This is a genomic window from Shewanella surugensis (genome assembly GCF_023284005.1).
Taxonomy (GTDB): Bacteria; Pseudomonadota; Gammaproteobacteria; order Enterobacterales; family Shewanellaceae; genus Shewanella; species Shewanella surugensis.
In genome coordinates, this window is record NZ_JAKIKS010000031.1 from 1 (window position 1) to 51741 (window position 51741).

Below are 51741 nucleotides of genomic sequence, written 5' to 3' on the forward strand. Positions count from 1 at the left end.
ATCGGGTGCATCTTGTGATGAACCGAAATAAACGAGGTTGTCTTCAGCCCCTTCTGCGTGAAGAGTGCCATAGATATCCAATTGTACATCAGCGGCAGCCAGGACTTGCGATCCAGCGCCGAGTTGCCAAGTACCACCTGCGTTTACAGTGACATTAGCACTGTCTTCCAGCTTGACTTTAGCGCCTTCTTCAATAATGAGCTGCGCACCCGAGGCGGCAGTCAGCTTGACGCCCGCTTTAATAGTTAGAGTATGACCCGCTTTTAGCCTTAATACTTGCCCAGAGCTGAGATTAAGGTTGGCTACGACAGAATAGTCATTAAACAGGCTGTATTCGCCATCAATGAGTAGCTCATCCGGCAGCGTCACGGCTAAGCTACGCTCGTCTGTGCTTTCCATGCTGGCAGAAAAATAATGGTTACTGTAATCGACATTTAAGCCAACAGGGCTCTGACTATTATCAAAGATTTTTGAGGCTATGGTAGCCGCTAAGGCTGAATCCCACCAGTTAAAGCGCGCATCAATCGTGGTCGCCATAAAAGGTATACCACCTTGAGCAAACAGGTGATGGTTTTGCGTGCCAATAAACTGGTTGTCATGCAAGGTAGCATTTAAGCTGATCTGGCTATTTTGTTGGTAAAAAAACGCGCCATAACTGTTGTCGATAAAGCGGCTATGATCAACATTAATTTGAGTGTCAGTATCGCTAGCTTGCGTTAAATTAGCATAAACACCAATGACGGCGTGGCTAATTTGGCTGTAACTGAGGTTAACGCTCGCGCCACTATTGGTATAAATACCTTGCCAGCTAGAATGGGTGGGGTTGGCTAATGAAGAGGTAAAGCGAATTTCATTGCCCTCAACCCCTCCACCCTGCAGGCTACCATAGACTTCAATTTTAGCATTGCTGTCAATGTTAAAGTTAACCCCATCACTGACAATCAGCTCTGCGCCAGCATCGATAGCAAAGGTAATGCCAGCACCTAAGGTGACAGTGGCATCGCGATTAACGAACATGCGATTGCCGGCACTAATATGGGTATCTTCATTAATCACCCAGTTATCGGGGGCATATAAATCAGCCGCCTGAGCCTGTCCTGCTAATACTCCTGTTAGTGTGATAGTGGAGCTTAGTGTAATGATAGTCGCAAATGAACTGCGATAAAATGGCGTCATCCAGCGACTGCTTTGGCTCTTTGTGCGATCTGCATCTGTGATGCCTTGATCCTTTGATTGAGCTAAATCAGCTCGATGATCTCGATTGATTTTTTGCAAGATAATATCCTTTTAAATGTTCTTGGTAGCATTGTCGCGATCCTGCGATGTCACTTGACCTAGACTCTTTTAAAAGTCGGCGCTTCTAAAAGGCGCAAACAATTGAAGCGAGCCTAAACAAAGTGGCGTAAAAGCGTCATACATGCCCAAGAATCTTGTTCTTTTTTATTAATGTTGAGTGTCAAATGTGTTGCATGTGCATGTGCATGTGCATGTATTTATTATGAAATAATGTTTTTTAATAAATAAAAAGTAGAAAAGTGGCACAGTACTCCTTTGGCCAGTTGGATCCCATTTGCTTTCGCTGTGTCTATTGCTTTATGATAGTAACAGTGCCTTTTAAAATACACGGTTACACCTAATGTCTAATTGTAATTTCATGCAGGCGACTAGCTATATCGACCCCTTTTTGCGTAACTGAAATGAAAATGCAACTTAATTGATACTTTTGTGCTGATTTTGTTTTTCTTTCGTTAATATTGCCAAGAAGCCAAGAAGCCAAGAAGCCAAGAAGCCAAGAAGCCAAGAAGCCAAGAAGCCAAGAAGCCAAGAAGCCAAGAAGCCAAGAAGCTTGATAGTCGAAAATTGAGCAAGAAGTAACGGGGTAAGTGGGCAAGGGAAGAGGGGTCTCTTATTGCGGTGTTTGAGCAAATAAAGGCGCTTAAAATAAGCGCCTTTATTGGGTGAAGTGATTTATATTAGCTTATGAGGTTAGTCATTTTAATCTATTGATTAAAGGAAGGTTATACTCCAATGTTCAATTGTGCCTATATCATTTTTGACTGTGTCTATCACGTTCAGGATCCAATCACCTTGAGCTTCAATACCGGTCATATCAATTGAGTAAACTTTAGCTATGTCGTCAGTACCACCGCCTGATTTCTTTTGTAATATGTGTTTCTCACCTGTAGGGCTATGTAATTCTAAGATCAGATCACCAGTGTAAGTGTGACTGATATTCACTTCAACATTAATATTTCCCGCATCGCCAATATGATTAACCGTGATTGAACTTTGGGCTCCATTATTATCTTTATCAGGAATAGGGTGGTTGGTATCGTTTTCATAAAAGTTGCTTGCGAGTGAGTAATCAGCAATTAATTCAACATCACTAAAAGCACTATAACCTGTTAGCATGACGAAATAGATGCCAGCTTCTGCATTAATAATGTCACATTGCTCATTACTATTCGATCTGGTTGATCTACATATATTGACGCTTTTACTGGGTTTTTCTGATAGTCCAATAAACATTTCTACATCACCAGTATTTCCATATGTATTAAAATCTAACAGGGCTGCTTTAGCTGGTACCTCTATTGAAAAATAAAGCACATCGGATTTTTCACCGCTGAGTCCTGTTGCTGCAATACCTTTAGTTAATTGGGTGACTACAGGTTCAGTCGGTTCTGGTTCAGTCGGTTCTGGTTCAGTCGGTTCTGGTTCAGTCGGTTCTGGTTCAGTCGGTTCTGGTTCAGTCGGTTCTGGTTCAGTTGGTTCTGGTTCAGTTGGTTCTGGTTCAGTCGGTTCTGGTTCAGTCGGCTCTGGCTCAGTCGGCTCTGGCTCAGTCGGTTCTGGTTCAGTCGGCTCTGGTTCAGTCGGTTCGGGAATCGTTCCTTCACAAGTATTATCGGTTAGATAGGCGTTCGCTGCACTGGCATTAACTAAGCCGTAGCCCGTTCGAACATCACGCCCGGCAACATCAATATCATCTGCTGTGGCGGTTAAAGCTTGACGTACTTCTGCGGCAGTACATTCAGGGTGGTGGCTCCACACTAAGGTCGCAACGCCTGCGACATGCGGTGAGGCCATTGAGGTGCCGTCATAAAAGGCATAGTTGCCATCATCAAATGTGCTGAGTGCGGTGGTAGAGCCAACTTTGTCTTTTAATAATAACCCTGTTGCTCTATTAACGCTGGCGGCAATAATACTATTAAACATATTAGTGCGATCGCCGTAGGTATTATTTTTGAGTCCAGGATTACCTTCTGAACTAAAAGCAATTGCCCCTATAGCACCTGCTTCTTGGCAATAGTAAAAACGACTAGGGATATTACTACCACTACCCTCATCGACTAAACATATTTTATTATTGACATCACCACTACAACCAAATTGGCTGGAGCAATCTAAATAGGCTAATTTACCAGTAACAGTCCCTAAAATATTTGCAGCTATCGTTTCTTCTTCACCGTTAATTATGCGGCCAGTATAAGTGCGTCGATGAAAAGGGAGTATTTGATGCTCAATATACGATTCCCCATCAATAACAATGTCGGCTAAATGCCCTTCTCCTTGAGTAACCGTTGATAATATGGCGACACCGGGTGCTGATATTTCAATCTGATTGGTGTATTGCGAGAATGAGGCGTGATTGCCGTCATTGTCGACAGCAGCCACAGCCATGACACTGTCATAAGAAGCGGGGTAGCTTAATATATTATTTCCCTTATTCCCCGCTGCCGCGATCAGTAACACACCATTGTCATATTGTGCTTGCAAGGAATCTCTCTCAAGCGAATTACTTCCTTCACTACCTAAACTCATATTGATCACATTAGCATCGTTATCAGCGCAGATCGTAATAGCCTCGGCGACATCAGATGTATAGCCCCAACCATCGCTATTGAACACTTTAACAATGTGAATATTAACATTTTGGTTTGGCATAGCGCCAACAACGCCTTCGCCATTATTAATGGCGGCGATGGTGCCAGCAACATGAGTACCGTGAGCATTATTAGCGCCAGGAATGGACCAATCATCCGTGCCTGTGACATGGGTGCCACTGACATTATTACCATTTAAATCTGGGTGGCTAATATCGTAACCAGAATCAATAATGCAAATCGTGCGGTTACCGGTTTGGCTATCATCTAGCAATGCATTATTGTCAGACAGTAAGCCTATGTGACCAAGTCCCCAAGGGGTGGCTTCATTTGAAGACAAATTACTGCTAAATAAATATCTTGGTAGATCCTCTTCAACATATTCAACATCAGCTCTAAGCTTCAGCGCGTGTGCCTCTTCAGTCGATATGGCACTAGTATAGCTATTACTGCGGCCAATTCTGCGTACATCTGCTCGCTGAGTATCAAAATTAACCGCTTGCTGTAAAATCGCTTCTTGGGTAAACACCTCATGGTTCATGGGCTCATAACTACGTGAGCTTGTGCTTGATGTATGACTTAAGCGATTAGTCGAGCGACTGATATGCGTCGACGGATCTTTAAATTTAACAATATAGCGTTTAGGCAGTGGGCTGTTGTTAGCCTTGTTTGATTGAGTGCCTTGTGCTTGCAGTGGCATCAGGCTGGGTACTTGCTCGATAGTGTTGGCATTGGCTTGATTAGAGACAGCCAATGTCAGCAGTGATAGCTTCAGGGCTAACTGGGGGATTTTTTTGATTATCATAACTATTCCATGTTGTGGGATCTTTGAAGATCGCCTTATTGTTTTTATGAGCTGAGAGAGCAATCTTGATGATCTGTAAGTCATTAATGATTATGTTAATTAAATGTATTGTCTTGGGGAGTGGTCATTGTTTATTTTGAACAATGGGCGCCTCTTTAAAATTGTTAGCAATAGGTAAGGCGTCAGTAACATTTATGTTATTAAGTGTGGAGCGTTATTTTATTTAGTTGCAGGGGATACAGAAAGTGAGTATTAAGCTTATAATGCATATACAAGACAGTTGAAATAAAATCAGGCACAAATAATGGCCTGATTTTTTTATTAGTTAGTTTATAACAGCCGTGAAGAGCAGATGTGAGCTAAGGTTACATAAGGGACTTCATCCCCACCCACTCCTATACCATCGACTCCAGGAACCTCTAAACGCCACATTCCAAAATTATACCTTGCTTCCCACCAAACTTTTTGACTGCCAGCATATGAATAATAAGGGGCAGATTCAAAGTTACCTGTACAACTCCCTAAATCAACAATACCATTAACTTTTCCATCTATATTAGATATAAGCGAATGATTAATATAGTTCAATTCAGTGCTGTCTTCGTTAAAGTTCTTTTCCACTCTCAGTACAATTTCTGCACCTTCAACAGGTGCGCCGGTTGAATCAAGAAGGGAGGCTGACCATGATAATTTTCTAGCCGCTTGCGTAGTCATATAAACAGGAGTTGCAGAATAACTCATACGGGCTATATTTGATTCACCTTCAACGGAATAAGCGCTTAGCTGAGCAACTTTAGATCCCATCATTAATGTGTAATTATGCGAAGTGTCTGCAGTCATAGAGGTGTTTGCTGTTACTCTTATGCGGATAATTTGATTGGCTTGTAGAGTAGAAAGGTTATAACGCAGACCATTAGTCAATGTTTGCCATTCACTACCAGTAAAAATGGCTGCTACCCATTCATTATTTCCATAAGTATCACTAAATCCGAGAGTGACATCTTGTCCTCGAGTAGAGGTGAAGTGATAATAATCAGCATCAGCATTGCTATCCATGTTACCTGAAATAATATTTTGTTTATCAGCTAGTACCGTTGAGGTTGCAATAGTGTCATTAAGCTCATAAGAGTCAAAATTTGTATTGGTGACGGCGGCAAAATTAATATCTGTTCCATCCGTTAAAACAGTGTCCATATACCAGTAATAATGTCCAGCAGTGAGCATACCTAATACAACTTCATTAGTATTGCCAGTATTCGTAGATGTGCCTATAACACTTAAGCTATCATCTTCATTATGCTGATATACCGTGAGGTTGATATCCGTTTCTGCACTTTGTCCACTTACAAAAATTGTTGTTTTTGAACTTTCTGTTATTTCAAAATGATAACAACTTGCTTGGCCAGCAGTTAATCCTCCAAGGGTATACAAATTATCGGTAACTAATGTTGTACACATAGGAGTGATAGTGTTCAAAGGCTCTTCAGGCTGAACCTCTTCTATAGGGTCTTCACCGAGTGCTAGGGTTCGAACTTGTAGCAAGCTATTTTGAGTAGCTTGAGTATTATTTTTAAACTGTTTTATTGCACCAGAAGCCACTTCTATAGGATGTGTTTCTATCGTAAAATAAGTATTTTCACTATAAATATCGAGTTCATCTAATACCCTTTCAGAGATGAACTGTTGCTCAAACGGGGCTGGAGAAGCTTTCAGTTTTCCACCTTCGGGTAGAGTATTCGCGTAAGAAAAACACGAGGAGCTGCAAATTAATGCGATTGCTGTCCGTTTAAAACAAGTGTGGTAGTTCAAATTTAATTTCCTTTTTAAATTAACCCAACAACATGAATCATTTCATTATTGTATGAAACGTATTATATATGTTAATTTTATGTTTTTTAAAGGTTTATTGGTGCTTCTTTTAGGAATGATAATTCTGAAATTAAATTTAAGTTTATAATTGTAATGACTTTTATTGTGGCAGGTTGGATATTTCAAATGGATTAAAATGGTGGCAGTTTAAAGAATATTTCAGTATAGCTTTTAAATGAATGGATTATTGCTGAGATCTAGGTTGTTAATGCGAGATTTATAAAAGGGGAGGCGAGGTCTCATTATCGATTACAGCTATGAGCTATGGAATGAATTTATCTGATAGAACATGAGGTTTTGTAATGAATGCAAAAAACTTTACTTCATTGTTTAACAAAGTAAAGTTTTTTATCTTGGCAAAGTATTAGCCTTTAAGGAACTATAGCTAGAGCCAGTTTATATATAGTCTATATTAGTTTAATAGACCTAAAACCAAACCCGTGTTTTGGTTAGCTGAAGATAGGATGTTAGTCCCGGCTTGAACCAATAGTTGGTTCTTAGTCATGTTTGAAGACTCAACCGCAAAATCAGTATCCATAATACGACCCGCAGCGGCTTTAGTATTTTCAGTCACGTTAGCAAGATTAGACGCTGTGTGAGCTAGACGGTTGATGTTTGCGCCTAAAGTAGAGCGAGACTCACCAACGATATCAACTAAAGTATCAACCATATCCATTGCAGCAGAAGCATCAGTGGCTAAATCTAATGAAGTCACATCTTCACCGCCGCCAGCAAGATCGGCTAAGTTAACTTTAGCCACTTTAACATCAAGAGTTTCAGAGCTTGAAGCGCCGATTTGAAATGTTGTGCCGGTATCTAGAACGTCAAAAAGTTTGTTACCTGCATAAGTAGTTTCACCAATAATACGCGTCATTTCAGCAGTCAATTGTTGAAACTCATCATCGAGTGCTTTTAAATCTTTATCTGAGTTCACGCCGTTAGCCGCTTGTGTCGCTAGCTCTTTTTGACGGTTAGCAATACTGGTTAACTCATCAAGTGCGCCATCAGCAGTTTGTAGCATAGAAGTTGCATCTGAAACATTGCGGCTAGCCGTTTCCATACCTGTTACGTTTGCATTTAAACGGGTAGCAATTTGTAGACCTGCAGCATCGTCAGCTGAACTGTTGATCCGCAGACCAGTCGATAAACGCTCCATAGCGTTAGCTAGCAAGTCATTGCTTTTGTTTACTGAATTTTGTGCGATCAATGAAGCATTGTTAGTTTGAACAGATAACATAGTTCTTCTCCGAAATTGAATATTTGATTGGTGTCAGCAAATTTAAAACGACAGCAGATTTCGGAACTGAAAGGATTTATAAAAAAAGCGAGCTAAGGCATGGTTTATTTTGCATTTTATAATTAAAATCAATTATTATCAAATGGTTAGATTGCGATCCTTCAGTGTTAATACATGTGGTGCTTTGTTTTTTACTTGGCGCCTTGGTTTGTTTTTGGTGGTGACATTTGTTTTGTTTTGTTTTGTAATTGTATTGTTTTTGTGTCGTTATTTGGTTTTTAATGTCGCTGAAAGAGGCTGAGGTAGGGATAAAAGCCTAGAATAAAGGTAAAGAGTAGAGGTAAAGAATAGAGGCAAAGAGCAGAGCTAAAAAATAATGATAATAAAAAGATGACAACAAAAACTAATCAAGATTAAAAAACCACATTGTTCATCCCCGGCAATAGGTAAACTGATATGAGTAATCTCTTACCTCATTCATAACAACAGGGCGTGAACAACATGGGCTGCATATATGCAGGCTATCAATAAGGGAGACGCTAAAGCGTAAATAAAGCTAGGGTTGACTGTCTGTTTAAATCGTTCAAAAGAAAGATGTGAAAGACACTTAAAAATTGCCTAGCAAGTTAATATGTCGTATTAACACTCGATAGCGTATTTAAAAAGAGTAACCTGACACCAATCAAATTATCTATTTCGAAGCCACTATCACAGAGTAAATATCATATTTCATTATCAATAACATTAACTTACTAGGACTTGTAACCTTGCTTATTAAGTGAAGATAAACTCTTTACTCATTAACAAAGCAAAAGCGCTATCTCATCTAGCTATTTCGCTATTTGAGTCAGCGCTCTTGTATTTTTTACTTTAATAAGAATAAGTAAAAAAGGTAATAAACGAAAAGCCTAAGCTTTAATTCTAATACCTCATCGCAAGCGATTAACCTAAAAGACCTAGAACTAAACCAGTGTTTTGGTTAGCTGAAGACAGGATGTTAGTACCCGCTTGAACTAAAAGCTGGTTCTTAGTCATGTTAGCTGACTCAACTGCGAAATCAGTATCCATGATACGACCAGCAGCCGCTTGGGTGTTTTCAGTCACGTTAGCTAAGTTAGAGGCTGTGTGACCTAAACGGTTGATTTTAGCACCTAATTCAGAGCGTGATTCACCAATTAGATTAATTAGTTTGTCGACATTATCGATGGCTAGCGTAGCACCACCAGCAGCGGTTAAATCATCAGCAGCGACACCAGAAGTATCAACGGCTGTTACCGTTACATCAAGAGTTTCAGCTGAAGAAGCTCCAATTTGGAAGGTAACACCGGTAGATAGCGTACCAAATAAATCGTTTCCAGCGTAAGTCGTCTCAGTAAGAATACGCGTCATTTCGTCATTTAGATCTTGAAATTCAGCATCTAAGGCATCTAAGTCAATACCTGAGTTTGTACCATTTGCTGCTTGAAGAGCCAATTCTTTTTGGCGGTCAGCAATAACGGTTAATTCATTCAGCGCGCCATCAGCAGTTTGCAGCATAGACGTCGCATCAGACACGTTACGGCTAGCAGTTTGCATACCAGTCACATTTGAATTTAAACGAGTGGCAATTTGTAGACCCGCGGCATCGTCAGAAGAGCTGTTGATACGTAGACCCGTTGATAAACGCTCCATAGCATTTGAAAGTAGGTCATTGCTTTTATTGACTGAAGTTTGAGCGATTAGTGAAGCATTATTAGTATGAACAGATAACATGATTCAATCCTTAATTAAGTTGATACATCTATTTCGTTTGTCACATTCAATAAAACGACACTGGCGCCACAAACTGAATATCTGTGTAAAAATAAATGATCGATTGTTCGGATTTGTTGCCGGATGATTTCATTACCTGGGTTTTTAGATCTTTAGTTTGTTTTTGATTTTATTGTTAATTCTCACCAAGGTTTACATTAATGACTAAAGATCAATTTTTTGTAAATGCTCACCCCCGAAATATTATAAAGACACCCATAATTCATAATCAATTGGTCTAAGCCCTCCTTTTATCAAGATACTCATCATTGTATTTTCAAAAACTCGACCAAAGTCGATGGTTTTTATCTCTCGATTATCAAAACTATCAAGACACCCATGGTTATTTGATTTATTCGGTCGGAAGACTTTTATCAAGACATCCATGTTAGTTTTTGTATTTGATCATCTATTGTCTGGAGGAGAGGAGGGGCATTTGAATGCTAAATTTGTTTGCTGATTAAAAAGTGGGTTATTCAAAGTGTCTAGGAATATTCTATTTTATGAAAAAATGAAGTAAATCGGCGTCAGACATAATATTCAATAAATTGAAAACACCAATCATGATCATAAGGTGTAGAAAAGTTAAAGTGTGTAATCAGGAGGGGCTTATGGTTCTAGCCATTGATGACAATTGGCCGCACCTTGTCTTCGCTTTTTATCCAAGTGTTCGCAATAGAGATTGAGCTCTTGTAATGTTCCTACTGGGCCTTTGAATAAGCGAGTAAATTCAGAGGTGAGTTTTACCCAATTATCGAGAGGGATGTTCAATTTTTCTAGAATTACTTTTGCTGAGATATCAATGGGATCATACTTTTCATCTTGCATGATATGACCTGTTTCATTGAGTAATTGAAAGTAATCTTGAAAATTAAACCTCAATCCTTTCGGCATATTCTTTCTTTCATTACCAGTAAAAGGTAATAATCGTTGTGGTTTTTTATTATCAAGGGTGTATTTAATTCTACATTTAATACTCGTAAAATTAGAATCTTCTAGCGTTTTAGCTGCTTTTGCTCGAATGGGATTAAGATCAACATAGGCCATGCAGGCTATGACTGCCGCCTCATCAAGTAATGCTTGGGATTTAAACCTGCCTTCCCAGAATCGTCCGCTGCATTTATCTTCTTTATTTGCCATTCGTGCGATAGGCTCATTTAATGCCCGCATAAACCAGCTTATATCGCTTAATCTAGCTCTATATTTTGCTATTGTATGAGCTAATATATTGATTTCATAATTTTCAAGTTTGATCCCTTGAGAAAATTTCTGGGTGATACTTGTTCCTTTGAACAGCTTGTGCCAATGCTCTACTACCTCCCTGTTATTCCAGCTATTCGCTTGATAGATATCTATGCTTAAAACTAGATGTACGTGGTTTGACATGACGGCATAAGCACAAACATCAATAGAGAATATCTCAGCCAGCAACAACAAACGATTTTCAACCCAGTCTCGTCGATGCTCATAGGATTGGCCGGTATAATTGTCTACTCCGCATAAAAATGCTCTGCGAACACAGCGTGAAATACAGTGATAAAAAGAAGTGTCTTCCATACTGACAATGGCTTTTCTTGGTGTTGGCATAAGTAAAACCTTAGCTGTTATCCATCAACTCTCATTAAGCCTAGCTCAAATTGGTTATGTTAGCGCAGAATCATGGGTGTCTAAATTAGCGTCTGAATTTTTAGCGGATAAACTTGATGTCTGAATTAAATCATTTACAGTAAAGGGAGGTTGTTGAATGTAAAAAGCCAGTGATTATTATCACTGGCTTTTTCTTATGTCAATTGAGTTTTAATCAGTCATCTAAAATTTCACTTACAAAAATTTAATGATTTTGATCGATGATCTGTCCTTGGCTTAGTAACTGACTATTGTGACCAAAGGTGATACTGGCACCGGACTCGATAATAAATATAGCGTTAGGTGAAATCGACAAGCTTATATCGTCACTAATGTGTAAATTACTGCCTGTTGTAAGGGTTACAATTTGATAGCGACTAAAGTGTGTGTCTCCAACGATAACAAAATCATCCTCGAGTCGATATTCTGTTTCTAGATTGTAGCCTGGATCTATTTGAAATGGATCTGAGACTTTTAAATATTCAGGTAATTTAACGACTAGTGTATTACGAGCTATATCGTTCAAAGCCATTGATTGACGATACTCACTATAATCAACGTGTAACCCATCGGTATGCCCAACTGCTTGCTGAAAATCAATGATGGTAGCTGCAATATCTGATACCAGATTGCTATCCCACCAGTTGAATTTTGCATTGATCACGATAGGAGAGAATGGTTGTGACTCACTTAAGTTCAGTTCAGCTTCATTCCCATTTCCATTTCCATTTCCATAAGCATGAAAAGGATAGACTTGAGTAAACAGATGAGTGCTATTATCAACAAAATCGTTATATTCAATTTGTGTTTCTAATGCTTGGGTTTCTGGTACGACATCTAGGCGTATGGCCTGATGATTATTAATGAAACGGGTATGAGAGATCTGTAATGATGTTGGCTGATCATCACTGATATCTGGAGATATACTAGCGGTGTTATCCTCTACAGGGTTAACTATTGAGGGGACTAAGTTAGCGTAAACACCTTGCTGCGCATGTTGAATCTGTGCATAGTTTAGATTGATTTCAGCGCCTTGAGATAATTGAATCCCTTGCCAGTTTTGATCAACTAAGTGTGATGCTGCACTGAAGTTGACTCTGTTTGTGGAAGTGCCTTGTGCGTATAGGCTACCACTGATATTAATTTGAGCGCCTTCTTCAGCAATAACTTGTACACCTTCAGTTAATTGCCAATGTCCTTGGACATTAATTTGACTGTTTTTACTTAAATAAATGACCGCGCCGGGCTCTGCAATAAACCTTGCTGTTTTATCTAACGTCAGTGTTGTGTTTTCACTCACGGTTAACATGCTGTTGGTTGTCAGAGTGGCTAGTTGGTAAGGTTTGATCTTTGTGTCACCCGCAATCAGAAAATTACCATCGAGTCGATAATGACTTTCACGATTAAAGCCAGGATCGATTGTAATGGGATCGTCTCGTTTTAATTTTAATGGCAGTTGGAGCAAGAAAGCATTAGTAAGGATGTCATTGTCGTAAATGGATTGTCGATAATGACTATAATCGACTCTTAAAGCATGGGTGTCTTGATTATTTTCTTGGGTGTCTTGGATTTGTTGTTTAAGCCGATTTGTATCGGTTGTTGACCACCAATTAAAGCGGGCATCGACAATTACTGGGCTCATTTGCAAGCCATTATTGTGCGCTTGGCTTGAGGTATAGAGATGGTATTGATTATCGTTAAATTGGTTATATTGTATGACGGATTCTAACTGGCCAAAGGTGTGTTGTTCGCTAATATTGATGGCAGTGTGATTGTTATTGAAGTTACTGTAGCGAATATTGAGTTGGCTGGTGTGATCATTTCTTATTTCAGAATCATGGGTGTCTAATTCGGTTTGCTCATTAGGGAATAAAATGGTCGTGCCGATATGAGCATAAATAGCGTTACTTGCATGACTGATTTGGGTATGGCGTAAATTAACCACAGAGCCATTATAGGTGTCGATCCCTTGCCAATCACTATTTGTTGGGGCCAGTTGCACCGATTGAAAGCGATTCATGTTGTATTCATGACCCAATGAGCTGAGCTCACCGTATACGGCAATGCTTCCTTTTTGGCCAATATCGATATTAACGCCTTCTTCTAAAATCAATACCGCCTCGGGATTAATGGTCAGTTTTGTATCGGCATTTAAATAGATTTGAGTGTTAGCTGCAACGATAACTCTATCACCCGCATCAATGGTAAAGTCTTGCTGGATAAACCATTGCTCTGAGGCGTAATAGTCCATAGCTAAAGCTGAAGGCGTCAGGGCTAGTGATGTTAAGCCAAGTGAGGCCATTGTCATCCAACCTGTAAAGCTTGAAATAGAACCAGTATAAGTACGCACAGTCATTCCTTTTTAGATTCGTTGAGTACCCGATAGCGGTGATTTTTTCTCGCTATCGACCTTGTCTTTCATTGGGCGATACCTTACTCCTAGAGAGAGTGCAAATAAACCCTAAAAAGTCACAATTAAAACATTTTATTAACAATGTGTGATGGAGATCGAATTAATACTTTATTTTTTGTGTTTAACAGGTTTGACCACTGCAAATATGAAGTTTTGTAGATGATTAAATTTCAATCTTATTAAATTGCAGTGGATTGAACTTAATCGATCGTAGAGGAATAAAAAGATTTAAAATATGGAAGAGGCTATAGGCCGTGAAGCGAAAATGACATTAACCTTATAAAAAATAAATTATTACTATGTTATGAACCGATATGGGACGATGCATGTCTATAGGAAAACGTATCTGTCTGTATAAGTTATACCTTCGGCTTACTTATTTCGTGAGCTTGGTATCACCATCAATGAACGTATTAGCCGGCCCCAGAAGCGAAGATAGCTGATTGCGGTTTACATTCGGTTGGGAGTACCTATCAATGAACGAACTTTACCCTAATAATGAAGACACCTGATTTCGGTTTACATTTGCCTGCGCCATCAATGAACGTATATGCGCGGTAAAAGGGCTAGGCTGCATTAGGGTGTTGAGGCGTTGTAATGTGCTCTGTAGGTCAAAATCTTGCTGTTTGCCGTTATTGATTTGTTTAAGCTGTAATCGTACTTTTTGTTGTACTTCACCTAAATCTTTAAGTTGCAGCTCAATTTTACTCAAGGATTTACTGATTTTAGCCATGCTTTGTTTAAGTTCACTTTGGCTAGTAAATTTCCATTCTCTTGGATCTTGCCAATTTAGCTCTTCAATGACCTTAATGAGTCTTGGTTCTCCTGCAGGCAGACGCTGTCCTTGTCCTGTCATGAAAATTCCCTCTTTAATCAATAGCCATTGTTGCTCATGAGTATTGAATAAACTCGGCCCTATTTTTGAAGCCGTTTGTTGAGCAAAGGCTTGCAGCTGGATCCCCAAGGGTTTTAGGCTCGCGGCTAAATGGCTGGATAAGCTGGCTTGAGAAAGATTAGCGGGCAGGGTGATATTAGTGACAGCACCGCCTATTTGTATACTGATCCGCTCGTCTCTGGCTTTAGATTGGGTCAATTCGACGGATTTTAATCTAAATTGACGTGGGCTGGCTGGGTGCGTGGCTGAGATCACATTCAGTTGATGATCTAATAGCGCCTTGCCTTGATATTCAGGCTTAAGTGTCACGAGTCTTTGCTGTAATTTAAGACTGACTTTGTTGGGCTCAGTTTGGATCGAGGGGGTATTTTTTAGCGATAACTGGACTTGTTTTTTAAGCTGCTTTAGCAATTGAACGACTTGTTTTAAACTCTGTTCGGCCACTTGCGCGGCTGAAATTTTATGTTGACCTTGGGTGACTTTAGCCCAGCGTACATAAGATTCCAGCCTGTGGGTTGGAATGGAGGAAACGTTAGCCTGAACACTTGGCAGATATTGAGACCGTTCACTAATAGGTGCACTGACCGTTTGACTGCGTTGTTGAACGTTAAGGCTGTCGGTAACTCCATTAATCATAATGTTTGGTCTCTATATTTGACTAAATAGCGATAGTTTACTGATTTGTACGAAAGTTTGTTGAGTGACCTGTAGCGCGGTCAGCTTCATATTAAACTCAGCGGTGGCTTGAGCATAATCTAAGGTTTCAATCTCTCCGATAAGTGCTTCACTAAAAATGTTCATTTCTTCGTGCGAGGATTGTGTCAGGCTTAAGCTGTTTTGCTTGCCACCTAAGTCAGTGATAGTAGCACTAATACTGTTTAAAGTGTCATCTAACGTATCCTGCATGGCTGTGGATGCATTATCAAAGTTAACATCACCCGGTGATAATGTCGGATCGTTTAATATATCAATATAAGCTTGTGCTTGGTTAAAGATATCATCAGTGCCATTACTAAAAATGAAAGCGTCAGCAGTCACATTGGCTTCCATCCAAGTATTATTAGCCACTTGTACTTCGCGCTGGTTGCTATCACCTTGATAGATATAAACACCATTTGTGTCTTTAAGCAGCGGCTGAGTATCGGTGAGGTTACCTGAAAACAGATAGTTACCACTTTCATCGGTGGCATTAACCAGTGACACCATGCTCTCCATTAACTCTTCCATTTCAGCACCATAGGCGGCTCTGTCTTCTGGAGATAGAGAACCATTATTAGACGCTACAGCAATTTCGCGTAATCGACCTTGAAGATCGATCATGCTAGAAAGGTGGGTTTCAGAGCGATCCAGTCCTGAGCTTAGCGATTTAATATTATCGATATACTGAGTCGTCGCAGCCACATCTCGCTGAGTGCCTATCACTTGGACGGAGCCAATGGGATTGTCTGACGGCTTGAGTAATGATTTGCCTGTCGATTGCATTTCATTAAGGCGAGCAATTTCGATAGTCGCTTTTTGTAAGCTATACAGATTACTGCTGTACATGTTTTGCATACTGACGCGCATGGTTTATTTCCTTAAATGCTGTTTAAAAGAGTCTGAAACAACTGATCGGCCGTAGAGATGATCTTGGCATTGGCTTGATACTGTTGCTGGTATTTTATGAGGTTGACGCCTTCTTCATCTAAGTTTACGCCACTGGTGCTGGACCATTGGGATTGGGCATTCATCTGTAACTGGGTACTGGTATCGGCATTTAAATTAGCTTGGCGCGCGGTGGAGCCTAATTGACCTATTTTCGCAGCAAACGCATCACCCATGCTGGTCGTTGCATTAATCGAGCCGAAGGTAAAGTTGGTATTAGCGATTTCGACGAGATCGCGTAGGTTACTGTTGTCGCCAGGTGTACTATTTTGGCCAAAGGCGAGCATATCCGAGGTAAATCCAGAGGTGAGGCCTAAGGTACCTGCTGGATTACTGGGATCATAGCTGAAGAGATCTAATTTTGGTGTGGCGCCATTAAGATCGGTACCATTTTTCAGGGTACGATTAAATTCATCGGCTAAGTTTTTCGCCATTTCATTGACGAAGGTAATAGAGTCAGCCAGATCGTTATCACGATAATCGAGTAATGCCCCCAAACTGCCCCCGGTATTTTTATCAACAGGAAAGCTTGATTGACCAAATTGAATATTGATTTGCTTCAGTGTGGGGTTACTGGTTGACGGTGAGGTCACTAAGGTTGATTTGGTGGTGCCAGCCAGTAAAGGCTGTCCTTGAGACAGTGAGATATTCACCATACCATTACTTTCTTCAGTCACACGGATGTCAATAATATTGGCCAGATCGTCAATGGCCGCGTCGCGGCTGTCTAATAATGAAGCCGACGGTGTGCCATTATTGGCAGAAGATTGAATTTCAGAATTTAAACGGGCAATGGTTTCTATTTGGGTGTTGATTTCATTGACCGATGCCCCCATTTGACTTTCAATTTGCGTGGTTTGCGCACTTAAACTGTCGTTAATAGAGTTGATACGTTGGCTTAATGCGTTTGCTTCATTGAGCACGCCTTGTCGATAGGCTGTCTCATTAGGTTTTTCCATTGAGGCATTGAGCGCGGCAAAGAGGGTATCTAAACCTTGGGAAATGTTATTACCATCAGTATTAAAAACGGTTTCTACTTGACTATGATAACTTTGCTGAGTACTGGCATAACCCACACCACTACTGGTGTTCCATAATTGAGCCACTTGATATTGATCGGAAATTCGGCGAATGCCATCGACATTCACGCCTGCACCACCGCCATAACCGCCACCGGCCACTGAGCTGGTTAACAGTTGCTGACGCGAATAACCGGGTACTGCAGCGTTGGCAACATTATTAGAAGTGGTGTTCAAGGCCGCCATGCTGGCGGTTAACCCTGACATGCCAATATTAAGAAGGCTCATTTTGTATCCTTAGTCTAAGTCGAACAAAGCTGCTAATACCCATTCCATCAGTGGTGTATGCTCCGGAATGGGTACATACCGTCATGCGGCCCGTTTATTTCACCTTTAATGGGGTGATAAGGGCAGGTTGCATGGCTGTGGTTGATATATTGGTCGCGATATTAGCGGCGTTATTAGTTGATAATTGATTATTAGAAGCGACCGCTTCAGGGGCTGACTTAAGGGCGCTGGCCAATTGTTTAGTCATGACACTGGCAAGCCCTGTGCTTTGCATTTGGCTTAAACGTCCGGCTAACTCTGCATCATGCCAGTCGCGATATAGACTGTCTTTTTGTGCTGATAGTGGGCTATCTTCATCTGCCATGACATCGGATGCTGATCGCATCTGTTTTAACACCGTTTGCAGAAACTGCGCTTCAAATTGCTGACTGACCAGCTTTAGTGCGCCGTATTCACCATTACTCTTGATGAGATCGGCCGCATTGGTTTGGTTTAGGTAGCTGTGTGAATTGTCGAGTTTCATGAGTTCACCATCAATGATTATTTTTTAAAGCAAGCTTAACGCTATTCATTTTTAAGCGATAAGCTTGCTTGATTTACATTTATTATTTTAACTTTATATCGCTGTTAAATAACAACCAATTCGGCTTCTAAAGAGCCTGCTTCATCTAGCGCTTGTAAAATAGACATCAAGTCCATGGGTGAGGCGCCAAGGCTGTTAATGGCTCTTACAATTTCTTCTAATGCCACACCTTCTTCCCAGACAAACATGTGGCCGCTGCCAGTGTCGAGACTCACTTGGCTATCGGTAGTCACTACCGTACGGCCTTGCGCAACCCCATAAATAGCACTGTTAGGTTGACTGACTTGCGGCTTTTCTATGATGCTGACCGTCAAGTTACCGTGACTCACCGCCGCTTTACGAACGACGACGCCGCCACCCATAACCACTGTACCTGTACGACTATTGAAGACCACTCGAGGGGGTTTACGTCCTTGAAGGATCTGTAATTCCTCTAGCATTGACATGAAGGTGATGCGTTCTCTATGTGATTTTGGTGCACGTACGAGCACTTTTCCTTTGCTGTCAGCTTGGGCCACATTGGGGCCGAAGAGATCGTTAATGGCGCGTTCAATATTACGCGCGGTTTTAAAGCTAGGGGCACGTAAGTTTAGAATGATGTGATCTTTATTGTGAAAGTTGCTGGGAATTTCCGCTTCTAGGATCGCCCCGTTGGGGATTTTACCGACTGTGGTGATATTGACGGAAATAGAGGTGCCATTTCGCCCTTGGGCAGATACGCCACCGACAACGAGATTACCTTGACCTACGGCATAAATTTCACCGTCAACCCCTTTAAGTGGGGTCATCAATAAGCTACCACCACGTAAGCTTTTGGCATCACCCAACGAAGAAACGGTAATGTCGATGGTTTGTCCAGGGCTGGTGAGTGCAGGGACGGTGGCATGGACAGCGACTGCCGCGACATTCTTGAGCTTAGGGTCTATTCTATCATCAAGTTGTACGCCAAATTGCTTTAACATGTTGACCACAGATTGGCTGGTAAATTTGACCTGAGTGCGATCGCCCGTACCGTTCAAACCGACCACTAAGCCGTAACCGACAAGTTGGTTACCTCGAATACCTTGTACATCAACGATATCCATTAAGTAACGTGTTTGTGCGGATTCTTGGGCCACAGAGGGGCCTGTTGCAAGCATCAAAAACAAACTGGTTAATAGTGTTATTTTTTTCATTTTCCCCTTCCTTGCTGAAGTGAGGAGCCTTGGGAGCTGGATTAAATATCGCATCATAATGGGAACCAAGGGCTATTGAAGTAGCGGGCAGCCCAGCCCATATTATTACTATCGGCAATGGCACCTTTGCCGCCATAAATGATACGAGCATCAGCAATTCTTTGAGAAGAGATCGTGTTGTCGGTACCGATATCATCGATACGAATAAGACCAATCAAACGCAAAAATTCATCACCTTGATTGAGCCTTAACCACTTTTCACCACGAATAAGCAATGCACCATTGGGTAGTACCTTAGCGACTGTCACAGTAATGGACCCAGACAGTTGATTCTGCTGAGTACTTGAGCCGCGGCCATCAAACCCTCGACCAAAAGAACCGTCGGCACTGGCTGAATATCCATTGCCATCGATATCTGAGGTTAAACCGAAACCCATTTGTTGATCTTTGCTGGTTGAAGTATCGGCTCGTTTGCTTGAAAAGGTTTTTTCATCCAAAGCAACGGTGAGAATGTCACCTTCTCGAAAAGCGCGCTTATCTTTAAACAGGGTTAACATATAACCCTGACGATAGAGGCTGCCATCTTTTGCCTCAGGTAGGCTGTAATCGATTTCTGGTGGTGCCCATTCCGCTTGGCCTGGTTGAGTCTCGGCCTCTGGAAAATGGGCTGCACAACCAGATAATAATAACAGAACTCCTATCCATAAATGACGCATCTGTTTCCCTTATCGTATTGGTGTAAAGTGGCACAACATCAGTTTCGATTAAAGAGACTGGTTGAGAAATTTAAGCATGTCGTCTGAAGCTGAAACGACTTTCGCATTCATTTCATAGGCTCTTTGGGTTGAGATCATTTCAACCATTTCTTCCACAACATTCACGTTAGCGCCTTCTAAAGATCCTTGTCTTAGTTGACCCATTGCTTGATCGCCTGCAATACCTTCAATGGCTGCGCCAGACGCCGATGTTTCACGGTATAAGCTGTCACCACGGGCTTCTAAACCGGTTGGGTTAGTGAAGTTAACGAGCGTGATTTGCCCGAGTTCTTGTGAGTCGCTATTACCTGCGATTTGCGCTGATACGGTACCGTCTGAGGCGATGGTAATGTTGAGTGCATCTTCAGGTATTTCGATGTTAGGCACTAAAGGCAAGCCTTGAGAAGTGACGATGATGCCTTCGCTGCTACGATAAAATTGTCCATTACGAGTGTAACCAATATCACCGTTGGCTTCTTCAATCTGGAAGAAACCTTGACCTTCAATCGCTAAGTCAAGTTGTTGATTAGTGGTGAGCATATCACCGGTAGTGAAGACTTTTTGGGTACCGACAACACGCGTACCTGTACCCAGTTGTAGGCCTGAAGGTAGCTGATTGAGTTCATCAACTTGCCCACCGGGTTGACGCTGTACTTGATAGAAAAGATCGTTAAAGGCGACGCGGTCACGTTTAAAACCTGTGGTATTCACGTTAGCCAAGTTGTTGGCTATGGTGGTCATTTTCACATCTTGAGCCGTTAGGCCTGTTTTACTTACCCATAATGCTGATTGCATTTTCTTATCCTTTAAGCGTTTCGGATCAGGCGGTTGCCTGCTTCGGCTAATTTTTCGGCGCTTTTCATCAATTTGACTTGAATTTCAAATTGGCGAGTGAGATCCATAGAGGCGATGAGTTCAGAAACGGCTTGGACGTTACTGGCCTCAAGAAAACCACTGTCGACTAGCACTGAGCCGTCGGCTTTTAATGGATTGCCATCACGGCTGTAAAAAAGACCGTCTTGTCCTTTTTTCATGGTATCCAATTCAGGGTTCACCATTTTGAGTTGCGCGATTTGTTCAATAATGCCGCCCTCAGAGCCTAGAATGCTAATGCGTCCATCATCACCCACAAACAGATCGCGATATTCAGGTAATACAATAGGGCCATTTAGACCTTGAACCACGCGGCCATCGACAGTGAGTTGGCCTGTTGCGTCAGGAACGATGGCACCTGAACGGGTATAAGCTTCGCCAGCATCTGTCATGACAGTGAACATGCCATGATCGCGAATGGCTAAGTCTAATTTGCGGCCTGTCGGGTTAAGTGCGCCTGCTTGTTTGTTAAAACCTGCATCTTCAGTTTGCGCTAATACTCGCGTTCTTAAACTGTTGCCTGTCGGCGTAATGACTTGCGCGTTAACGCGCTCTAAATCAGCTTTAAATCCTGTGGTATCAGCGTTAGCTAAGTTGTTAGCGCGAATGGATTGGGCTTCCATTATTCGCGCCGCACCTGTGGCCGCTGTGTATAACATTCTATCCATGCTTCATTCCTTAAACCTATAAATGTATTTAATGCATCTAACAGGCTGAACTCATTAAAAGTGCAGCCTGAAACAAAGAGATTAAATTGCGTTCAATAGGGCTTGTTGCATGGTGGAATTAGCATCCAGTACTTTGGCGTTGGATTGATAATTACGCTGGGCTGTCATCAGGCTAACCATTTCGGCTGTGGTATCGACATTGGAGCCTTCAAGGTAACCTGAACTAATGCCGCCTAATGTACCGGTTGTCGGTGAGCCCATCACTGCTTGGCCAGCTTGGTTTGTTGCTGTCCAAGCATTGTTACTGACTGGAGTCAGTCCGTTAGGATTGTTAAAGTCGGCTAAGACTACTTGGCCTTGAAGTTGCTCTTGACCATTGGTGTAAGTGCCATACAGCATACCGTTCTCGTCGAGACGTATACCGTTTAGTTCGCCTGAGGTATAACCATTCTGGCTAAGGCCTGAGTTGTTATAATCTTTAGCGTATTGGGTGGTATTGGTATAGCTTAAAGCAATCGTTAGGTCGTCCACACCGGCAATAATGGCAGGATTAGTGGTGCTAGTAATGTTCAGTGTCTTAGCGGCACCGGTATTTAGTGTGCCATCATTGTTGAACGTCAGATTATTGGTGTCGACAAGCTCGCCATCCATCATGTAATTAACGGTCCAAGCATTGTCGGCGGTTTTGATATGATATTCGGTTAGTGCGTGCTCAGCGCCAAGTGAGTCGTTGACGGTGACGGTGGTTGTTGAGTGATAAGTGGTTGCGTCTGCGGCATCGAATGGGGTGACAGTGAGATCGATAGCGTCGACGGTTGAATCCCAGTTAGAGACGATACCAACGGCGGTGGTTGGATTCGCAGCTAGTGAGCCTGATTGTATTTGCAGATCACTGATGGTACCGTTTTGTAGCTGTTTCGCCGTATTAACAGGGTAACCTTGTAGGCGGTTACCGGCAGGATCGACGACAAAACCATTGGCATCTTGATTAAACATACCGGCGCGGGCATATAAGGTGCTGCCATCTTGACCAGAGAGCACGAAGAAACCATCACCTTGAATACCTAAGTCGAGTTCACGACCTGTGTAACTCAACGTGCCGCCAGTAGAGAAGTTTTGCGTGGTCGACATCACGTTAACACCACCGGCTTGACCGCCGTTATAGATGGCGGCAAATTCACTGCGTCCGCCTCTAAAACCCACGGTTGAAGCATTGGAAATATTATTACTGATAGTGTTTAAATCTTGTGTCGTTGCTTGTAGGCCACTGAGTGCGATGTTGTAAGACATAGAATGGAACCCTTATTAAATCTTATTGAAGTTAATTAAACGCTGTTTTTAAGAAGCTCAATTAAGAAACTTCAGATATTTCAAGAACAGAGACTGTTCCTAGTCCATAGCCGAGTTCGGCCATCATCATGCCTGATGCACTGGCAAAGTGAATCTTTTCAATCGGTGCTTGTACAAAGGTTTTCAAGCTGGTGGATTCATCACCGGTTGTGGCTTTAGCTTGCAGTTTGTATTCACCTTTGGGTAATCCTAATACTTGAGGATCGATATTAAAGGCGACATCACCACTACCTTGCGCGCCCAAGTTAATGGTGTGGGCTACGACTCCGTTGACATCAACAATATCGATGCTGACAGCGGAGGTGGCATTCTCTAAATACACTTTACCTTCAATGCTCTCACTATCAGCTTCAATTGTTAGCGAATCGGCTGCGACCATGGCATCTTTGCCAATGAGGTTTGCGGATTGCACTATGCCCATGTTTTCAATCATCACCATTTGGGTGTTTTGATCTGAGCGCATTTTTTCCATGCTTTCTACTTGTGAGAACTGTGCCAGTTGTGACACATATTCTGTGCCATCGATGGGATTCGTTGGGTCTTGGTTTTTAATTTGGGCAATCATCAGGGTCATGAATTCGTTGGTTAGCGCACTTGAACTGTTTGCACTGGTCGCGACTTCAGGGGTGTTATAACTGCTAGATAACGCATTAACATTCATCTTATTTTGCTCCTAGTTGTAATAGACCTTGCTGCATTGAGCGAGCACGATTCATGACTTCTACACTGGTTTCAAAGGCGCGGCTGGCGGCCATCATGTCAGCCATTTCATCGACGGTATTGACGTTGGAATAGGCAACATAGCCTTGTTCATTCGCAAAAGGATGATCCGGTTCATAGCGCATATCCAGAGGCGCATCGGTTTCAACAATGGCAGCCACTTCAACTTGAGCGCCAGTAACATGGCCGTCGACTTGGTTATAAATAGTCGAAAAAATAGGTTTCAATGCTCTATAAGCATCATCGGGATTTTTTGCTGCAGCACCTGCGTTGGCAAGATTACTGGCAACGGTGTTTAGGCGAATACTTTGCGCATTCATGCCGGCACCCGCGATTTGATAGATTTCTCCAAATGACATATGACTTCCTACTGTCCTTCAATGGCGGACTTGAGTCCGGCGATTTTCATATTAAGAAAAGTAAGGCTGGTTTGATAATCCATGGCGTTTTGAGAAAATCTGGCCTGTTCTTTTCCAAGTTCAACGGTGTTTTGATCAGCTGAAGTTTGATAAGGGATGCGATAACCCATGTCATAATCACGATCCGGAACCATACCAGCATTGACTTGTGACATTACGGAACCGAAATCAAGATCTCGCGCCTTATAACCAGGGGTTTCTGCATTGGCTAAGTTTCCTGCTAGTACCTTGCTTCGTTCTACCCTAAAATCCAGTGCCTGGGGATGAATACCCAGTGCTGCATCAAGATTAATGGCCATTATCGGCTCCTCGTAATAAAAGTAATTAATGCTGTATGTTTCCGTGAATGAATCGTTAGTATTCAATTAACATGCCAACTATTTTAATTCTTTATTGTTAGTGGCTTATGATTATTACCAGTCAGGAGTAGGAATGCTCACTTCCTCTTTTTTTCACAGACTGCCTATTCGTTTCCGCTTTTTGCTGGGATGAATTTAGAAACTTGCATCTGAGGCTAGCTTGGGTATATTGCATGGCATATTTTATTCAAAGTGGCTGACTTTATGGGGTTGTGGATGCGCTTATGGTTGGCAGGTTGTACGTTAACGAGTGGCTTGCTAATGCTTCCGGTGCAAGCGGAGTCAGCTACTGTTCAGCAATTAGAAGCACGGATGACTCAAGTTTTAAGCCAAGAACTCAAGCAATGGCAACAACATGCGGGAGTGAAAGACTTAACAAAAAAAATCACTGTGCGCGTGCCTTCAGGCGCTGAAAAACTCACTTTATGTCCAAAATCACCAACGATCAATTCTGCTGATATTGATTTTGGTCAAGTACAACGCAAGCTGAGTTGCCCGTCTCTTGGTTGGTCTTTATATGTCAGGGCTAAAGTGCAAGTTAGCGCGCGTTTACCTGTGTTTAAGCGTGCGATGAAGCGAGGTGAGCAGGTTAAAGGGCAGGATATAACGTGGATGAAACTGGCATTAAAAGGCTCGGATAAAGAGGTGTTAACACAGGCATCAGATATCATCGGTCGGCAAATGGTGAGAAAGCTGCATCGCTATAAACCTATCAAAGCTATGTATTTAGGTGCGCCAGTGTTAGTCAAGCTAGGTGATAAGGTGATCATTGAGGCTAAAAGCCAAGGATTTTATGCCAAAATGTTTGGTGAAGCATTAGAGTCGGGTAGAGAAGGGGAAGCGATACGAGTGAAAAACTTGAGTTCAGGTAAAATTATCACCGCTTATCCAACGAGTAAAGGTAAAGTGACAACCCATTTTTAAGAATTTACACGGACTTTTTCGTGTATTTGCCTTTATCTGGGATTATCTGTGTTACATTTTGTTTGATATCTTATTTTGTTCAATAATTCATAGCGTTTTATTTTTACACGTATTGAATTTCAGCGGGTTGTATTTGAGGTCGCTTTATTGTGTATACCTAAGTGATTTAGGGTATAACGGCATTAATATATATGGGTGGGAACGGAATGGAAATTAATAAAATTAATAGCGCTTTGAATGCTGAAGTTGGCGCGAGCATGAGTCAAACTTCAACGAAGGCAGAGCCGCAACCCGCTCAGAGCCAAGTGAAACCGATCGCGACCCCAAAAGCGGTGAGTGATGATTGGGAATTGTTAGCGCGATCTCAACCTCAACTTCAGCAAATTGATGATGTCGATCAAGCTAAAGTCGATCAACTTCGTCAATCCCTTAAAGACGGCACTTTTGATTTAAATCTGGGTAAAGTGGCTGAAGCCATGTTTAATCAACACGGATAACACTATGTCAGAAAAACGTGAGCTAGTACAAAGCCTCGTTAGAGGCGTACGCCAAGATATAGAAGGTTATAAGCAACTAAAAAGTTTATTACGACGTCAGCGTCAGTTGATGCAGCAACGCAATAATGACGCACTTAAGTTACATAATGAACATCAAAGTGCATTGTGTGAGAGCTTGAAACAAAGTGCCGATCATCGCAGCGCTGCCCTGCAACGCTTAGGTTTAGTGGGGAATTCTGCTGGTATGGAGCAATTGATTGCTAAATTGCCGCCTCAGTCATCACAACAAGTGAATGTGATTTGGCAGCAATTGCTGACATTAGCCACTGAAAGCCAGCATGCGAATGATGTTAATGGTAAGCTACTTGTCGATCAGCAATTTATTATTAATAATTTGCTACGCCGTAATGTTGAGCAGACTCTAGATTATGGTAGTCAGTCTCAATCGCTATGATGATAGCGTAAATTAAAGAGAGTAAGTTAACACTGATGCCGTTATTTGAGTGACTCTCTTTAGTTTATGTTGTTATTTATTCCTTGAACCACTTCTTCCTCCCGCCGATTAAATGTAACTATATTGCATTTATTTAGTTGTTATTCACATTCATTTTTGTTTTTTTTTGTGCTAACTTTGAATGTTGAATATTGAATTATCTTGTATTGATTAACTTCAACTGATTGATTTTAAATATTTATCATCATACCTCTTTATTTGTGAACATTTTTATTTGTTTTAATGAATAAGGTTGCAAAACTTAATGCTTATTTCGCATTTAGATATACTCGATAACCCCTGAAGTTTATTGATGTATGAGGCTTTGATGAGACGTTCATTCCTTCACCCTTATTTTTTATGTGTATGCCTATTGGTATTGTTTAGTGCTGCAGTTTCAGCAAGTCCTGCTCCTTTAAAAGACAACAATCAAGATAAGAAGAGTGAATCTAAAATTGTTGATGCGGTCAATCAAGCGTTGCCAGAAGCCCGTTCACAGCTTGAAAAAGTCGTCAATATTAATAGTGGCACCATGAATTTTTCAGGTGTTAAACAAGTCGGCATGGTGTTTAAGAAGGCGCTTGAAGATTTAGGTTTTGATGCTCAGTGGCAAGATGGCTCAAGTTACAATCGTGCAGGCAGTTTAGTGGCCTCCTACGGTACTCAAGGCAAGAAAATATTACTCATTGGGCATTTAGATACGGTATTTGCTAAAGATGATGCCTTTCAAACCTATCAACAACTCGATGAAACCCATGCTGCGGGTCCTGGAGTGAGTGATATGAAAGGCGGAGATGTCATTATGCTGACGGCGATTAAGGCATTAAAGCAAGCTGGATTCCTCGACAGGATAAGCCTTAGAGTTGTCATGACAGGTGATGAAGAGAAAAGTGGTTTACCCTTATCGGCATCCAAGAAAGCCATCATCGATGCTGCCAAGTGGGCTGATGTGGCTCTGGGGTTTGAAGATGGTGACGGTGATATAAAAACAGCTGTGATTGCGCGCCGTGGCGCTGTCGATTGGACCCTTAAAGTGACTGGGCAGCCGGCTCATTCATCGCAAATATTTACTGAAAAAGTGGGCGATGGCGCGATTTATGAAATGGCGAGGATCTTAAATGAATTCCGCGAGTCATTATCTTCAATGGATAATTTGACCTTCAACCCAGGACTCATTCTCGCGGGGACGGATGTGGAACATCAAACCAATGGCACAAAGGGTTCAGCTTTAGGTAAAACCAATGTGGTGTCTAAAGAGGCTGTGGTGATGGGGGATATTCGTGCGCTATCGCCTCATCAGCTTAATAAAGCGAAAGAGAAAATGTTAGAGATAGTTTCTCAAAGTTTACCCATGACTGCGGCGACATTGATTTTTAATGAAGGTTATCCCCCTATGGCGGCAACGAATAGTAATCGGCAGTTATTGACGCTCTATAATCAGATCAGTGAAGATTTAGGTTATGGAAAGGTGGTGGCTGTTAATCCACGTAATGCGGGAGCGGCTGATATTTCTTTTGCGGCAAACTATGTGGATATGTCTCTTGATGGATTAGGTTTAATGGGCACTGGAGGGCACACCTCTGATGAAATAGCGGATATGAGTAGTTTCAGTAAAAATGCCCAAAAAGCGGCGTTATTATTATATCGCTTGTCTGAGCCTGGTGCTAATTTATTAAAAAAACAACAAGGTAATTAAGCCTAGAAAAATACAGTACTTAATAAAGTAATACAATGGCTTGTTGAATTTCCGTAATTTTTTACCAACAATTCTGATTTGATAAATATATTTAAAAGCTTTGTTTATTCCGCCGGTTTTATCGCCTATTTCATTAGGTGCGGCGGCCGATTTTAATAAAACATAACTGATGAATTTATTGTATAACCTTATCACTCTAAATTTTAATGGTCTCTCAATATCACATAATAAAATAATCCGATCACAGTTGGTATTATTGATGGCTTCATGTAAGTAAGTTTCATCAAATAATACATCTTCTCCATCACGCCAATGGTATGGTTCACCATCAACATTGATATAGCATTTATCATCGTTGGGAGTAATGAGTCCAAGGTGATACCTTAGGGATCCGGCATAAGGATCGCGGTGTAAACCGAGTCGACTGCCGGCTTTTAATCTTGCAAACATGGCAGCCTTAATATTGGGTATTGATTGGACTAATAGGGTTGTTTGTGGACTTCTGATCATTGCTGAAGGGATTTCTGCTCCGTACCAGCTAATGTAGAAGCGACTCCAACCTTTTCTGAAGAAAGAATTAAATGCGGCATCATCTAATTTATCCGATGTAGATATTAATCCATCCTGTTCTAGTGCTAGTGCTTCTTGACGAATGATCTCCCAGTTATCTTTTAGTTTATTAAGGTTATCCACTGAGTGTGTTTCAAGATATGGCGTTGTCTTTATTTTAGAGAAAATATATAAAGGGAAATTGATGAATGCCATAAAAGTCGAATGATCAGTCAATTGTCGAGTGAATTTATGTTTTAGTTTTCCTCGGCGGCAGATATAACTTGCAGAGATAAAAAAATACAGTATAAAAATAATTTTCATTGTGTATGGTGAGTGCTTAGTTGGAAAGTGAGAGTAAAAAATTAGCAATATTTTAGGGGGAAAGTAATTAGCATAAAGTCTGTTTTTATAAGGTGTGAAGGTGTTCGTATTTATGGGGTAATCTTAGAGAAGCATTTTTATGTTTAATATTCATGTTCTTATTTCGTTTCTAATGGGTTGTTGAAAAGTTTGATTTTTTTCATTTTTTTCTTTTTTTAGCACATTTGATGGTTTACTCTATGAACGTTCGCTTTGTAATCTATGGAGTTTTTTTCGTTTATAAGACTTCTCAATTTCATTTTGATGTTTTTGAAAATAATAAGTTAAATAAGGATGTTTAGATGTATTGCTATATCAAAATGGTTTCGCGATCCCTACTGACGTTATCGCTATTGACGGCATTTTCTCTCTTCGCTGATGATAAACCTTTAGTCCATGTGACTGAAACAAAGCAGTGGGATGGTGGTATACAGAAAACCTTGTATTGCCGTGGAGATGTGCTCTTTCGGCCTCACATATCGAGTCATGTGCAAGCGCAATTAGATTGGATCTTACCTGTTGACACTGAAGTTAAAAAAGGCGACTTAATCGCCAAGCAAAATGATTTCTATTTGGTGCAAACATTAGCGAGTTTAACCTCACGCTTAGCTGCGGCAAAGGCGCAGGCAAGTTTTTCTGCGCAAGAATACCAACGTATCCAGTCACTCGATAAGCAAGATATGGTTTCGGTGTCTGATTTGAGTCGCGCCGAACTCGATGCTCAAGTCAGCAAACAAGGCTACCAAGCATTACAAGCTGAGCAAAGAACGCTTAAACATCAAATTGCACACTTAGATCATTATGCGCCAGCGGATGGGAAAGTGTTTGAATTGAATGCGCAGCCTGGTGAGTGGGTCGAAATGGGTGACAGTTTGTTGGTGTTCTTACCAATGGATAATCAAGAAGTGGTTTGCCGAATGTCTCTTGATTTATATCAGCAGGTTGAACAGCTTAGCTTGGCCAGCTTTTACTTAGAAGAAGGGATCTCCCTTCAGCTCAATCGGTTAGCATCTGAAGTGAATGAAGCCGATCAAACGTTTAATTTGCATTTTAATTTCAAGGGGGGAGCGAGTGCAGCTTTGTTTCTTGGTCAACGGGTTACGGTGAAGATGCAAATGCATGCTGACGATCTCTCACTGATTGCCTATGATGCATTGAATCTAAATGATAATGAATATTATGTTTGGCAGGTAGATGAAGATAATAAAGTCAAACAAGTGCCGATTAAAATCGTTGATACGTTGGGGCAGCATGCGGTGATCCAATCACCGATTAAAGTGGGACAGTGGTTGGTTGTTCGTGGAGGTAAATCCTTAAAGCAAAGTGATGCGGTGATAGTGGCGAACAAAAATGACACTAACGTGAACAATGCTAAGGTGCGACTATGAGATTTGTCGACAAATACAGTGGCATTATTATCGCCTTTTCTGCGTTATTAGTGTTGCTCGGTGTGATCAGTAGTCTGAAATTACCCAATGCGTTATTGCCCGATTTAGATCAGCAAGAAATTGCGATGTTAATTAATTGGCAAGGTAAAACGGCGACAGAAATCGAGCAAGTATTGATTATTCCGTTAGAACGGCAGCTTGCCAGCATTGGCCAGTTGAAACACTCCCAATCGTTCATCAGCAATGGCGAGACATGGATGCGATTATTTTTCCAGTCTCAAACGGATATGGAAAAAGCGTATATGGATGTGATGGCGCGGATTAATCAAATTCCTGATTGGCCAGCTCAGGTCGCTAAGCCTTTGATATTTGATTACAGTAATGGTGCGGGTAGCACGGTTGCGTCTATGTATTTGTATTCTGAATTAGAAGAGTTAACCCCTGATGATTTTCGTCAGGCTTATCGCGCGCATATCGCATCCGTATTAAGTAACGTATCCGGCATTGCCAATATTAATTTAAGTCACAGCCCATTGGCTCAGCGTATGGATATTGAGTTTGATCCTAAAGCATTGACGCGTTTCTCATTGTCCATTGATGATGTGACTGAAAAACTGCACGATTTGATTGATCGCTCCGGTGATAAAATGAAACTGGGTTCTAAGGCTTATGATCTTCATTTTAAAGGCCAGATGTCTTTGACTGAATTAACTCAACTGCCTGTGGCCGTCTCTGGGGAGCGTATTATTCGTTTGGGGGAGCTGGCTAAAGTTCACAAACGTTTTGTTACCGAGTGGGATTATTCAAGTTTTGAAGGTCATCCGGCGATGTATTTCAGCTTTCAGCCAGATAAAAAGACTAACGCACTAGATATTACTGATGAGCTTAGCGCTGTGATGACGGAGTTGAATCAAGGGGCATTAGCCGAGTTAGGCATGAAACTGTCTTTTAGAGCCAATACGTCAAAGCCGATCAAGCATGCGCTGAGTCTGGTGTATACGAATATTTTGCTGGGTGTGTTATTGGCGTGCCTGTTTTTATATGTGTTTATACGCGATTTAAAAGTGGTTTTTTTGATTTTTGTTAGCATTCCAGTGTGCTTGTCTTTAGTTATTTTAGGCATGTATTTTGGTGGGCGAAGTTTAAATGTGATCTCGCTTGCCGGTATGGCATTATCAGTCGGCTTGCTATTGGATGCCTCTATTATTGTCATGGAAAATATCCAACGTCTGCGTGTGGAGGGTTTAAATTTAACGGAGAGTTTATACCAAGGTGTGAAGCAAGTACGTGGGGCACTGATCTCATCGACCTTATCCAGTATTGTGATTTTTGTGCCGATTGTGTTGATGCAATCGAGTACCAGCCAGTTATTTGAAGATTTAGCCTATACCATTTCCAGCGCCCTGATAGCTTCAATACTGGTTGCGTTATTACTCTTACCCGCGTTAGGGCGGCGAGTATTATCTAGTCACTCTCATATGAATGATGCGGATAAGCCGCTATCCTCGCGTAAAAAGTGGTCTTTGCGATTAACCACGCCCTCTCGTTCGCGCTTACAAGCCAATATTTGGGTTGGTTTGGGGGTGGTAGGGGCATTAATGCTGACTTGGTGGGTGATGCCTGCCATTGATTTATTACCCAATCCTAAATCTGAAAGTGTTATTGCTTATGTTGATTTTAAAGAACCTTTGTCTCAAGAGGCGGCAGTTGAGCAAGTTGCGTATGTGATAGAAGCGCGTTTTGCTAAGGAAAGGGTAAAACCTGAGGCACCAGCATTGACGACATATATTTTGAGCTGTAATCCTGGTTACTGTTATTTAAACTTGAGACCGTCCGAAGGAGTGGATTATGCTAGGTTTGAGCAGTGGTTGGAAACACGGATTTTAAATGACTTGCCAGATACGGATCTCTATATTCGTCAAAGTAATTTGCTTGGCGGTGCGATACAAGGTGGTGATCGCAGTCGAGTGGATTTAAAAGGGCTGAGTTTAGCTGAGCTACAACAAGCCGGACAAGCGTTAAAAGATATCATCAAGGAACGTATTGCTGGCAGTCAAGTGCTGGAAACGGTGGCGCTGAGCAATAATGCCACCCAGATAGAGTTTACGCCTAAAGCGGATAAACTCGCGTATTTAGGCTTGTCACGAGCAGATTTAAATCGTTACTTAGTGGCATTAACCGATGGTGAGTATTTAGGCCGTTTTTCTGCGGGTAATGAGAGCTTTCCTTTTTACTTTAAAGGGCAAGAGGTCGAGCATATTGAGCAGTTACTTGAAACGGAATTGATGATCCCCAATCATGGTTTACTGCCACTGAGAGACTTGGTTGACACTCAAATGGTATTGGCGCCGAGCGCCATTTTTAGGGCTGATAATGAAATGACGATTTCACTGGGGGTTGTTCCGCCTAACGGTCAGCCTATGGGACCTTTTGTGGATCAAGTGAAAGTGATTGTGTCAGAGTATATTAAAGAGCAAGGCCCTCACGGATTATATGTGGCTTACCAAGGTCAAGCGGGTGAATTGGATAGTTTTTTAAAGGAGTTTCTACTCACCTTTTTAGTATCATTATTGGTGTTATTTTTATTGATGCGCATTGCTCTGGGCTCTTGGTTGTTTGCCATTGCGGTGATGTCATCGATGCCGCTGGCGATTGCTGGTGGCATGTTAGGTTTAAATGTACTGAATCTGTTTATGCCGCAAGACTTAGATGTGATCACCATGATAGGCTTTATTATTTTGATGGGCTTGGTTATTAATAACGCCATCTTATTAGTCGGTGAGTTTAAAACAGGAATGCAAGAAGGATCCACGCAACAAGTAGCCATTTACCGAGCGGTTAGTATGCGGATGCGGCCTATTTTCATGAGTACGGGCACCAGTATTTTTGGTATGTTACCGCTTATGTTAACGCCAGGAGATGGCGCTGAAATTTATCGGGGTCTTGCCGGCGTGATTGTTGGCGGTATGACTTTTAGCGCGCTGTTTACCTTAGGCTTCATGTCAGCCTTATTGTCCTTGCCTGTGTTTGCTATTAAGCCAGAAGAGCAAAAAGTTAGTGCGGTTGATGAAGAGGAGTTAGTCGATCCAATCTAATGGTGAGGAGGGGATTCTTTACCCCTTTTTAATGATGTAGAGATAGAAAAACGGCGCTAATAATAGCGCCGTTTTTATTGTTTAACCGTTTTCTTAATAAGCAGCCGCATAACGTCCGGCTAAATCATCGAGTTGTTTTTGTTCTTGTTTATCGAGGTAAGTTTGGCGTTCGGTTTGTTTTTTCTGGTATAGCCACTTTATCCCTTGCTGGCGACCGAGTTGTTTGCGCCACATGCCATTGATACGTTGATGTTCTTGGGTTAATAATATTTGCTGGCGAGTGAGATTTTTTTGCATCGGCGCGAGTATTTGTGCCATGTTCGCGGTATTTTGCAGTAGTAAAGGATTGGCTGTTTGAGTGGGATATTGGCCGTACTGCACTTGCATTTGGGCGATGATGTCTTTTTGTTGTTGGATATGATCGATACGTTGCTGGGTTTCGCTGCGTTGTTGCCCTAATTGACTCAACTTTTTTTCTTCTTGTTCGCACAATGTGCGTAGCGGTCTGAACAGGGCTTCCATTATCGACTCCTTAAGTCTCATGTTGTTCGCTTGCTAGGCTCTTAATACGCTTGAACATTTATTTGTTCAAGCGCTATTAGCATAAGCTTATGTTTCTGCTTGGTAACCTAGACTTTCGGCTAATAGTTTTAGCTGTTCAAGACTGTGGGTGCGATCGGCTTTAAGTTCACTGTCTTGACGTAGAAAAGCGGCCATATTGGGCGCAGATTGTACTGCGAGATCCATTTCTGGATCTTGTCCGGCTTGATAACCGCCTAATGGTAATAGCTCTTTAACTTCATTGAAGCGACTGTTTAAATGTCTAAAACGTTGACCTTGGGCTAATGTTTCTTTACTGGCTATGTGGGTGGCTAATCGACTCACTGAGGCCCCAATATCGATAGCTGGGAAATGGCCTTTCTCGGCGAGAGCTCTGCTCAGAACTATGTGCCCATCCAAAATGGCTCGCGCCGAATCTGCGACAGGATCTTGTTGATCGTCACCTTCAGTTAATACCGTATAAAAAGCGGTTAAAGTACCATCGGGATGCTGACCATTACCGGCCATTTCAACGAGGCTGGGTAATTGCGCAAAGGCTGAAGGCGGATAACCTTTGGTGGCGGGTGGTTCCCCTAAACTCAGTGCGATTTCGCGTTGTGCCTGAGCGTAACGGGTTAATGAATCAACCAGTAATAACACTTGTTTACCTTGATCGCGAAAGGCGGTGGCGATGTGATGACTCAGGCGCATGGCTCGTAGACGCATCAAAGGGGTGGTATCGGCTGGTGCGGCAATCACGACAGCCCGCTTTCGACCTTCTTCACCCAAGGCTTCTTCGATAAATTCTCGCACTTCACGGCCACGTTCACCGATAAGACCGACCACAATGACATCGGCTTCGGTAAAGCGGGTCATCATGGCAAGCAGTACGCTCTTACCTACGCCTGATCCGGCAAATAATCCTAATCTTTGACCTCGTCCGATAGGAAGTAGAGCATTGATGGCGCGAATGCCGACATCTAATGGTTCACGGATAGGTTTACGCAGGAGGGGATTATTGATTTGATGACGGAGCGGAATATAGCTGACATTATCCAGTGTTCCCAGTGCGTCTAAAGGTTGCCCTAAACCGTCGATCACGCGGCCAAGAAGGCCGCTGCCTACGGGGATTTGGCAGCGCTGTGCTAAAGGAATGACGCGGGCGCCAGGCATGAGGCCTGATGTATGCTCGATTGGCATAAGACACAAGGTCTCTTTATGAAACCCAACGACCTCAGCTTCAATGAGTTGTCCGTCTCGACATTCAATGTGACAGCGATCACCCGTTCCAAGTTGACAACCAATGGCCTCAAGCAGTAAGCCATTGACTCGTGTGAGTCGGCCATAGACTTGTGCCACTGGCACCGTCGGCCAATCTTGAGCATTAAGATCAGGCTTCACTGGCTTCCTCTTTTGTATCAGCGAGTAAATCCACTTGTTGGAGTTTAGCTTCAACTTGTGTCATGCAAGCGTTGAGTCGGGTTTCTATCGATGCATCGGCATCGGATTTATCGCTGACAATACGACAGCCTCCGGCACTGATGGCAGGATCGGCAATTAACACCCAGTCTTTGACTTTATCAGCAGCCAATTCTTTTAGCTTTTCAACGGCACTTGGCTCAAGGTGTATTTTGACATCCGATTGACGATCAGGCAGTGCGGCCAGAGTCTCTTCAATCAAAGATAAAATTTGTTGTGGCTGTAAGGTTAACTCACAGCGGATCACTTGTTGAGATACTCGACGAACCAGCTCCAAAATTAAATTTTGTTGTTGATTAATCTGTTGTGTATGACCTTCTTCGAGTAAGGACTTTAAGGCACCTAATGGGGCAATTAAGCTATTGAGTTGATCGTCAATGCTATCTTTACCTTTCAGTTGACCTTCGATGCGGCCTTGGTTAAATCCAATCGCATGGCCTGAAACGCGACCTTCTTCAGAGCCTGATCCAAAGCCAGCTTCATGTCCCTTTTGTACACCTTCGTCATATCCCTTGTCGAACGCTTGTTGGTAGTCTTCCCACCCGGGTGAATTTTCATCACTATTATGGGGCTGGATCAAAGGTGCAAATCGATGACGACGGGCAAGATCCCCTTTAAGGCGCCAGCGAGGGTCGAGTTTGTTGGTTTTTACAGACATTATTCGACCACCTGTTCTTCGAAGAGTTGTAGTTCTATTTCACCGTCATCCATCATTTGTTTCGCGAGTTCCATGATCTCTTTACGTGCGGAGATAGCTTGACTTAATGGAACGGCACCAATGGCATCGATTTGGGTTTCAATGGCCGATGACATACGTTTTGGTAAGGCATCGAGTAAGGTATTTTTCAATGATGGCTCAATACCTTTAAGGGCGAGTGCCAACATCTCGGGTGGTACAATCGCCATTATTTCTTGTAAGGTTTCAGGCTTTTGACGACCTAAGATGATGAAGTCAAACATGTTATCGGCAACATTGGTTGCTAATTGTGAATCATGTAATTTAATCATCTCCATCAATTGCTCTCGATCGCCATCGAAGCGGTTTAAAATATCAGCCACTTGACGAATACCGGCTATTTGAGTGTGGCTTTTTTCCATGGCGATAAGCATGCAACGCTCAACAAGCTGACGTAATTCATCAACCACATCTCGGTCTAATTCACCTAACTGTGCGATACGAATTAAGACCTCATCATGGCCCTCAGAAGGCAGGCTTTGTAAGACTTGCGCGGCACTTTCTGGCGGTAAAAGGCCTAATAAAACCGCTTGAAGTTGGCTGTGCTCATGGGTTATTTCCCGCGCTAATAGTTGTGGGTCGACCCATTCTAAGCGTTTCACTAAGGTTTTAATTTCATCACCATAGATACTGTCTATAAGGCTTTTCGCGACGCGGTCGCCTAAAGCTAGATCTAAGGTTTTTTGTAAGTAGGAACGAGATGCCTTGGCAATACCTGACTGTTCTTGGTATTTCATGAAGAAACGTCCGAGTACAGCATCGGCCTCTTGCTGAGTGATACTTGATAGGCGCGCCATCTTATGACTCAAGTGTTGTACATCGGTTCTATCGAGATGTGCCATAACCTGAGATGCGCCTTTTTCTCCCATGCTGAGCAGCAACATGGCTGCTTGTTCATGGTTATCCATTTTTATTCCAAGTTCGTTCTTATTCACTTTGTTCGCCACCTATCTTTTTTGCTCTATCGCCATGCTTCAACTCTGGAGATCGTGTGAGTTTCATGTGCGATAGAGCGGTCATTTATTGTCAATGTCAAGTTTGGTTGTAATGTAAAACAAATACTTAACTGTTTGACTCGTTACCTCTTTCACCAATCCAGTTGGAAATCACTTCTGCGACTCTTGCTGGCTCTTCATTGGCAAGTAGGCTGAGGTGTTCCATTTTTACTGTTAGTGGCGAGCTCGGCTCAGGTAAACCTTGTCCTGCAATCCAATCGTTGTCGGCTGCCGCTTGGCTTAATCCCATTAACTGATCGGCTAACGCTTGAGAATCTTGTTGTTTACTGGTTGAACTGATCGCTGCTGGGGCAGGAGGTTCAACAGGTGCTGGAAGCGACTCTGGTCTGTCATTTTGATTCTTGTCTGCGGTACGTGTTAAATGGCTCACTAACGGACGCAGTACGAAGAAAATCAGTCCTAAACCGAGAATACCGCCCATCAAATAGCGTAAATAGGCTTGATAACCTTCTGCTTGCCACCAAGGCATGGGTTCAAAAACGGCACTGGCAACAGGGGCAAAGTTAAAGCTACTAATGCTAAATTGATCGCCGCGTTGTTCGGAATAACCAATGGAGTCTTTTACCATGGTGCCCAATTGTGCTAGTTGGGCGTCGCTCCAACCCTTATCTCCCGCTGTTTGTCTATTAAGTAATACCGACACTGAGAGATTTTCTAATTGCATTTGTTGATAGCGAGTGTGCTTAACTGAGCGGCCCACCTCAAACAGGCGACTCTCTTGTTGCTTTAGATTACGACGATTATTGGCGTTATCTTTTTCATCTGTGGTGGGGGGTTGGTTACTTAATGCACCTGGAATACCGAGCTCCATTGCGGTGTTACTTTCATTGGTGCTTTGGTTTTCGGAGGTCACGACCGTTTGAGGATCGAGTGATTCTTTGGTTTCTTCTACCTGATTAAAGTTCACTAAGGCTGAAATTTGTACTTGGAAGTTATCTTGCCCCAAGATTGGGCCGAGCATGCTTGAGGCACGATTAATTAAGCTTTGCTCTAATTCTTGAGTGTATTTTAATTGGCGATCTCTGGCTTGGGTTATGTCTTGATTCAGTGTGATGCCAGCGCTGAGATGATTGCCTTCTTGATCGACGATTTGTACACGTTCAGGCGTCATGCCCGTTACACTACCTGAAACCAAATTAGCAATAGATTCAATTTGACCCGGTTGGATTTTGTTACCGGCATAAAGATCGAGCATGACAGAAGCGGAAGGCAATTCTGGTTGCTGACGAATGAAGAGGGTGCGTTTCGGAATGGCTAAGTGCACTCTCGCCGTTCTCACCGCTTTCAAGGCCATAATCGTACGAGATAATTCGCCTTCTAGGCTGTGTCTGTATTTTGCCTGTTCCATAAATTGGCTGGTGCCAATAGTAGAGCTATCTAGAGACTCCATGCCTGATGGCACTTTGGCTTTTACACCCCGAGCAGCGAGTAGCATTCTGGCTTTACCGAGCTTATCTTCCTGTACTAGCACTAAACCTGTATTCGCTTCAAGGCGATAGGGAATGCCTTCAGCTTCTAATACTTCGATGATTTTCGATGTTTCAACGGTTTCTTGTTGGCCGTATAAAGGACGATAGCCTTGGCTTGCAGTCCAGAGCAGTAAGACGATGACGCAGGCAACAATAGTCGCTAATACGGCAAGTAATAATACTTGACGATCACCTTGATTAAATTGGTGCCATTTCTTTAGCCACTTGGCTAGCAGCTCTGACTTCTGACTAACATCGGCCGTATTGGGGCTAGGTTGAGCGATAGTTGTTGACATTGTTATTTTAAACCTTCCATAAAATCCATGTTTATATTGTTGATTTCAAACAATAATGAATTATTTAGCTGTGGAGCATGTTCAAATTCAGCTTCAGTTAGACAGGCATTTTCATGACTTCATCAAAGGCCTGAACTAAGCGATTTCTTATTTGGATCATGGTGGAAAAAGATAATGAGGCTTTTTGGCTAGCGACCATAGCGCCGACTAAATCATCACTTTGTCCGCTGTCGACCGCTTTCATTAATGCAGAAGACACATTTTGATCGGTGTTGACGGCCGCGACTTTTTCTTTCATTACTTCAGTAAATGAAGGCGCTTGAATGCCGTGATCTTTAGGATTTGGGGCTATTTTTATTGCGCCTTTTGCCATTTCGGTATGAATACTCAAGGTATTCATCATGGCTTGAGGATTAATTGAAGTTCCAATTGACATATGCGGTTCCTGCCTTAACTAAATAATTTTGAAGATCAATGACTAAGCTGCGTGTCCACTGCGTGTTAATGCTTGATCTATATTTATTCCTTCTTCTCGCATTTGCGCTAATTTATAGCGTAGTGCGCGTGTCGTCATACCGAGAGCTTGTGCGCTTTGGCTGCGATGGCCATTAAATTGCTTCAGGGTATCCAAAATAAATTGAAATTCTGCCTGGCGTTTGGATGCCTTTAAACCTTGTTCATTTTGTTTGACTTTGACTAGGCCAGTATGGGGGAGATGGGCTAATCCTAAGTCGGCAACTTGCAAGGCTTGTCCACGGCGCATCACTAAGGCACGTTGGATGGTATTTTCCAATTCCCTGACATTGCCAGGCCAATCATGGCAAGTGAGTCTTTGTTTCGCTTGTTCACTGAAATAACATGCTTGAGTGCCCGCAAAATGCCGGTATTTTGTTAAGAAATGCTCGGCAAGTGGTAAAATATCTGATTTTCTATCTCTTAATGGACTCACTTTTAGCGGTAATACGTCGAGACGATAAAAAAGATCTTCCCTGAATTCACCGTTTTTGACGGCTTTATGAAGATCTTTATTGGTTGCGGCAATGATACGGACATCGAGTGGAATGGATTTATGCCCACCCAAGCGTTCAACTTCTCTTTCTTGCAGGACGCGCAATAGTTTTGATTGCAAGTTGAGTGGCATTTCTCCAATTTCATCAAGCATTAAGGTGCCACCATTAGCGATTTCAAACTTTCCAGGCTGCTCAGCATGTGCGCCTGTGAATGCCCCTTTGACATGGCCAAAAAGAATTGATTCTAAAATACTTTCTGGGATGGCTGCACAGTTAACGGCGATGAAAGGTTGATCGGCACGTGATGAATGGCGGTGAATATACCGAGCCAAAGGTTCTTTACCCGTACCACTTTCACCGGTGAGTAAAATTCCGGCTTCAGTGGTGGCGGCTCTGTGCGCTAACATTAATAATTGACGGCTGACTGGGGCTGCAACAACAAGATGTATATCGGGTTGCTCTAAACGCCTTAATCTATGCAGTAATGAACTGACTTGTTCAGCATCGAGTGGCAAGAGTAAATAATCTTGTACACCAGCATGCATCGCCGCTGCCGCTAAATCAGTTTGCTCAGGATCGAGTAAGGCGATTTGATTTTTGGCTGGGTATTGGGCGAGCGTTTTGGCGACATTATCGCAAGTACTGTTTGACAGGTTGATTAATGATAACCAAGGTGTGGCTTCATTGACTTGCCATTGAGCAAACCCTTGCAAGGCTAAGTTTTTAAGGCCGGGTGCAGATAATGTTGCATCGACAAGTCTAAATGAGGTCATTTTAGTATGTGGCATTGATTTTATCTCCAGTTGCAGTTTGGGCAACTCGAGTCGATGCTTTAACTAGGCGAACGGTGACACGTCGATTGTAGAGTCGTCCTTTATCATTGTTATTGCTGGCTTTTGGTGCTCTTGCACCGTGATTACGTACTTGGATCATCTTGCTGCTTAATCCGAGCTCCACTAGACGTGATGCGATTTCATCGGCGCGTTCTTTACTGAGCACGAGATTGGCAAGGTGCTCACCCACTGCATCGGCATGTCCATCAACGAGAATTTCTTTTATGCTGCTATCGGCAAGTACATAGCGCACGATGGCATTGAGATCGATATCTTGGTGACTGTTAAGTTGGCTTGATCCAGTCTCAAATTGAAAATCGATACGACGTACATAAGAAAAGGGTTTAGGCAGTAATGCTTGTCTGCAGTGCCTGAATTGATTGACCACAGCTTTGGTGTTAACGGCGCTGGCATTGACTTGGTATATGGCACCATTATCGCTAGTGATGTTGACTTGCCAAGATTGGCCCTGATCGAGTCCTTCTAAAAATGGATTAATATTATTTTGGCTCGTTGCCGTGTTGCCTAACCACCAGAGCTGTGTGCTGTGATGATCAGTTTGCTGGGTAAGTTGCCATGGCGATGCGATAACGTGTGCTTGGCTTTGTTTGTTATTCAGCGACAACCAATCGGTATTGAGCTGTAATTTGAGCTCTTCACCGGGGAGGGCGATGAGTTTCAATTGTCCAAAACCTTGTATCTTATGTTGAAGCTGACAATAAAATACATCGCCACTAAAATTCCATTTAGCTTGTTCAAATGGTGTTTGATAATGTGTGACTGCAGCGCTGGCACTATTAGGAATAGCCAAATAAACAAACAGCATGCAGATTAATTTATGAGCTGACGCTTTCACTGATTCAGTTCCCTTTTATTTATTACTTCAACAACAAGGTAATTTATATTTATCGTTATTAACTAAGAGTGAGCTTATTGACTCGGTTATTCTCTTAATCAGTTGTGGTGTGTAATTAAACACGTAATATTAATTCATGTAAAATGATTTCTGTTAAATAATAAGATATTTATTTATTTAAGTCTATAATCATTATTAACTTGATGGAAATATTATTTATATAAAAGTGGTAGTAATGAATTATTTTAATAATCTAGTTTTTATATTTGATTAATTTTCATTCTCTATTTGTTTTTTTTAAAATGAGTGTCATTTTTTACACTTCTTTGTTTGTTTTAATTGTTTGTTTTTACTTGGTATTATTATTTTATAAAATATTTTTTATAAATAATTAAAGTTTTCAGACTTTTTGCCGATAGCCAGTTTCATGGCTTTAGTATAGGCTGTTATTTAGCATTAATTGCAAATTGTTATATATCTCGGGCTCACTTCAATGTATATTCATCCTTCTCTTAAGTCATATTAAATGATTGGTGAGATAAAGTTGTACAAGAGCGTCATTATTTTGTCGAGTGTCATTTTAATATGCATTTTCACGGTTTTTCGATTAATTAACGGCAAGTGTTTTTGTGTTGATTAAGTAATCGTTTATTTTTCGTTAATAAAAATGGTGTCATATTTTTGTCAAACGTCAAATAATATAACAATTGTTGTTTAGTGATTATCTAGTATGGCTAGAATATCATTTTAATAAATAGTAACATTGTTTTTTGACGTCATAATTTTGTCAAACGTCAATTTAATATAGATTGTTATTATTTTAATAATTAATTATTCAGTTTGGGATTGTAATGAAAACAACTTCAAAAGCGAGTCTACTTAAACCTCATTCAGGTGTAAGAGTCAGACCTGTTGCACTCATTCAAGAGAAACTAGCGCGCAGTCGGTTACTTCTTCAAGTTGAGGCTTGTCATCGTTTGCTACTGGATGCTGTCAATGGGGTATTAAACCCTATTGTTAGGCAAGGCCATCATGCTTTGTCCCATATTGGATTGTCTGAGCATAATCGTCCCATTGAGCCTGATTTAAACCAAGCTTGGTTTTTATTAAGTTATCATCGAGCGCCATTAGCTTGGTGGCGTATAGATAGATGCACTTTAGATCAACTTGCGAGTGGCTATTACGGTAGTTTAGCGAGTCCATTGAGTTCACCTTTACGTGCGCCTAGCCAATCTGAATATCGTTTAGCAAAGAAATTAATACTCGCAGCTTTGGCAGTGTTGCCCACCACTGAGCTCGATGAAGAAGCATTAAAGTTGGAACTCGTTGCCAGTAACACGCCTATTGATGCGCCCGTTCAATGGGAACTGAGTTTCCCCAAAGAGCATATCGCTCCATCAATGTTATTTTGTATGACCGAGAATCTATTGGGTTTAATGGCAGAGCAACCAAGCCAATACCAAGCTAATCCTGATTTATCAGAGAAACTCTCTCATCGTTTAAGACAAATTCCGCTGAAAGTGTCATTAGAGCTGGGTCGCCAAAGTACGCCAGTGACGTCATTACATGCTTTAAAAGTGGGTGACGTATTACCGATTAACTTACATTCTCGCTGTCCTGTGACAGTGGGTAAACGCCCTTTATTTTACGCGTCTGTTCATACCCATGAGGGACAAATGGTCGCAAAATTAACCCATGATGCCTATCAACAAGAGGATCCAAACAATGGCTGAACACAATATCCTACAGGACGAAGATTTTCTATTGGATGACGATCTTTTCGGTGAGGAAGAGGTTATTACGCCTGCTGCTGCTCCTAAACCAGTAAAAGATATTTCATTTTTTCATCAATTACCGGTGCAAGTTACTTTAGAGCTTGCGAGTGCTGAAATGTCTTTGGGTGAATTAACCCGTATGGGTGAAGGCGATGTGGTCGCACTTGATCGTATGGTGGGTGAGCCGTTAGATATCCGTGTTAATGGTGCATTATTAGGCCGAGGTGAAGTCGTTGAAGTGAAGGGGCGTTATGGCGTTCGTTTACTTGAAGTTGAAGCCATTAGTCTAACAGGAGCGAATGACTAATTATGCTTCGTGCTTTGTTGTTATTACTTTGCTTGGTGGCACCCAGTGTCTTTGCCAGCGACGGTTTTACTTTATTTACATTAAGTAATGGAGCGGAAACGCAATCAGTCAATATTAAGCTAGAGATTTTAGCCTTAATGACAGTGTTGAGTTTCATTCCCGCTCTGTTGATGATGTTGACCAGTTTCACCCGCATTATTGTGGTGCTGGCTATTTTACGTCAAGCATTGGGGTTACAGCAGAGTCCACCTAATAAGGTATTAGTCGGTATTGCGTTAGTGCTGACCGTGTTTGTCATGCGTCCCGTGGGGGATGCAATTTATACTCAAGCTTATATCCCTTATGATAAAGGTCAGATTGAATTGACTGAAGCTGTGATGATTGCGGAAAAACCGCTGCGAAAATTCATGTTAGCGCAAACGCGAGAAACTGACTTAGAGCAGATGCTAAAAATTGCTGATGAACCCGTGACGTTAAGTGCTGATGAAGTGCCATTTTTTGTATTGATGCCAGCCTTCGTATTGAGTGAATTAAAAACGGCATTCCAAATAGGCTTTTTGCTATTTTTACCTTTTCTGGTGATCGATTTGGTTGTCGCAAGTGTCTTGATGTCGATGGGGATGATGATGTTATCGCCCTTGATTATTTCTTTGCCTTTTAAACTCATGGTGTTTGTGCTTGTGGATGGTTGGTCTATGACCGTCAGCACATTAGTGGCAAGTTTTGGCTGACGTCATTTAACTTGTTTGCTCAATATATTCAAACCCGCTGAATTTTGCATCTTCACGGGTTTGGGTATGATTAATAGGTTGTCGGTTTTTTGGCGCCTATCATCACTTTTCGTTTCGATAAACATGGCTGTTTTTATAAAGCATGAAGATTAAAAAGGATGCAAGGTGATTGATAAGATAACTAACTTATCGGCCGACGACGCGATTGTGGATATTTTTTATTTATTGGCCTGTGGTGTGGTAGGAGCGATAGTCTTTTTTGATGCTTGGGCTTGGATTGTCAACATGCTAGTGAAGCTTTAGAGGGAAGAAATAATGGAAATAGCTGAAATGACTTCCCTGTTTTCGGATGCCATTTATTTAGTGGTATCGATGGTGGCTGTATTAGTGGTGCCGGGTTTACTGGTGGGACTGGTGATCGCAGTCTTTCAAGCGGCAACGCAAGTCAATGAACAAACATTGAGCTTTTTACCCCGATTGGTAATTACCTTATTAATGGTACTTTTTGCAGGCCAATGGTTGCTGCAGCAAATTGCTGACTTTTTTCACCGTTTGTTTATGAACATACCAAATATCATTGGGTAGCCATGCTGTCACTTACTTCGGTTGAAATAAGCACTTTTATTGGCACTTTTTGGTGGCCATTTTGCCGTATCATGGGCGGCTTCTTAGTGATGCCTTTTCTTAGCAGTGGCTTTATCCCTGTGACGGTTAGGGTGTTATTAGCCCTCTCTATTTCTGCTTTATTTGCGCCTATGTTACCCACGCCGCCTGCAGTGGATGCCATGTCGGTGGCAGCATTATTATTAGCGATAGAGCAGCTGTTCATTGGTTTCATGCTGGCCTTCTTTTTAACCTTTATGATCCATATTATGACATTAGTGGGCGCGATGATGTCCATGCAAATGGGGTTAGCGATGGCGGTGATGAATGATCCCTCTAGTGGTAACTCTAATCCTATTTTAGGCCAGTGGTTCTTATTTTATGGCACGTTGTTATTTTTAGGTCTTGACGGCCACTTAGTGGCTATCGGGATATTGGTCGACAGTTTTAGACTTTGGCCCATTGGCACCGGTATTTTTGATTTACCCTTAATGGGACTCGTGAGCAGAATGGCTTGGTTATTTGCATCGGCCTTAATGCTGGCGCTCCCCGCTATTTTAGCGATGCTGATGGTCAATGTGACCTTTGGTGTATTGAGTCGTGCTGCACCATCATTAAACGTATTCGCCTTAGGTTTTCCCATGTCCATGTTGATGGGCTTGTTATGTGTACTGTTTTCATTTACCGGTTTACCGAGCCGTTATAGTGAGCTTTGTTTAGAAGCATTATCGTTCATGTATGGCTTTATTGGGGGGACGGCTTAATGGGAATGTTACCCGTGAAGTCATTTTGGCCTATTGTTTTATTAGCGCTATTGAGCATAGGGAGATGGCATGAGTAAAAATTCAGGTCAGGATAAAACCGAAAAAGCGACCCCTCAGAAACTCAAAAAATCCCGTCAAGATGGGCAAGTTCCGCGTTCTAAAGATCTCGCTTCATCATCCTTGATTATTGGTTGCTCTTTAATGCTCATCGCCAGTGCTTCATGGTTTGGTGATCGTATTGCTAAATTGACGCAAATGAACATGAACATCACCAAGGCTGAGCTCGATAAGCCTGGCATGTTGCTACAGCATCTAGGCGCGACGTTAGTGGAGATGCTCAGTATTTTGACGCCTCTTTTTATCATGGTGGCTGTGATTGCTATGGTTGCCGGCGCGCTTCCTGGAGGGCCTGTTTTCAGTTTTAAAAATGTTGAATTTAAATATAGCCGCATCGATCCTATCCCCGGTATGGGACGTATGGTGTCGGTAAAAACCTTTGTAGAATTGCTTAAGTCGGTGTTGAAGATCATCTTGCTTATTAGCATTATGTGGTCATTTTTAAGCAGTCACTTACAGATTTTATTGAGTTATAGTCAACTGCCTATCGATGAAGCCGTCAGTAAAGGTATTAGCATGTTATCGGAAGGCATGCTGTATTTAGGCGTGGGGTTGTTATTTATCACTTTTATTGATGTTCCGTATCAATATTGGCAACACCATAAAGATTTAAAAATGTCTCGCCAAGATGTGAAAGACGAGCATAAGCAACAAGAAGGTAAACCTGAGGTTAAGCAGAAAATCCGTCAATTACAACAGCGCATTGGCCGTTCTCGTGCCGATGTGGCCATACCACAAGCGGATGTATTATTGGTTAATCCCACCCATTACGCCGTGGCACTTAAATATGACACCAATCAAGCCGATGCACCTTATGTGTTGACCAAAGGTGTCGATGAGTTAGCAGTTTATATGCGACAAATCGCAGCAAAAAATGATATCGAAATCATAGAGTTGCCGCCATTGACGCGGGCTATTTATTATTCTACTCAAGTTGAGCAACAGATCCCCTCAGCACTGTTTATCGCCATCGCGCATGTGTTGAGCTATGTATTACAAATTAAGGCGGCTCGCCAAGGAAACCAACAAAAACCGGCTCCCTTACCTCACTTTTTTATTCCGCAACATTTGCGACACGATTAAAGGATACTCTACTTCATGAATTGGTTATCGCGCACATTTGCTGGCAATCGCGCTTCTATCGGCATCCCTATTATGCTGTTGGCCTTGCTAGCCATGATTATTTTGCCGCTGCCACCTTGGTTGCTGGATATTTTCTTCACTTTCAACATCGTCTTAGCGGTGATGGTGCTTTTAGTCTCCGTCTCAATTAGACGGCCGCTGGAGTTTTCGGTATTTCCGACGCTGTTATTGCTCGCGACGTTAATGCGTTTGACTTTGAACGTGGCATCGACGCGTGTGGTCTTAATTGAAGGCCATGAAGGCGGGGATGCTGCGGGTCGGGTGATCCAAGCATTTGGTGAGGTGGTGATCAACGGTAACTATGTCGTTGGTGCGGTTATCTTCCTTATTTTGATGATCATTAACTTTGTGGTGATCACTAAAGGTGGCGAGCGGATCTCTGAAGTATCAGCACGTTTCACCTTGGATGCCTTACCGGGTAAACAGATGGCGATTGATGCCGATCTCAATACCGGGGTATTGACGCAGGAGCAAGCTCGCGAACGACGTCAAGAAGTGGCGCGTGAAGCCGACTTTTACGGTTCGATGGATGGTGCCTCAAAATTTGTTCGTGGTGATGCGGTTGCTGGTCTGCTGATCTTAGCCATTAACATGATAGGCGGCGTGCTTATTGGTGTCTTCATGCACGACTTAAGTGCCGCTGACGCTTTTAAAACCTATGCACTATTAACCATTGGTGATGGCCTAGTTGCACAAATTCCTTCGTTATTATTAGCGACAGCTGCGGCGATTATTGTCACGCGAGTGTCTGATGCAGAAGAAATGCCTGCTCAGCTTACCCGTCAATTATTGGCCAATCCTAAAACGTTAATGACCGCGTGTGGGGTGATGACCATATTCGGACTGGTACCGGGTATGCCAGCCTTTGTGTTTCTTTCTTTTGCGGCGGTATTGGGGTTCGCTGCTTGGAAACAAAGTAAAGCAGGGCCTATTCAGCCAGAAACACACGTTGAAGCGCAGATAGAGAAGAACCTATCTGAGCCATCTGCCCCCAGTTGGGATGCACTGCCTTTCACCGATTTGATTGAAGTGCGTTTAGGTTATCGTTTGGTGCACTTAGTGGAGCGCAGTAAAGGGGCTGAATTACAAAAGCGTTTAACCGGGATCAGGCGCACTTTATCTGAGCAAGCAGGCTTTTTACTGTCAGAGGTGAGAGTGCGAGATAATTTATCCTTAGCGCCGAATGCTTATCAGATTAATTTAATGGGCAATCCAGTGGTGACTGCAGAGCTTGAACCCGATCATCTTATGGCGATCAAAAGTGGTCCGGTTTACGGCAATATCGATGGGATCATTACCAAAGAGCCCGCTTATCAGATGGATGCCACTTGGATCGATCCTGAGCTTAAATCAAAAGCACTTAATTTAGGTTACTCAGTGGTGGATAATGCCACCGTGATCGCCACGCATGTGAGTAAGCTTATTCGTGAGTCCCTGCCGGATCTTCTGCAGCACGATGATGTGATCGCCCTAAGCGATCGCTTGGCCAAGCAGTCGCCTAAATTGGCTGAATCACTCAATAGTGCGTTAACGCCAATACAGTTATTAAAGGTGTATCGTTTATTATTAAAAGAGCAGGTGCCTTTAAAGGATATTCGTACCATTGGTACCACCTTGCTTGATTGCAGTGAAAACAGTAAAGATCCTATCTTGCTTGCCGCTGATGTGCGCTGCGCCTTACGCAATAGCATCTTACATTCGATAGCCGGTGATAAGGCCAGTTTAAATGTAATGACACTTGCGCCAGAGCTGGAGCAAACGTTGATGACGGCGTTAAACCAATCGCAGCAGCAAGGTAAAGTATCATTGGATAGTTTTGCGATTGAGCCACAATTATTAGCTCAACTTCAGCAACGCATGCCGCAGTTATTAGCGGAGGCTAAAGAGCAAGGTCACAATCCTATGCTGCTGGTGCCACCACAGTTAAGACCCATTTTAGCTCGTTATGCGTTAGCGTTTGCCCGCGGATTGCATGTGCTTTCATACAATGAAATCCCTGAGAGTCGAGAGTTGATGGTGGCAGGACAGTTGGGGTAGTTTTTACCTTTATTTTGACTGTTATTCATAAAAAGGTCTCGTTGATACGAGGCCTTTTCTGTTGGGGAGTTAACCTTATGGGACCTATCGCTTGCAGCGGGCTACTACGTAAACTTTCAAATGAAAGTTGATACATCTTATAGTTGGATTTAATTGGTATTGGTTGAGTGTGTTTGTTCGTTGAACCTTAATGGGGATTTATTTCCTGCCGCAGGCTTATGTGCAGATTGTATATGACACGCTGTGGACCCATCCCTGGGCGCTCTACGACTTCATCCCTGAAGTCGAAGCTCATAGACATATCTACACTGGATTTTAAAAGCAAAGAAAAAGCCAGTGTGTTGCTTCGAGTTGAGTTTGTTAGGGGATGTGCCGTGTGATGTAAATCTGGGACTAAAGCATATAGTGATCAATTTCACTACTTCTCTCAGCCTTAGTTTGTGCTATTTTTAAGCAAGAAAAGTGGTGCTTTTAGGGCTTAAACAGGTGATTTTGACTGAGTGCTAAGCGAGTGACAAGATCACTGTTAAGCCATGCGGTGTTTTTCAAGGTAGATGCCACTATAGCACTCTTACTGAATATATAAGGTTTAATAGGGGCGAATATGGGACATTAGCGACCAGAAAAAAGCGCTTGCTTACGCTAGAAAAATGTACGTAAGCTGACAATAACGAGAATAAGAAAAAGATTTGTTATCCTCAAGTAATAGTCTCTTGTTAGGATAACAGGTGCTTCGGAACTAATTGCTTACGCTCTAAGATAGATGTAGCAAGATCTATAAAATAATCATACTTCTCTGAAAATTCAGGTGCTTGTTCTTTCATATGTTTTACTCTATCAATAGCTGAAGTTCCCCACATCATATTTAGCGGTGATACGACATTTAATCCTTTGAAATGATGTAGGAGTCTCATTAAAGGGTCTACATCTAAGGGCCAACATTCATCTGGAATTTTAATATTTTCATGGAGAGCGACACATGGCATTTTTACTATTTTTTCAACATTCACAGCATTTATTAAAGCTTCGCTGATAACATAAGTGTTAGCTCCATTTTGAACACTTACATGTTTACCGTATCCGATACCGCCTCGAACTAAAAAACCATTAAATAAAGTAGTGAACTGAACCATTCCAGCCACTTGAAGTATCGATGTTAGATTATCTGAAATTAGTAGTATTGAATCAGAATATATTTGTAGTGATACACCTGTATCTACAATTTCATGCATCCGCATTGCATCTATAAGTTTTTCATAAAGTTCGAGTGTTTGATTAAACTTATTAGTAACCATATGACTAAAACCAAGAACATCTAAAAATGCGACATACTTGTGATCAACAGGAACATTTTCAAAAGGTTTATATCTCGCTTCAAACCCTTTAAGATTGTCTTTATCGATCATTAAATCAACTTTATTTAAAATTTCATTCATTTTTTAAATTACCCTAACTCCCGCATAAAAGCACCGAAACATAGTTTTGGTGTTCCGGCTCCGCTTTCAGGAAGCAACTTGATGTATTTGTTAGTTCTTACCCACACTATAGTTAAAGCAATAAAAATCTTCTATAGCACCGAAATCAGTTAAGTTTTGCACACCTAATAACTCTGGTTTTGTCGCTAGCTGATAATATATAAAATATATTTCTCGGTGGTGATTTTTCATGAAATTCAACAGAATATTTGTTTTAACCCTGTTATTTGTACAGTGAAAAGAGCATTTATTTCTCGCTTTGCGTAAGTCGGCTGAAAAATCAGGGTTAAGCGAAGGGGGAGTAACCCCTGGTTTTTCAACAGCAGAAGACACTAGTTCCTCAACTACTTTCTGAAGCTCTTTGTCGATTATTGATACTTGTGAATTTTCATCAACAGGTATTGTTTGATCTATGATAGCTTGAGCTTTAATGACTTCGTACACATGCCCACACCATCTAGCGTAAGCATCAAAGTATTTAAGTTTTGTAATGGTATCTATACCATTAGTGTTACCTGATACAGTTAATTGAGAGTACTTAGTCTTTGCAAAATCAAAAAACTCAGTAAAGGCCATTTGGGCTCGAATGAACTCGAATTTTATACTTTTTTGGTATTCCAAAATTTTTTGTGGGCCCATAACTCCTCCAGAGAAAGCTAACAACTTAATTTCAACAGGTCTGGATAATCTTCCAAACCGCTTAGTTTTATGCAGTTAGGGTACACTCCAGACTAATTGTTGTAAAATCGTTAATTGCTAAAGTAAGTAGTTGATAAGCATAAGGCTGTATAAGGAAAAATAGATCTATGATAACGGAGTTAGCCCTACCAGTGTTAAGGTTCCTTACCGCTGACTCAATTTGTGACTCGAATTATCTATAGCACTCGATTAGGGCGTAGTTTCCCACGAATGTTTAGGTGATTAGGTAGGTGATGAATTATTTGAATTGTTGATTGATTTTATCTTGAGTAAGTTTTAGGCGGTCAAGGATCACTGAAAATGACTCAGGTGTTGTAAAAAACGAGTTATTGTCAAATGTGGTGTATCAATGAATCGTGATGCTCTGTTTGATCTTGAGTGATCCGTTCACCATCTTTAAATTGAATACCTGATATGACATCAGCAAGCAGCTTAAAACCTCGCAGGCGATACCACTTTTTCTCTGCTGATTGTGCC

At 41.9% G+C, this 51741-nt stretch carries 44 protein-coding genes; 14 read left to right on the forward strand and 30 right to left on the reverse strand.

Annotated features, from left to right (window positions below; translation table 11 throughout):
- The 19 genes from L2764_RS09870 to flgB all read right to left on the reverse strand — a co-directional run.
- Window positions 1–1275: hypothetical protein (locus L2764_RS09870; RefSeq protein WP_248940049.1), on the reverse strand; the 1275-nt coding region annotated here is incomplete at its 3' end.
- Window positions 1276–2007: 732 nt separating this feature from the next.
- Window positions 2008–4689 (reverse strand): S8 family serine peptidase, encoded by a 2682-nt coding sequence (locus L2764_RS27740; RefSeq protein WP_283106977.1) that lies wholly within the window; start codon window positions 4687–4689, stop codon window positions 2008–2010.
- 330 nt (window positions 4690–5019) lie between these two features.
- On the reverse strand, window positions 5020–6498 hold the full coding sequence (locus L2764_RS09890; protein ID WP_248940050.1) for a hypothetical protein: 1479 nt from the start codon (window positions 6496–6498) through the stop codon (window positions 5020–5022).
- 472 nt (window positions 6499–6970) lie between these two features.
- The gene (locus L2764_RS09895; RefSeq protein ID WP_248940051.1) at window positions 6971–7795 is read right to left on the reverse strand and encodes a flagellin N-terminal helical domain-containing protein; all 825 of its coding nucleotides are present in this window, start codon (window positions 7793–7795) and stop codon (window positions 6971–6973) included.
- A gap of 942 nt (window positions 7796–8737) precedes the next feature.
- Window positions 8738–9547 carry a flagellin N-terminal helical domain-containing protein gene (locus tag L2764_RS09900; RefSeq protein ID WP_248940052.1) on the reverse strand — a complete coding sequence of 270 codons (810 nt, stop codon included), beginning with the start codon at window positions 9545–9547 and terminating at the stop codon, window positions 8738–8740.
- A gap of 648 nt (window positions 9548–10195) precedes the next feature.
- Complete coding sequence (locus L2764_RS09905) at window positions 10196–11173, reverse strand: transposase (RefSeq protein WP_248940053.1); 978 nt, start codon at window positions 11171–11173, stop codon at window positions 10196–10198.
- 244 nt (window positions 11174–11417) lie between these two features.
- Window positions 11418–13562, reverse strand: a complete 2145-nt coding sequence (locus L2764_RS09910) for a hypothetical protein (protein WP_248940054.1) — start codon at window positions 13560–13562, stop codon at window positions 11418–11420.
- 550 nt (window positions 13563–14112) lie between these two features.
- Window positions 14113–15156, reverse strand: coding sequence for a hypothetical protein (locus tag L2764_RS09915; RefSeq protein WP_248940055.1), 1044 nt, complete (start codon window positions 15154–15156; stop codon window positions 14113–14115).
- A 12-nt stretch (window positions 15157–15168) separates the two neighbouring features.
- A complete protein-coding gene (gene flgL, locus L2764_RS09920; protein ID WP_248940056.1) occupies window positions 15169–16086 on the reverse strand; it encodes a flagellar hook-associated protein FlgL in 918 nt (305 codons plus the stop codon).
- Window positions 16087–16097: 11 nt separating this feature from the next.
- Window positions 16098–17471 (reverse strand): flagellar hook-associated protein FlgK, encoded by a 1374-nt coding sequence (gene flgK, locus L2764_RS09925; protein WP_248940057.1) that lies wholly within the window; start codon window positions 17469–17471, stop codon window positions 16098–16100.
- 94 nt (window positions 17472–17565) lie between these two features.
- On the reverse strand, window positions 17566–17994 hold the full coding sequence (locus L2764_RS09930) for a rod-binding protein (RefSeq protein ID WP_248940058.1): 429 nt from the start codon (window positions 17992–17994) through the stop codon (window positions 17566–17568).
- A gap of 104 nt (window positions 17995–18098) precedes the next feature.
- Window positions 18099–19229, reverse strand: a complete 1131-nt coding sequence (locus L2764_RS09935) for a flagellar basal body P-ring protein FlgI (protein WP_376708400.1) — start codon at window positions 19227–19229, stop codon at window positions 18099–18101.
- A 53-nt stretch (window positions 19230–19282) separates the two neighbouring features.
- Window positions 19283–19945 carry a flagellar basal body L-ring protein FlgH gene (gene flgH, locus L2764_RS09940; protein WP_248940059.1) on the reverse strand — a complete coding sequence of 221 codons (663 nt, stop codon included), beginning with the start codon at window positions 19943–19945 and terminating at the stop codon, window positions 19283–19285.
- A gap of 48 nt (window positions 19946–19993) precedes the next feature.
- Window positions 19994–20779 (reverse strand): flagellar basal-body rod protein FlgG, encoded by a 786-nt coding sequence (gene flgG, locus L2764_RS09945; protein ID WP_248940060.1) that lies wholly within the window; start codon window positions 20777–20779, stop codon window positions 19994–19996.
- 11 nt (window positions 20780–20790) lie between these two features.
- Window positions 20791–21525, reverse strand: coding sequence for a flagellar basal-body rod protein FlgF (gene flgF / locus L2764_RS09950; protein ID WP_248940061.1), 735 nt, complete (start codon window positions 21523–21525; stop codon window positions 20791–20793).
- A gap of 81 nt (window positions 21526–21606) precedes the next feature.
- Entirely contained in the window at window positions 21607–22815 is a 1209-nt protein-coding gene (gene flgE / locus L2764_RS09955) for a flagellar hook protein FlgE (RefSeq protein ID WP_248940062.1), read from the reverse strand.
- Window positions 22816–22876: 61 nt separating this feature from the next.
- On the reverse strand, window positions 22877–23536 hold the full coding sequence (locus tag L2764_RS09960) for a flagellar hook capping FlgD N-terminal domain-containing protein (protein ID WP_248940063.1): 660 nt from the start codon (window positions 23534–23536) through the stop codon (window positions 22877–22879).
- A gap of 1 nt (window position 23537) precedes the next feature.
- Window positions 23538–23954, reverse strand: coding sequence for a flagellar basal body rod protein FlgC (flgC, locus tag L2764_RS09965; protein WP_248940064.1), 417 nt, complete (start codon window positions 23952–23954; stop codon window positions 23538–23540).
- Between the two features lie 8 nt (window positions 23955–23962).
- On the reverse strand, window positions 23963–24313 hold the full coding sequence (flgB, locus tag L2764_RS09970) for a flagellar basal body rod protein FlgB (RefSeq protein ID WP_248940065.1): 351 nt from the start codon (window positions 24311–24313) through the stop codon (window positions 23963–23965).
- A 276-nt stretch (window positions 24314–24589) separates the two neighbouring features.
- Here flgB and flgA point away from each other — a divergent pair, with 276 nt between their 5' ends.
- The 4 genes from flgA (at window position 24590) to L2764_RS09990 (ending at window position 27983) form a co-directional block, all read left to right on the forward strand.
- Window positions 24590–25297, forward strand: coding sequence for a flagellar basal body P-ring formation chaperone FlgA (gene flgA, locus L2764_RS09975; protein WP_248940066.1), 708 nt, complete (start codon window positions 24590–24592; stop codon window positions 25295–25297).
- Between the two features lie 206 nt (window positions 25298–25503).
- Window positions 25504–25794, forward strand: coding sequence for a flagellar biosynthesis anti-sigma factor FlgM (flgM, locus tag L2764_RS09980; RefSeq protein ID WP_248940067.1), 291 nt, complete (start codon window positions 25504–25506; stop codon window positions 25792–25794).
- A gap of 4 nt (window positions 25795–25798) precedes the next feature.
- Window positions 25799–26248: a flagellar export chaperone FlgN gene (flgN, locus tag L2764_RS09985; RefSeq protein ID WP_248940068.1), complete on the forward strand. Its 450-nt coding sequence runs from the start codon at window positions 25799–25801 to the stop codon at window positions 26246–26248.
- 367 nt (window positions 26249–26615) lie between these two features.
- Complete coding sequence (locus L2764_RS09990; RefSeq protein ID WP_248940069.1) at window positions 26616–27983, forward strand: M20/M25/M40 family metallo-hydrolase; 1368 nt, start codon at window positions 26616–26618, stop codon at window positions 27981–27983.
- Here L2764_RS09990 and L2764_RS09995 read toward each other — a convergent pair.
- A complete protein-coding gene (locus L2764_RS09995; RefSeq protein WP_248940070.1) occupies window positions 27960–28856 on the reverse strand; it encodes an aspartyl/asparaginyl beta-hydroxylase domain-containing protein in 897 nt (298 codons plus the stop codon). The two genes, L2764_RS09990 and L2764_RS09995, sit on opposite strands and share 24 nt — an antisense overlap.
- Before the next feature lie 341 nt (window positions 28857–29197).
- Between L2764_RS09995 and L2764_RS10000 the strand changes: the two genes are divergently transcribed.
- Both L2764_RS10000 and L2764_RS10005 read left to right on the forward strand, forming a co-directional pair.
- Window positions 29198–30283 (forward strand): efflux RND transporter periplasmic adaptor subunit, encoded by a 1086-nt coding sequence (locus L2764_RS10000; RefSeq protein ID WP_248940071.1) that lies wholly within the window; start codon window positions 29198–29200, stop codon window positions 30281–30283.
- Window positions 30280–33378 (forward strand): efflux RND transporter permease subunit, encoded by a 3099-nt coding sequence (locus L2764_RS10005; RefSeq protein WP_248940072.1) that lies wholly within the window; start codon window positions 30280–30282, stop codon window positions 33376–33378. The genes L2764_RS10000 and L2764_RS10005 overlap by 4 nt, the downstream gene beginning before the upstream one ends.
- A gap of 93 nt (window positions 33379–33471) precedes the next feature.
- Here L2764_RS10005 and L2764_RS10010 read toward each other — a convergent pair whose 3' ends face one another.
- The 8 genes from L2764_RS10010 to L2764_RS10045 all read right to left on the reverse strand — a co-directional run bounded on the left by L2764_RS10010 (window position 33472) and on the right by L2764_RS10045 (window position 41613).
- A complete protein-coding gene (locus L2764_RS10010; protein ID WP_248940073.1) occupies window positions 33472–33900 on the reverse strand; it encodes a flagellar FliJ family protein in 429 nt (142 codons plus the stop codon).
- Window positions 33901–33987: 87 nt separating this feature from the next.
- Complete coding sequence (locus tag L2764_RS10015) at window positions 33988–35319, reverse strand: FliI/YscN family ATPase (protein ID WP_248940074.1); 1332 nt, start codon at window positions 35317–35319, stop codon at window positions 33988–33990.
- Window positions 35309–36055, reverse strand: a complete 747-nt coding sequence (gene fliH, locus L2764_RS10020; protein WP_248940075.1) for a flagellar assembly protein FliH — start codon at window positions 36053–36055, stop codon at window positions 35309–35311. The genes L2764_RS10015 and fliH overlap by 11 nt, the downstream gene beginning before the upstream one ends.
- Complete coding sequence (locus tag L2764_RS10025) at window positions 36055–37041, reverse strand: flagellar motor switch protein FliG (protein ID WP_248940091.1); 987 nt, start codon at window positions 37039–37041, stop codon at window positions 36055–36057. Before L2764_RS10025 ends, fliH begins: the two co-directional genes overlap by 1 nt.
- A 154-nt stretch (window positions 37042–37195) precedes the next feature.
- Window positions 37196–38914 carry a flagellar basal-body MS-ring/collar protein FliF gene (gene fliF, locus L2764_RS10030; protein WP_248940076.1) on the reverse strand — a complete coding sequence of 573 codons (1719 nt, stop codon included), beginning with the start codon at window positions 38912–38914 and terminating at the stop codon, window positions 37196–37198.
- 97 nt (window positions 38915–39011) lie between these two features.
- Entirely contained in the window at window positions 39012–39350 is a 339-nt protein-coding gene (gene fliE, locus L2764_RS10035; protein WP_283106978.1) for a flagellar hook-basal body complex protein FliE, read from the reverse strand.
- A gap of 42 nt (window positions 39351–39392) precedes the next feature.
- Complete coding sequence (locus L2764_RS10040) at window positions 39393–40712, reverse strand: sigma-54 interaction domain-containing protein (RefSeq protein WP_248940077.1); 1320 nt, start codon at window positions 40710–40712, stop codon at window positions 39393–39395.
- Window positions 40699–41613, reverse strand: coding sequence for a MotY family protein (locus tag L2764_RS10045; RefSeq protein ID WP_248940078.1), 915 nt, complete (start codon window positions 41611–41613; stop codon window positions 40699–40701). The genes L2764_RS10040 and L2764_RS10045 overlap by 14 nt, the downstream gene beginning before the upstream one ends.
- An 851-nt stretch (window positions 41614–42464) precedes the next feature.
- On the opposite strand from L2764_RS10045, the gene L2764_RS10050 reads away from it, so the two are divergent.
- The 8 genes from L2764_RS10050 (at window position 42465) to flhA (ending at window position 49090) form a co-directional block, all read left to right on the forward strand.
- Entirely contained in the window at window positions 42465–43346 is an 882-nt protein-coding gene (locus tag L2764_RS10050; RefSeq protein WP_248940079.1) for a flagellar motor switch protein FliM, read from the forward strand.
- A complete protein-coding gene (gene fliN / locus L2764_RS10055) occupies window positions 43339–43695 on the forward strand; it encodes a flagellar motor switch protein FliN (protein WP_248940080.1) in 357 nt (118 codons plus the stop codon). Before L2764_RS10050 ends, fliN begins: the two co-directional genes overlap by 8 nt.
- Before the next feature lie 2 nt (window positions 43696–43697).
- Window positions 43698–44426 (forward strand): flagellar type III secretion system pore protein FliP, encoded by a 729-nt coding sequence (fliP, locus tag L2764_RS10060; protein ID WP_248940081.1) that lies wholly within the window; start codon window positions 43698–43700, stop codon window positions 44424–44426.
- A 165-nt stretch (window positions 44427–44591) separates the two neighbouring features.
- Window positions 44592–44729: a hypothetical protein gene (locus L2764_RS10065; RefSeq protein WP_248940082.1), complete on the forward strand. Its 138-nt coding sequence runs from the start codon at window positions 44592–44594 to the stop codon at window positions 44727–44729.
- A 12-nt stretch (window positions 44730–44741) separates the two neighbouring features.
- On the forward strand, window positions 44742–45011 hold the full coding sequence (gene fliQ, locus L2764_RS10070; protein ID WP_248940083.1) for a flagellar biosynthesis protein FliQ: 270 nt from the start codon (window positions 44742–44744) through the stop codon (window positions 45009–45011).
- A gap of 2 nt (window positions 45012–45013) precedes the next feature.
- The gene (gene fliR, locus L2764_RS10075) at window positions 45014–45793 is read left to right on the forward strand and encodes a flagellar biosynthetic protein FliR (protein ID WP_248940084.1); all 780 of its coding nucleotides are present in this window, start codon (window positions 45014–45016) and stop codon (window positions 45791–45793) included.
- Between the two features lie 69 nt (window positions 45794–45862).
- On the forward strand, window positions 45863–46993 hold the full coding sequence (gene flhB, locus L2764_RS10080; RefSeq protein ID WP_248940085.1) for a flagellar biosynthesis protein FlhB: 1131 nt from the start codon (window positions 45863–45865) through the stop codon (window positions 46991–46993).
- Between the two features lie 15 nt (window positions 46994–47008).
- Window positions 47009–49090: a flagellar biosynthesis protein FlhA gene (flhA, locus tag L2764_RS10085; RefSeq protein ID WP_248940086.1), complete on the forward strand. Its 2082-nt coding sequence runs from the start codon at window positions 47009–47011 to the stop codon at window positions 49088–49090.
- Between the two features lie 716 nt (window positions 49091–49806).
- On the opposite strand, the gene L2764_RS10090 is transcribed toward flhA, so the two are convergent.
- Both L2764_RS10090 and L2764_RS10095 read right to left on the reverse strand, forming a co-directional pair.
- Window positions 49807–50526 (reverse strand): hypothetical protein, encoded by a 720-nt coding sequence (locus tag L2764_RS10090; RefSeq protein ID WP_248940087.1) that lies wholly within the window; start codon window positions 50524–50526, stop codon window positions 49807–49809.
- 90 nt (window positions 50527–50616) lie between these two features.
- On the reverse strand, window positions 50617–51204 hold the full coding sequence (locus tag L2764_RS10095) for a hypothetical protein (RefSeq protein ID WP_248940088.1): 588 nt from the start codon (window positions 51202–51204) through the stop codon (window positions 50617–50619).
- Window positions 51205–51741 lie beyond the last annotated feature (537 nt).

Bases quoted from the DNA above. Each gene is read 5' to 3' on its own strand.
- L2764_RS27740 (WP_283106977.1), bottom strand. From the start codon at position 4,689: ATGATAATCAAAAAAATCCCCCAGTTAGCCCTGAAGCTATCACTGCTG.
- L2764_RS09895 (WP_248940051.1), bottom strand. From the start codon at position 7,795: ATGTTATCTGTTCAAACTAACAATGCTTCATTGATCGCACAAAATTCA.
- L2764_RS09900 (WP_248940052.1), bottom strand. From the start codon at position 9,547: ATGTTATCTGTTCATACTAATAATGCTTCACTAATCGCTCAAACTTCA.
- L2764_RS09905 (WP_248940053.1), bottom strand. From the start codon at position 11,173: ATGCCAACACCAAGAAAAGCCATTGTCAGTATGGAAGACACTTCTTTT.
- L2764_RS09915 (WP_248940055.1), bottom strand. From the start codon at position 15,156: ATGATTAATGGAGTTACCGACAGCCTTAACGTTCAACAACGCAGTCAA.
- flgL (WP_248940056.1), bottom strand. From the start codon at position 16,086: ATGCGCGTCAGTATGCAAAACATGTACAGCAGTAATCTGTATAGCTTA.
- flgK (WP_248940057.1), bottom strand. From the start codon at position 17,471: ATGAGCCTTCTTAATATTGGCATGTCAGGGTTAACCGCCAGCATGGCG.
- L2764_RS09930 (WP_248940058.1), bottom strand. From the start codon at position 17,994: ATGAAACTCGACAATTCACACAGCTACCTAAACCAAACCAATGCGGCC.
- L2764_RS09935 (WP_376708400.1), bottom strand. From the start codon at position 19,229: ATGAAAAAAATAACACTATTAACCAGTTTGTTTTTGATGCTTGCAACA.
- flgH (WP_248940059.1), bottom strand. From the start codon at position 19,945: ATGCGTCATTTATGGATAGGAGTTCTGTTATTATTATCTGGTTGTGCA.
- flgG (WP_248940060.1), bottom strand. From the start codon at position 20,779: ATGCAATCAGCATTATGGGTAAGTAAAACAGGCCTAACGGCTCAAGAT.
- flgF (WP_248940061.1), bottom strand. From the start codon at position 21,525: ATGGATAGAATGTTATACACAGCGGCCACAGGTGCGGCGCGAATAATG.
- flgE (WP_248940062.1), bottom strand. From the start codon at position 22,815: ATGTCTTACAACATCGCACTCAGTGGCCTACAAGCAACGACACAAGAT.
- L2764_RS09960 (WP_248940063.1), bottom strand. From the start codon at position 23,536: ATGAATGTTAATGCGTTATCTAGCAGTTATAACACCCCTGAAGTCGCG.
- flgC (WP_248940064.1), bottom strand. From the start codon at position 23,954: ATGTCATTTGGAGAAATCTATCAAATCGCGGGTGCCGGCATGAATGCG.
- flgB (WP_248940065.1), bottom strand. From the start codon at position 24,313: ATGGCCATTAATCTTGATGCAGCACTGGGTATTCATCCCCAGGCACTG.
- flgA (WP_248940066.1), top strand. From the start codon at position 24,590: ATGCGCTTATGGTTGGCAGGTTGTACGTTAACGAGTGGCTTGCTAATG.
- flgM (WP_248940067.1), top strand. From the start codon at position 25,504: ATGGAAATTAATAAAATTAATAGCGCTTTGAATGCTGAAGTTGGCGCG.
- flgN (WP_248940068.1), top strand. From the start codon at position 25,799: ATGTCAGAAAAACGTGAGCTAGTACAAAGCCTCGTTAGAGGCGTACGC.
- L2764_RS09990 (WP_248940069.1), top strand. From the start codon at position 26,616: ATGAGACGTTCATTCCTTCACCCTTATTTTTTATGTGTATGCCTATTG.
- L2764_RS09995 (WP_248940070.1), bottom strand. From the start codon at position 28,856: ATGAAAATTATTTTTATACTGTATTTTTTTATCTCTGCAAGTTATATC.
- L2764_RS10000 (WP_248940071.1), top strand. From the start codon at position 29,198: ATGTATTGCTATATCAAAATGGTTTCGCGATCCCTACTGACGTTATCG.
- L2764_RS10005 (WP_248940072.1), top strand. From the start codon at position 30,280: ATGAGATTTGTCGACAAATACAGTGGCATTATTATCGCCTTTTCTGCG.
- L2764_RS10010 (WP_248940073.1), bottom strand. From the start codon at position 33,900: ATGGAAGCCCTGTTCAGACCGCTACGCACATTGTGCGAACAAGAAGAA.
- fliH (WP_248940075.1), bottom strand. From the start codon at position 36,055: ATGTCTGTAAAAACCAACAAACTCGACCCTCGCTGGCGCCTTAAAGGG.
- L2764_RS10025 (WP_248940091.1), bottom strand. From the start codon at position 37,041: ATGGATAACCATGAACAAGCAGCCATGTTGCTGCTCAGCATGGGAGAA.
- fliF (WP_248940076.1), bottom strand. From the start codon at position 38,914: ATGTCAACAACTATCGCTCAACCTAGCCCCAATACGGCCGATGTTAGT.
- fliE (WP_283106978.1), bottom strand. From the start codon at position 39,350: ATGTCAATTGGAACTTCAATTAATCCTCAAGCCATGATGAATACCTTG.
- L2764_RS10040 (WP_248940077.1), bottom strand. From the start codon at position 40,712: ATGCCACATACTAAAATGACCTCATTTAGACTTGTCGATGCAACATTA.
- L2764_RS10050 (WP_248940079.1), top strand. From the start codon at position 42,465: ATGAAAACAACTTCAAAAGCGAGTCTACTTAAACCTCATTCAGGTGTA.
- fliN (WP_248940080.1), top strand. From the start codon at position 43,339: ATGGCTGAACACAATATCCTACAGGACGAAGATTTTCTATTGGATGAC.
- fliP (WP_248940081.1), top strand. From the start codon at position 43,698: ATGCTTCGTGCTTTGTTGTTATTACTTTGCTTGGTGGCACCCAGTGTC.
- fliQ (WP_248940083.1), top strand. From the start codon at position 44,742: ATGGAAATAGCTGAAATGACTTCCCTGTTTTCGGATGCCATTTATTTA.
- fliR (WP_248940084.1), top strand. From the start codon at position 45,014: ATGCTGTCACTTACTTCGGTTGAAATAAGCACTTTTATTGGCACTTTT.
- flhB (WP_248940085.1), top strand. From the start codon at position 45,863: ATGAGTAAAAATTCAGGTCAGGATAAAACCGAAAAAGCGACCCCTCAG.
- flhA (WP_248940086.1), top strand. From the start codon at position 47,009: ATGAATTGGTTATCGCGCACATTTGCTGGCAATCGCGCTTCTATCGGC.
- L2764_RS10090 (WP_248940087.1), bottom strand. From the start codon at position 50,526: ATGAATGAAATTTTAAATAAAGTTGATTTAATGATCGATAAAGACAAT.
- L2764_RS10095 (WP_248940088.1), bottom strand. From the start codon at position 51,204: ATGGGCCCACAAAAAATTTTGGAATACCAAAAAAGTATAAAATTCGAG.